At 49.7% G+C, this 57,671-nt stretch carries 49 protein-coding genes and 1 rRNA gene (1 of these 50 running past the window's edge); 5 read left to right on the top strand and 45 right to left on the bottom strand.

Annotated elements, in window-relative coordinates; all coding sequences use genetic code 11:
- From AC0YNW_RS24290 to pcrA, 3 genes are all read right to left on the bottom strand, one after another.
- Window positions 1-109, bottom strand: a 16S ribosomal RNA gene (locus tag AC0YNW_RS24290); the annotation flags it as partial.
- 395 nt (window positions 110-504) lie between these two features.
- Window positions 505-2,502 carry an NAD-dependent DNA ligase LigA gene (gene ligA, locus AC0YNW_RS24295; RefSeq protein WP_475834254.1) on the bottom strand — a complete coding sequence of 666 codons (1,998 nt, stop codon included), beginning with the start codon at window positions 2,500-2,502 and terminating at the stop codon, window positions 505-507.
- 94 nt (window positions 2,503-2,596) lie between these two features.
- A complete protein-coding gene (pcrA, locus tag AC0YNW_RS24300; protein ID WP_475834255.1) occupies window positions 2,597-4,927 on the bottom strand; it encodes a DNA helicase PcrA in 2,331 nt (776 codons plus the stop codon).
- Between the two features lie 201 nt (window positions 4,928-5,128).
- Between pcrA and AC0YNW_RS24305 the strand changes: the two genes are divergently transcribed.
- Window positions 5,129-5,500: a hypothetical protein gene (locus AC0YNW_RS24305; protein ID WP_387478883.1), complete on the top strand. Its 372-nt coding sequence runs from the start codon at window positions 5,129-5,131 to the stop codon at window positions 5,498-5,500.
- Window positions 5,501-5,564: 64 nt separating this feature from the next.
- On the opposite strand, the gene AC0YNW_RS24310 is transcribed toward AC0YNW_RS24305, so the two are convergent.
- From AC0YNW_RS24310 to AC0YNW_RS24335, 6 genes are all read right to left on the bottom strand, one after another.
- Window positions 5,565-5,927, bottom strand: coding sequence for a DUF4183 domain-containing protein (locus AC0YNW_RS24310; protein ID WP_475834130.1), 363 nt, complete (start codon window positions 5,925-5,927; stop codon window positions 5,565-5,567).
- Window positions 5,928-6,003: 76 nt separating this feature from the next.
- Complete coding sequence (gene pcrB / locus AC0YNW_RS24315; RefSeq protein WP_475834131.1) at window positions 6,004-6,705, bottom strand: heptaprenylglyceryl phosphate synthase; 702 nt, start codon at window positions 6,703-6,705, stop codon at window positions 6,004-6,006.
- A gap of 119 nt (window positions 6,706-6,824) precedes the next feature.
- Window positions 6,825-8,309, bottom strand: a complete 1,485-nt coding sequence (locus AC0YNW_RS24320; RefSeq protein WP_475834132.1) for a carboxypeptidase-like regulatory domain-containing protein — start codon at window positions 8,307-8,309, stop codon at window positions 6,825-6,827.
- Complete coding sequence (locus AC0YNW_RS24325) at window positions 8,309-8,647, bottom strand: hypothetical protein (protein WP_475834133.1); 339 nt, start codon at window positions 8,645-8,647, stop codon at window positions 8,309-8,311. The genes AC0YNW_RS24320 and AC0YNW_RS24325 overlap by 1 nt, the downstream gene beginning before the upstream one ends.
- Window positions 8,625-9,239 carry an RNA polymerase sigma factor gene (locus tag AC0YNW_RS24330; protein WP_475834134.1) on the bottom strand — a complete coding sequence of 205 codons (615 nt, stop codon included), beginning with the start codon at window positions 9,237-9,239 and terminating at the stop codon, window positions 8,625-8,627. Before AC0YNW_RS24330 ends, AC0YNW_RS24325 begins: the two co-directional genes overlap by 23 nt.
- A 146-nt stretch (window positions 9,240-9,385) precedes the next feature.
- Complete coding sequence (locus tag AC0YNW_RS24335; protein ID WP_475834135.1) at window positions 9,386-11,902, bottom strand: U32 family peptidase; 2,517 nt, start codon at window positions 11,900-11,902, stop codon at window positions 9,386-9,388.
- Window positions 11,903-12,175: 273 nt separating this feature from the next.
- Between AC0YNW_RS24335 and AC0YNW_RS24340 the strand changes: the two genes are divergently transcribed.
- Window positions 12,176-13,144, top strand: coding sequence for a sugar phosphate isomerase/epimerase family protein (locus tag AC0YNW_RS24340; protein ID WP_387478862.1), 969 nt, complete (start codon window positions 12,176-12,178; stop codon window positions 13,142-13,144).
- Between the two features lie 64 nt (window positions 13,145-13,208).
- Here the strand turns inward: AC0YNW_RS24340 and AC0YNW_RS24345 are convergent, their stop codons facing one another.
- The 8 genes from AC0YNW_RS24345 to ftsE all read right to left on the bottom strand — a co-directional run bounded on the left by AC0YNW_RS24345 (window position 13,209) and on the right by ftsE (window position 24,808).
- A complete protein-coding gene (locus AC0YNW_RS24345; RefSeq protein ID WP_120114368.1) occupies window positions 13,209-13,436 on the bottom strand; it encodes a hypothetical protein in 228 nt (75 codons plus the stop codon).
- Between the two features lie 380 nt (window positions 13,437-13,816).
- Window positions 13,817-16,702 carry an excinuclease ABC subunit UvrA gene (gene uvrA / locus AC0YNW_RS24350; RefSeq protein WP_475834136.1) on the bottom strand — a complete coding sequence of 962 codons (2,886 nt, stop codon included), beginning with the start codon at window positions 16,700-16,702 and terminating at the stop codon, window positions 13,817-13,819.
- A gap of 15 nt (window positions 16,703-16,717) precedes the next feature.
- Window positions 16,718-18,703, bottom strand: a complete 1,986-nt coding sequence (gene uvrB, locus AC0YNW_RS24355; RefSeq protein ID WP_387478916.1) for an excinuclease ABC subunit UvrB — start codon at window positions 18,701-18,703, stop codon at window positions 16,718-16,720.
- A 242-nt stretch (window positions 18,704-18,945) separates the two neighbouring features.
- Window positions 18,946-20,244, bottom strand: coding sequence for a PDZ domain-containing protein (locus AC0YNW_RS24360; protein WP_475834256.1), 1,299 nt, complete (start codon window positions 20,242-20,244; stop codon window positions 18,946-18,948).
- A gap of 100 nt (window positions 20,245-20,344) precedes the next feature.
- The gene (locus tag AC0YNW_RS24365) at window positions 20,345-21,811 is read right to left on the bottom strand and encodes a S41 family peptidase (protein WP_475834137.1); all 1,467 of its coding nucleotides are present in this window, start codon (window positions 21,809-21,811) and stop codon (window positions 20,345-20,347) included.
- A 164-nt stretch (window positions 21,812-21,975) separates the two neighbouring features.
- Window positions 21,976-23,199 (bottom strand): murein hydrolase activator EnvC family protein, encoded by a 1,224-nt coding sequence (locus tag AC0YNW_RS24370; protein ID WP_387478854.1) that lies wholly within the window; start codon window positions 23,197-23,199, stop codon window positions 21,976-21,978.
- A 15-nt stretch (window positions 23,200-23,214) separates the two neighbouring features.
- The gene (ftsX, locus tag AC0YNW_RS24375; protein ID WP_387478851.1) at window positions 23,215-24,132 is read right to left on the bottom strand and encodes a permease-like cell division protein FtsX; all 918 of its coding nucleotides are present in this window, start codon (window positions 24,130-24,132) and stop codon (window positions 23,215-23,217) included.
- On the bottom strand, window positions 24,122-24,808 hold the full coding sequence (gene ftsE / locus AC0YNW_RS24380; RefSeq protein WP_387478849.1) for a cell division ATP-binding protein FtsE: 687 nt from the start codon (window positions 24,806-24,808) through the stop codon (window positions 24,122-24,124). The genes ftsX and ftsE overlap by 11 nt, the downstream gene beginning before the upstream one ends.
- A gap of 369 nt (window positions 24,809-25,177) precedes the next feature.
- On the opposite strand from ftsE, the gene AC0YNW_RS24385 reads away from it, so the two are divergent.
- Window positions 25,178-26,623, top strand: a complete 1,446-nt coding sequence (locus AC0YNW_RS24385; RefSeq protein WP_475834138.1) for a VanW family protein — start codon at window positions 25,178-25,180, stop codon at window positions 26,621-26,623.
- Window positions 26,624-27,206: 583 nt separating this feature from the next.
- Here the strand turns inward: AC0YNW_RS24385 and argH are convergent.
- From argH to AC0YNW_RS24470, 17 genes are all read right to left on the bottom strand, one after another.
- Window positions 27,207-28,622 carry an argininosuccinate lyase gene (gene argH, locus AC0YNW_RS24390; RefSeq protein ID WP_475834139.1) on the bottom strand — a complete coding sequence of 472 codons (1,416 nt, stop codon included), beginning with the start codon at window positions 28,620-28,622 and terminating at the stop codon, window positions 27,207-27,209.
- A gap of 161 nt (window positions 28,623-28,783) precedes the next feature.
- The gene (locus AC0YNW_RS24395; protein WP_475834140.1) at window positions 28,784-30,019 is read right to left on the bottom strand and encodes an argininosuccinate synthase; all 1,236 of its coding nucleotides are present in this window, start codon (window positions 30,017-30,019) and stop codon (window positions 28,784-28,786) included.
- 40 nt (window positions 30,020-30,059) lie between these two features.
- Window positions 30,060-31,016 carry an ornithine carbamoyltransferase gene (gene argF, locus AC0YNW_RS24400; RefSeq protein WP_475834141.1) on the bottom strand — a complete coding sequence of 319 codons (957 nt, stop codon included), beginning with the start codon at window positions 31,014-31,016 and terminating at the stop codon, window positions 30,060-30,062.
- Between the two features lie 334 nt (window positions 31,017-31,350).
- The gene (locus tag AC0YNW_RS24405; protein WP_475834142.1) at window positions 31,351-32,538 is read right to left on the bottom strand and encodes an acetylornithine transaminase; all 1,188 of its coding nucleotides are present in this window, start codon (window positions 32,536-32,538) and stop codon (window positions 31,351-31,353) included.
- A 6-nt stretch (window positions 32,539-32,544) separates the two neighbouring features.
- The gene (gene argB / locus AC0YNW_RS24410; RefSeq protein WP_475834143.1) at window positions 32,545-33,348 is read right to left on the bottom strand and encodes an acetylglutamate kinase; all 804 of its coding nucleotides are present in this window, start codon (window positions 33,346-33,348) and stop codon (window positions 32,545-32,547) included.
- A gap of 38 nt (window positions 33,349-33,386) precedes the next feature.
- On the bottom strand, window positions 33,387-34,628 hold the full coding sequence (gene argJ / locus AC0YNW_RS24415) for a bifunctional ornithine acetyltransferase/N-acetylglutamate synthase (RefSeq protein WP_475834144.1): 1,242 nt from the start codon (window positions 34,626-34,628) through the stop codon (window positions 33,387-33,389).
- A gap of 37 nt (window positions 34,629-34,665) precedes the next feature.
- On the bottom strand, window positions 34,666-35,715 hold the full coding sequence (gene argC / locus AC0YNW_RS24420) for an N-acetyl-gamma-glutamyl-phosphate reductase (protein WP_475834257.1): 1,050 nt from the start codon (window positions 35,713-35,715) through the stop codon (window positions 34,666-34,668).
- Between the two features lie 360 nt (window positions 35,716-36,075).
- A complete protein-coding gene (locus tag AC0YNW_RS24425; protein ID WP_387478907.1) occupies window positions 36,076-36,948 on the bottom strand; it encodes a YitT family protein in 873 nt (290 codons plus the stop codon).
- A 107-nt stretch (window positions 36,949-37,055) separates the two neighbouring features.
- Window positions 37,056-38,166 (bottom strand): peptide chain release factor 2 gene (prfB, locus tag AC0YNW_RS24430; RefSeq protein WP_387478828.1). Its coding sequence is split into 2 segments (ribosomal slippage): window positions 37,056-38,093 and window positions 38,095-38,166, totalling 1,110 coding nucleotides; the frame shifts between segments, so codons are not numbered across the junction.
- A 24-nt stretch (window positions 38,167-38,190) separates the two neighbouring features.
- On the bottom strand, window positions 38,191-40,698 hold the full coding sequence (gene secA, locus AC0YNW_RS24435; RefSeq protein WP_387478826.1) for a preprotein translocase subunit SecA: 2,508 nt from the start codon (window positions 40,696-40,698) through the stop codon (window positions 38,191-38,193).
- 106 nt (window positions 40,699-40,804) lie between these two features.
- Complete coding sequence (locus AC0YNW_RS24440) at window positions 40,805-41,554, bottom strand: alpha/beta hydrolase (protein WP_475834145.1); 750 nt, start codon at window positions 41,552-41,554, stop codon at window positions 40,805-40,807.
- A gap of 28 nt (window positions 41,555-41,582) precedes the next feature.
- Window positions 41,583-43,586, bottom strand: a complete 2,004-nt coding sequence (locus AC0YNW_RS24445; protein WP_475834146.1) for a helix-turn-helix domain-containing protein — start codon at window positions 43,584-43,586, stop codon at window positions 41,583-41,585.
- Window positions 43,587-43,795: 209 nt separating this feature from the next.
- Window positions 43,796-44,341, bottom strand: coding sequence for a ribosome hibernation-promoting factor, HPF/YfiA family (gene hpf / locus AC0YNW_RS24450; RefSeq protein ID WP_387478818.1), 546 nt, complete (start codon window positions 44,339-44,341; stop codon window positions 43,796-43,798).
- Between the two features lie 98 nt (window positions 44,342-44,439).
- Entirely contained in the window at window positions 44,440-45,504 is a 1,065-nt protein-coding gene (locus AC0YNW_RS24455; protein WP_475834147.1) for a glycosyltransferase family 2 protein, read from the bottom strand.
- 173 nt (window positions 45,505-45,677) lie between these two features.
- A complete protein-coding gene (locus tag AC0YNW_RS24460) occupies window positions 45,678-45,875 on the bottom strand; it encodes a cold shock domain-containing protein (RefSeq protein WP_087569424.1) in 198 nt (65 codons plus the stop codon).
- Between the two features lie 206 nt (window positions 45,876-46,081).
- Window positions 46,082-46,408 (bottom strand): FAD synthase family protein, encoded by a 327-nt coding sequence (locus AC0YNW_RS24465; RefSeq protein WP_475834148.1) that lies wholly within the window; start codon window positions 46,406-46,408, stop codon window positions 46,082-46,084.
- Window positions 46,408-46,527 carry an adenylyltransferase/cytidyltransferase family protein gene (locus AC0YNW_RS24470; protein ID WP_475834149.1) on the bottom strand — a complete coding sequence of 40 codons (120 nt, stop codon included), beginning with the start codon at window positions 46,525-46,527 and terminating at the stop codon, window positions 46,408-46,410. Before AC0YNW_RS24470 ends, AC0YNW_RS24465 begins: the two co-directional genes overlap by 1 nt.
- Before the next feature lie 150 nt (window positions 46,528-46,677).
- Here AC0YNW_RS24470 and AC0YNW_RS24475 point away from each other — a divergent pair, with 150 nt between their 5' ends.
- The gene (locus tag AC0YNW_RS24475; protein WP_475834150.1) at window positions 46,678-47,868 is read left to right on the top strand and encodes an IS256 family transposase; all 1,191 of its coding nucleotides are present in this window, start codon (window positions 46,678-46,680) and stop codon (window positions 47,866-47,868) included.
- A 253-nt stretch (window positions 47,869-48,121) separates the two neighbouring features.
- Complete coding sequence (locus AC0YNW_RS24480) at window positions 48,122-50,065, top strand: glycosyltransferase (RefSeq protein WP_475834151.1); 1,944 nt, start codon at window positions 48,122-48,124, stop codon at window positions 50,063-50,065.
- 61 nt (window positions 50,066-50,126) lie between these two features.
- Here AC0YNW_RS24480 and fliT read toward each other — a convergent pair whose 3' ends face one another.
- From fliT to AC0YNW_RS24535, 11 genes are all read right to left on the bottom strand, one after another.
- A complete protein-coding gene (gene fliT, locus AC0YNW_RS24485; protein WP_475834152.1) occupies window positions 50,127-50,453 on the bottom strand; it encodes a flagellar protein FliT in 327 nt (108 codons plus the stop codon).
- Window positions 50,453-50,851 (bottom strand): flagellar export chaperone FliS, encoded by a 399-nt coding sequence (fliS, locus tag AC0YNW_RS24490; RefSeq protein WP_475834153.1) that lies wholly within the window; start codon window positions 50,849-50,851, stop codon window positions 50,453-50,455. Before fliS ends, fliT begins: the two co-directional genes overlap by 1 nt.
- A 22-nt stretch (window positions 50,852-50,873) precedes the next feature.
- Window positions 50,874-52,259 carry a flagellar filament capping protein FliD gene (fliD, locus tag AC0YNW_RS24495; RefSeq protein ID WP_475834154.1) on the bottom strand — a complete coding sequence of 462 codons (1,386 nt, stop codon included), beginning with the start codon at window positions 52,257-52,259 and terminating at the stop codon, window positions 50,874-50,876.
- Window positions 52,260-52,278: 19 nt separating this feature from the next.
- Window positions 52,279-52,629: a flagellar protein FlaG gene (locus tag AC0YNW_RS24500; protein ID WP_475834155.1), complete on the bottom strand. Its 351-nt coding sequence runs from the start codon at window positions 52,627-52,629 to the stop codon at window positions 52,279-52,281.
- A 131-nt stretch (window positions 52,630-52,760) separates the two neighbouring features.
- Window positions 52,761-53,573 (bottom strand): flagellin N-terminal helical domain-containing protein, encoded by an 813-nt coding sequence (locus AC0YNW_RS24505; protein WP_475834156.1) that lies wholly within the window; start codon window positions 53,571-53,573, stop codon window positions 52,761-52,763.
- A 109-nt stretch (window positions 53,574-53,682) separates the two neighbouring features.
- The gene (gene csrA, locus AC0YNW_RS24510) at window positions 53,683-53,922 is read right to left on the bottom strand and encodes a carbon storage regulator CsrA (RefSeq protein WP_475834157.1); all 240 of its coding nucleotides are present in this window, start codon (window positions 53,920-53,922) and stop codon (window positions 53,683-53,685) included.
- Between the two features lies 1 nt (window position 53,923).
- Window positions 53,924-54,376, bottom strand: a complete 453-nt coding sequence (gene fliW / locus AC0YNW_RS24515) for a flagellar assembly protein FliW (protein WP_475834158.1) — start codon at window positions 54,374-54,376, stop codon at window positions 53,924-53,926.
- Window positions 54,377-54,476: 100 nt separating this feature from the next.
- Window positions 54,477-55,046: a DUF6470 family protein gene (locus AC0YNW_RS24520; RefSeq protein ID WP_475834159.1), complete on the bottom strand. Its 570-nt coding sequence runs from the start codon at window positions 55,044-55,046 to the stop codon at window positions 54,477-54,479.
- A 4-nt stretch (window positions 55,047-55,050) separates the two neighbouring features.
- Window positions 55,051-55,968, bottom strand: coding sequence for a flagellar hook-associated protein FlgL (flgL, locus tag AC0YNW_RS24525; RefSeq protein WP_475834160.1), 918 nt, complete (start codon window positions 55,966-55,968; stop codon window positions 55,051-55,053).
- A 27-nt stretch (window positions 55,969-55,995) separates the two neighbouring features.
- Window positions 55,996-57,531, bottom strand: coding sequence for a flagellar hook-associated protein FlgK (gene flgK, locus AC0YNW_RS24530; RefSeq protein WP_475834161.1), 1,536 nt, complete (start codon window positions 57,529-57,531; stop codon window positions 55,996-55,998).
- Window positions 57,532-57,543: 12 nt separating this feature from the next.
- Window positions 57,544-57,671, bottom strand: partial view of a flagellar protein FlgN gene (locus AC0YNW_RS24535; RefSeq protein ID WP_475834162.1) — the end only. Its footprint extends 370 nt past the window's final position; only the last 128 of its 498 coding nucleotides appear in the window; the start codon falls outside the window, past its right edge — the gene reads right to left on this strand; it ends in the stop codon at window positions 57,544-57,546.

Genomic DNA, 57,671 nt, shown 5'->3' on the forward strand with positions numbered 1-57,671 from the left:
TCCGCCGCTAACCATCAGGAGTGCAAGCACTCCATCAAGTCCGCTCGACTTGCATGTATTAGGCACGCCGCCAGCGTTCGTCCTGAGCCAGGATCAAACTCTCCATAAAAGAAGTTTTCTTACTTGGCAGAGCCAATGAGAAAATCTTCAAGGTGTTTGAAATGCTCAATTCGTTACTAGCTATGATGTCTTCCGATTGGAATCCATCGTATTGTTGTTTGGATTTTGACGTGATCCATTTGTTCAGTTTTCAAGGAACTTGTGTCTCGCACGTTCACCGTGACAAGATGTTATGTTACCAGCTTCCGTTCTTCGTGTCAAGCGTTTGTTTCACATTTTATTGTGGCTCATTCGGTTGACCCTCATGTCTCGGAAGCGACAAGAAATAATGTACCACATCGAAAAACAAAATACAACTTGTAGTTTTTTACAAATGACTATTTAAATAAAAAGCCGGCCCCGAAGGACCGACTTTCCTATGGCTATGGCTATATAGAGAGTTTACTAACCAAGCAACCGAAGCAGCTCCGCTTCATCATCAATGACTGTCACACCCAAATCACGAGCTTTGGTCAGCTTGCTGCCAGCGCTTTCGCCAGCGATAACGAAATCGGTTTTCTTTGATACGCTGCCCGATATCTTTGCGCCTTGCGCCTCCAGCTTTTTCGCTGCCTCATCACGCGTCAGGGTTGGCAGGGTCCCTGTAAGCACAACGGTCTTGCCGCTGAACACACTATCCGTACGTACTTCAGGCAGCTTCTCAGCTTCTGCTCTAATCCCAGCCGCGCGCATCCGATTGATACTATCAATCATAGTCGGGTCAGAGAAGAATCCGACAATGCTGTCGGCTACAATGCCTCCGACATCGGGCAGCGAGACCAACTCCCCAGCTTTTGCCTGCATGACCGCATCCAAATCACGATAATGATCGGCCAGCATTTTGGTTGTGGCTTTACCCGTATTCGGAATACCCAATGCGAACAGGAAGGCAGCCAGATCTCGTCCCTTCGATTTCTCCAGCGCATCTAACAGCTTCTGGGCCTTCTTCTCGCCGAATCGCTCGAGCTTAATTAAATCGTCAAAGGTCAGCACGTACAGATCAGCCGGATCTCTTACTTCACAATCGGAATAAAGCTGTTCTGCTGTCATGATGCTGAATGATTCAATATCCATAGCATCCCTGGAGGCAAAATGAGTAATCCGTCCAATCGTTTGCGGACGACACCCCAGCTTATTGTTACAGAACAAATGAGCACCTCTCTGCTCAAGTAATGTTCCACATGATGGGCAGACAACTGGAAAAACGATTTCTGCGCCTGGTTCGTCATCCGCCTTCCCCAGTATTTCCGGAATAACATCATTCGAACGGCGGATCGTCACCAGCGTTCCAAGCGCATGCTTCAAGTTCTTGCGCTCAATGTCTCCAATATTGTTCAGCGTACAGTTCTGTACCGTAACCCCTGCCAAATCAACCGCTTCTACCCGTGCCACCGGCGTGATTTTGCCAGTACGGCCAACTTCCCACGATACGGATTCCAGAACGGTCGACGTTTCCTCCGCCTCGAATTTAAACGCAACTGCCCAGCGAGGGAACTTATCCGTATAGCCAAGGGCTTCTCTTGTTCTCATATCGGTCAGCTTCACAACGGCTCCATCGATCAGAAAATCGAACGAGTCCCTGCGCGCCGCAATCTGAACCAGCTCCGCAGCTACATCCTCTATAGAATCCGCATACTTCACATACGGATTCACTTTGAAACGGTTATCCTTCAAGAATTGCTGCATTTCCCGATGATCGGCGAACGATACACCTTCAGCATAACCAATATTATAGATAAAAGCGTCCAGCTTCCGCTCCGCGGTCACAGCAGGGTTTAGATTGCGAAGAGCGCCTGCCGCCGCATTACGCGCGTTTTTCAACGGCTCAACCGCCGTCTCGTTATATTTGGCAAGCACGGATAAGCCCATGATGCCTTCTCCTTGCACCTCTATAATGCCTTCAGTGAACGGAATCGTTAGCGGAACAGAACGAATGGTACGCACATTAGACAAAATGCCTTCGCCAATCGTACCGTTGCCGCGGGTGGACGCCTGGATAAGCTCCCCATTCTCATAGGTCAGATTCAGCGTAAGGCCGTCGAATTTCAATTCAATCACATAGCTAGGCTGGGGCAACGGCTCCTGATCGGGATTCTTTGCGTTAAAGTCGGCAATGGCTCGCAGCACGCGGGCATTCCAAGCGAGCAGATCCTCTTGATCCTGCGCCTTGTCCAGGCTCCACAGACGCGCTCTATGGCGATGGGGCTCGAAACCCTTGAGCAGTTCCCCGCCAACTCGCAGCGTAGGAGATTCCGGTAGCGTCACTCCAAGGGAACGCTCCAGGGACACAAGCTCATCATAGAGCTTGTCATAATCCGCGTCATTCAGCTTCGGTTCGTCTTGCGTATAATAGTAATAATTGTGCTCCGTAATGAGAGCAACAAGCTCTTTCATCCGTTCCATGCCTGCGTTCACTTGCAAGCCTCCTTCATGCATCGTCTTTCTCGATTATGTTCAACGCAACCCGGCTTCATTCCTTTTGGCCGGGAAGAGATTATTATAATTTTGTCAGCGGAGCAAAAGCAGCCAGCAAGCGTTTAATGCCGACAGGGGCAGGGAATGCAATCTGCAGCTCCATATCGTTGCCTGCTCCCTTCACAGACACAACCGTGCCCTCTCCCCATTTGCCATGGGCGACGCGGTCGCCCGCTGCAAATTCTGACGGCGAAGACGACGCAGCTCCGCCTCCGGCAGGCGAAGGTTTGCCTCCCCTTGCAGTATCGAGCGAAGTCGTCACGCGAACGCCCGCTCCCGGCGCACGGCTGCTGCCCGCGCCAAACCCAGGCGTACGTGTTGAGCTGGAAGGTGCAGGCGCACTCATCCCGACTCTCCCGCCGGAACGCGCATATCCGCTGCCGCCAATACTTGTCGATACGCCTTCCTTCACATCCTCCGGAATCTCCTCAAGGAAGCGCGAAGGCATATTCATACCTGTCCGTCCGAACAGCGTACGCATCCGCGCACAGGTCAGGTAGAGCTTCTCTTCGGCGCGTGTGATACCTACATAAGCAAGGCGCCTCTCTTCTTCCAATTCCTCATTGTCCGCCAGCGCGCGGCTATGAGGGAAGACCGACTCCTCCATTCCAATGATGAATACCATCGGGAACTCTAACCCCTTGGCGCTGTGCATCGTCATGAGAATGACCGCATCGTCGGCCTTTCCTTCTTCTTCCTCGTCTTTATTCATGGAATCGATATCTGCGATCAAGGCCAGATCCGTCAGGAAGGCGACGAGCGACTTGTCCTCATTCCGCTGCTCAAAGTCCATTGTTACCGACAGGAACTCGTCGATATTCTCCACACGAGCCTTGGATTCCAGCGTATTCTCGCGCTGCAGTTCGATCCGGTATTGGGACAGCTCCAGCACCTTTTCCGTCAATTCGGTAACAGTCAAATAATCGACCATAGCAGTTAAGTTATAGATAAGTCCATAGAACTCGCCGAGCAGCGTGCGCGTCCGGCCATTCACATCCAGATCGCCCATGCCTGCAAGCACTCGATAGATCGACGTCCCTCGGCGAGCCGCCTCATCGGCCAGCTTCCCAACGGTCGTATCGCCGATCCCCCGCTTCGGAACATTGATAATACGTGTCAAGCTAATGTCGTCATCGGGATTGGAGATCAGCCGCAAATAAGCAAGCAAGTCCTTGATCTCTTTCCTGTCGTAGAACTTGATGCCGCCGACAATTTGGTAAGGAATATCCGATTTGATCAAAATTTCCTCGATTACCCGCGATTGCGCATTGGTACGGTACAAGATGGCATGATCGGAGAATCGGCGGCCTTTATTCACATTTTTGCGAATCTCGCCCGTCACATAATAACCTTCGTCATGCTCGGAGTCGGCTTGGTACAAGGCAATCCGGTCGCCAGGACCTTGATCCGTCCATAGCTTTTTCGGCTTGCGCCCTGTATTGCGCTTAATAACCGCATTAGCTGCGTCCAATATATTAGAAGATGAGCGATAGTTCTGCTCCAGCATGATCGAACGAGCTTCCGGATAATCGCTTTCGAAGTTCAAGATATTCGTAATATCTGCGCCCCGCCAGCGGTAGATAGACTGGTCGCTGTCGCCGACCACACATATATTATGATGCTTGTCCGCCAGCATGCGGCACAGCATGTATTGCGCGCGGTTCGTATCCTGATATTCGTCAACGTGAATGTAGCGGAACTTGTTCTGATAGAACTCCAGAACCTCCGGCATTTCTTTAAATAGCTGAATCGTCTTCATAATAAGATCGTCAAAGTCCAGCGAGTTATTGCTCTTCAGGCGCTTTTGATACATCGTATACACCTTTGCCACGATACCCTCGAAATAATCGCCGACCTTCTCCTCATATCGCTCCGGTGAGATCAATTCGTTTTTGGCAGTGCTCATGGAGGCTTGTACCGCTTTCGGCTCAATCTTCTTCGTATCGATATTCAGATCCTTCATACAGTTGCGAATGACAGACAATTGATCCGATGAGTCCAGAATCGAGAAGTTGGAGGTGAAGCCGATGCGATCGATATCCTTGCGCAGAATTCGCACACACATCGAGTGGAAAGTGGACACCCAGATATCTCTGCCGGATGGCCCAACCAGCGAGCTGACCCGATCCTGCATTTCTCTAGATGCTTTGTTAGTAAATGTAATCGCCAAGATGCTCCACGGCGCCACCCGCTTCTTCTCAATTAAATAAGCAATGCGGTGCGTAAGCACGCGGGTTTTCCCGCTGCCCGCTCCCGCCATAATGAGCAAAGGACCTTCCGTCGCCTGCACGGCTTCACGCTGCGGCGGATTAAGCTTCTGTACAGCTTCGTCGATCCCGATTTTATTGAACATATTGAACATGCTTCTAACCCCTTTGTTCGCCATTTGTTCGCCTTATTTCAGTTTAGACAAGGACTACATGCGTGTCAATTTGCGGTTTCCGATTATCGCTGGAAATTCGGCATTTCCCCCCTAGAGACAGCTGCCGGAGAGCATATGTCCGTTGCAGGTTGTCCGGCAGCCGCATCTACTAGTGGGAAAGGAGGTGATCCTATGGCTAGTTTGATTCTGCCACGTTCGATTTCGGTAGCCGTCGACTATTCCATTCTGAACTACTTCATGACGGCGCCTGTCGGCGGCATAGCGCTCGCCGCCAATACCGCAACGGATATTGGTCCTGCCGAGGAATCATGGCTTGACGACACCGGCACTGCCGTTACCCAATTCGCCGTTAACGTCAGCACTCCTCCACCAGGAACGGAATATGCTTATCAGCTTATCGTGGACGGCCAGGTCCAGGAAGAAGGACTCGTGACAACCGTAACGGATACCGCGCTTTCGCTTACATCTGCGACAGCGGCGACCATTCCGTCGGAAGCCCGTGTTGTTTTCACCATCTTCCAGGTCGTCACCACGTATTCTTAATCGCCACAAACAAAACAACCGAACACCTGACGTAGACTTAACTGGCTACAGGGTGTTCGGTTCGTTATGGTCTCATCACAATAAATTGCGCAATGATGCGTGAATCAACTGGCGGCGGCTGATCGGACTGAAATTGGATGCCGCCATGAGCAATATGATATAGTTCTGGCGCTTGCAGCATGCCGTCCACAAACACATTAGCCAGCAGCAGCTTCCCCCTTGCCGGTATACAGCTTTTATACCCTGGCGTCGCATCCTCATTCCAGAACGATCGCTTCACACCGTCTCCTTGCGCATAATAATAATAGACGCGCAGCCAGGTACGGCGCTTTCTTCTCCGAGACTTCCGGCATCGACTCCTGCAGCCGGCAGTTCTGTTAAGCGCTCGCCGACGTCGCTTCAACAGCTTGGCAATCGCTGCTTTCATTTTCTCATTCCCGCCCCGCCTCTCGACTTCTATTCCATTATAGTCGGAAGAGGAGCATAAGGCCGCCGTCAAAGGTCTATTTTTGCAGACTATCTACAGAAAGGACTGTGGACAATGCAGCTGCAAGATCCGTATAAATGATATTGCCAACGACGATTGTATCCGCCAACTCTGCCGCTTGCCTCGCCTTCTCAGCAGAATCGATGCCCCCGCCATAGAATAGTCTCGCTCCGCCGCAAACACTTCTGGCACTCCGCAGCATCTCCATGTCTCCGAATCGGCCGCTGTATTCGATATAAATGAGGGGCAATCTCATCAGCTGCACCCCCATACGGATATGGGCAATCAGCTCATCAGTCCCAAGCTCCGTCTTGGCGCCCGTCAGCTTGGCAGCGGTAGCATCCTCGTTCAATATAAGGTAGCCCTGCGCCGCAGTCTCCTCCCACGGCACGAACGTCCCATACTCCTTCAAACCTTCGATTTGGTTGCCGAGTATCCACTCCGAGCGATCCGTATTCAGCACGATGGGAACGAAATACCCGTCAAACCCCGGAACCGCTCCATCCATGGTGGATACCTCCAGCGCACAATCCAATTCGTAACGGCGGACACGCGACATTAAATCAACCGTATTCTCAAAGGTTACGCCACTGGAGCCCCCGATCATAATCGCATCTGTGCCGGAGGTGCAGAGGGCGTCAAGCGCTTCATCCGATATCATTTTGTCGGGATCAAGCTTAAAGACATGCCGCCACTTCCCAAACCATTCTTCCTTCATCTATCTGTACGCCTCGCTTCTTATCCAATCAGAATAACGTTGACCGTACCCTACACCGAAATGGTGCAAGTCTGTTCGGCAGCCGTATTCCTCTATGCTAAGTCAGGGCATGTCGTCTGTCAAACCCGCTTCTGCTTCTGGATGCGTTCGCGCAGCATATTCATAAATTCCTGATCCGACCCCTCTGGCTCTTGAATACGTTCCATATAAGCCAGCGCTTCTGCAGGATTGCCATCTTCCTTACCAATACCTTGATCAGTCATCCTTGCCAATACACGCAGCGCATGGTCATTGTCTCCTTCGCGCTTATACGCTTCAATCGCTTCCTCATAACGAGCGGCGACCACAAGACGGTCCCCCTCAGACAGCCCCTCTTCCGCCATGCGGAAAATCGGGGTAACCGCATCTTCATGCAGGAAGTATCCCGCTGAGCTCGACAGCTTGCGGTCATGCTCGTCGTACGCGTCTACCGACCATGCGAATTCCCCGCCAGGATAGAGCATACCCAGCAGTCCGGCCGTATTGAGGGTCACTTCTCCATCTTGCCCATAGCTCTTTCCATACATATTATAGTTGCTATTGCGCTCACGAATGGAAAATACAGCTTCTTGGCCGGTATATTTATGATCTGATAACGCGGTAGTCGTGGCACCCCTGTACTTGCCGTTCCGATCGCGGTGCATATAGGTAATGTTAAGCTTGTAATAAGCCGCTCCCTCATAAGACTTCCACTGAAGCCGCAATTCATCTCCTTGTATGAGCTCATTGCGCCCCGGGGATACCGCCATTACTTGCGGCACAAATTGCACATCCTGCACCGCTGTTGCCACATCGTCAATGACAGCCGTCTTCGATTCGGATTCCGTCATGTAATACCCGTTTATCTGCTCCGTCCGTACCCCAACTGCTACATCGTATTCGCCTGGGTCAATGCCATAAAACCGATACCGTCCGTCCTCATCCGTAATCGTTGCCGGGTAATGGGTGAGCGGAGGGGAGTGATAGGTTGAATCGTTCGCACGCTGAATCATGACAAAAGCATTCGCAACAGGCTGGTCGCCGATGCGGACAACGCCCTCCAAAGACGGCAATCCTTTCTGCTTATGCCTGGACTCCAGTATGGCCAAATAAGCCCCTTGTTCTTCCTGAGATCGCCACCCCTCTTGGCCGAGCCGCTCTATCTCTAGCAGCAGATTCTCCGCGCGATCCCAATTGCCCATCCAGAAATGCATCAATGCCAGGTTATAAGCAACATTGGACATCTGTTCCGAATGACCATACTGTGCGAGCAGCTTCTCCAGCTTATTGATGATGTCCGTACGCTCCTCACGATTAAGCTGTTTACTGCCATTACCACTGGATGATGCGCCTCCGGATGATTTGACGAAAATATAATCCATCTGGCCTATCCCCATCTCGCTCGTGATATCCATAGCAAGCCGATTAATGGCAGGTCTCGCATACTCATCATTCGGGAACCATTGCAGCAATGCCTGATTATAGCCTTGATGGTATAAATAAGACGGGAGCTCCTTATAGCCGAACCATCCCAGCAGCAACAGCGTAGCCAACATACCCGCCAATGTTCTTACCTTTATCCGCATTAGCGATTCTCCCCTTCCAATTGCGAGGCATAAAAAACGCCTGCGGTCGATACGATGATTCGCTCCTCCTGCTGAGCATCCTTCTCTGACGTATCCGCCGTCATATTCGCTTGCATGGAGTGAGCTTGCTGCCAGCCATACAGGGGTATTGCGATCATTAGAAGCATCACGGCGGCAGCGACCGGCGCCGGAATACGAATTTCCCGATTCCACCATGAAGGCTTCGGCGCAGCAGCGCGCCTCAGAACGGCCGCTTGCATTTCTTCGCTGAACACCACTGGCTCCATCTCCCCGCGAAGCTGATCACGAAATTTTTTATCCTCCCCAGCTTGATTCATACTCCCAGCCTCCTTCCTCCAATTGCTGCTTCAACTTCTTTCTTGCTCTATGCAGCTTGCTCTTCACCGTGCCCTCCGACTCTTGCAATACAGCGGCTATCTCTACAGTCTGCATCTCATGAAAATAATAAAGGACGACAACTTCCCGATAGAGCATGGGCAATCTGCCGATCTCCTCTCGCAAGGTCATTTTGTTCAGCCAGTTCGCGGATCCGGGCTCCTCATTGCCAGACAACATAGATCCGTCCTCAATCACTTTCTCCAGATCCATACGCTCTCTCAAAAAAAGCCGTTGCCAGGACGCGCGCCTCATCCGGCTTCTGCACAAATTAATCGCAATACGGAGCAGCCAGCCCTTCAACGTGCCGTCTCCCCGGTATTGATCCGCCTTCCGGAATGCAGTCAGGAAGGTCTCCTGACTCACATCCTCAGCCAGATACCTATCTTTCAGCAGCAACGTAGCCGTTCGAAGCACATCGCTGCCATAACGCTCCATCAACCAGGCCAATGCGATCTCGTCGCCCCTCTTCAATTGTTCGATCCGCTGCCGTTCCCCGTCCATCCTCTCACCTGCCTTACCGGTCCATAACATGCGTTAACCCTTCATACCATCAATCATTAACCGGGTAAACATAGCCTGTCGCACCTCTCTACAGTATACGATGCGTTCAACATGCCTTCAGGTTGCATATTTATACAAAAAGAAGCCTTCCACTAAGGAAGGCTCTCTTCAACTCTCTATTTCACCAATTGTCCGCGCGTTACGCCCAGTTGATTAGTCGCTTTCAGGCTGCGCCATACTTGCGTGCCGCTAATCCTTCCGTCGAGCGCATCCCGGTACAATGACAATACCTCGCTTACCTTATCGCCCGTCTCTTCCAGAAACTCCACGCGGAAGTGCTCTACGCCCAGCTCTATGAAGTTGCGGATATATTCCGCACCGGATTGCTCAATCGCATTGTATACCGTGTTGCGGCAGCCTTCATCCACACGTACGGGATGGGACATGCCGATGCGGTCTTGCAGTGAAGCCCGATGCTCTTCGCAAGGTCTTCCACAGTTCGTATAATCCGTGCCTTCGCTCATGAACGTACAGTAGACACAATGCTCCGTATGGAACATCGGCATATGCTGATGAATCACAACCTCCAGCTTCGTCGTATCCGAACGCTCCAGCAGATCGACCATCTGCTGAATATTCAGGTCATACGAAGGCGTAATCAGATCAAGCCCTGCCTCTGCAAATAGTTTAACGGCTTTATGATTCGCCACATTAAGCGAGAAGTCGCCGATCAGCTTAGGGAACGGCTTGTCCGGGTTCATCCTGCGTTCGCGCAAGTAATAATACAGCGCGCCCGTATTCCGTATCAGCACCGCATCCGGCTGCAGCTTCAGAATATTGGCATGGTAGCCATTCTCGCGAGGCATATGAATGCGCGGTGTAGCAAGCGCAATCGGAGTGCCCGCCTTGCGTGCCGCCTCTACGGCCGCAGGGAATTGCTTAATGAACTCGAAATCGGCGTAAATATACGACACGCCTGCGTGAATCGCTGCCTCAACCTGCTCCAGGCTCCGGCAGAGCGCCGTCAGCTGCGCGTTCTTCCCATTTCGGGTTGCGACCAGCGATGCATCGCTGTTCTGATGCGCATCCGCAAAAGCATCCACCTCATGCTTGATATATCTCGGCGGCTTCGGACGTTCGCCTGCCAGCTGCTCCACCGCTTCGCGGCGAATCCGGTTCAACTCACGGATCGGCACGATCAAATCGCCTTGCAAGGCAATTTCCAGTGAATCCAGCTGATAGACCGTTCCGCCGAGACGACCCAATTGGTCCTCCAGCAGGGCAGCATCCATCGGACGCTTCTGTGCCGCTTCAAGCGGCATCTCAGATACGACCTCGACTGTCGTTCCTTTTTGTACATCCGTCCAAATCGTACGAAGCGGCTCGCCGACTGTTCCCGTTACGCGGACTTGCAGCGGGAATACCCGGTAGGGCTTCTCCGTCTCAAAGGTCGCTCTAAGCCGCTTGTCCAGCGCAGGGTCACTAGTCTTCCATACCCGATCGCCTACATGGACTTTCCGCAAGTCAACATCATTGCGGCCTGGCACAATCTCGATCAAAGCCCCTTCAGGCGCCTCGCCTTCCAGCTTCACGCCTTGACGCCGCAAGTCATAGATCCGTCCGCCTTCTTCCTTCTTCGTCGGATCACCCGCATCGAAGACAATGCCGTCGCCGCGCTTGGTCGGCGCGTCCAGACGAATCGTTACGGCATCGCGCATCACACGCTCTACTCTGCCAAGATAAACGCCGCGGCTCTTCGGGAAGGTGCCTTCCACCAGCTGCTTATTATTCGTGCCATCCAGGAAGCCGTGCGTAAATCCGCGAGAGAAGCTCTGTTGCAGCTCTCGTACGTCTTCCTTCGACGGCTTGGAACGATCGCCGTCAAAATACTTGTCAATCTCAGCACGGTACTTACTTACAACATTCGCTACATATTCAGGACTTTTCAGCCTTCCTTCTATCTTAAAAGAAGTGACACCCGCTTCAATCAGCTCCGGCACCAGATCGATCGCCGCCAGATCCTTCGGCGAGAGCAAATAAGCGACATCGCCCATCGGCTTATGCTCGCCATCCACCATCAGATCATAAGGCAATCGGCATGCTTGCGCACACTCGCCGCGGTTAGCGGAACGCCCGCCCCACATCTCCGACGTCAAGCATTGGCCGGAATACGACACACACAACGCTCCATGCACGAATACTTCCATCGGAAGCTTCGCCTGCTCGCCGATTGTACGGATCTGCTTCAGATTGTTTTCCCGTCCCAGCACGACGCGCTCCATATCGAATGGCTTCGTAAACTCTACGGCCTCAGGCGAAGTAATCGTCATCTGCGTGGAGCCATGGATCGGGAAATCCGGCGACAGCTCGCGAATGAGCTTCACAAGACCCAGATCCTGGACAATGACAGCGTCCACGCCGGCATCGATACACATCTCGATCAGCTTCTGCGCATCTCGCAGCTCATCTTCGAAGACAAGAATATTAAAGGTCAGAAAACCTTTAACTCCATAGGTATGAAGAAACGCCATAATCTCCGGCAACTCCTCCGAACGGAAGTTGTTCGCCCGTGCTCTTGCATTAAACTTTTCCACGCCAAAAAAAATCGCATCTGCCCCGTTGGCGACAGCCGCCCGCATACAATCCCAATCGCCGGCAGGTGCCAGCAATTCTATATCCGATCTTGTTATCATCTATTTTCGATTCCTCTCATCGCAAGATTATCACAACTTGCGCCATATCTTTCATCTATAAGCATTGCCTTTTGCTTCTACTATTCTAACAAACAGCGCCATTTGATTCCACAACACATTGCTGCCAGCTCATTGCTCATATCGCTTTTGCCCAGTTATTATGCTATTTTGCCAAATATGAAGTTGCACACATCTCTTGCACAATGGGAGATGCTATACTATAGCTGACTTTGAATTCGATCCATCGACATGGATTCAGGAGGTTAATCATTTATGAAATTAGGCGTATTTAGTGTACTGTTTTCGGGACGGACTTTGGATGATGCGCTCGACTATATCGCGTCCAAGGGACTTGAAGCTGTGGAGATCGGGACAGGCGGATATCCAGGCAATGCCCATTGCGACCCGGATACGTTGCTGGCTGACGCGGGCAAGCTGAAAGCGTTTAAACACGCAGTAGAATCACGCGGGCTAATGATCAGCGCACTGAGCTGCCACGGCAATCCGCTTCATCCGCAGAAGGGAATCGCGAAGGAGCATGACGAGCTGATTCGCAAAACGATTGAACTGGCCAACCGTCTTGAAGTTGGCGTTGTCAACACATTCTCCGGCTGCCCTGGCGACCATGAGGATGCCAAATATCCGAACTGGCCTGTCGCTCCATGGCCGAACGAATATCAAGAAATCTTGACATGGCAATGGGAGCAAAAAGTTATTCCATATTGGTCTGAGATCGGTTCGATCGCTACGGATGCAGGTGTCAAAATCGGACTTGAGCTGCATGGCGGATTCTCCGTTCACAGCCCGGGTACACTGCTTCGCCTGCGTGAAGCAGCCGGCGATGCCATTGGCGCCAACCTTGATCCAAGCCACATGTGGTGGCAAGGTATCGATCCGGTACAAGCCGTTCAAATTCTGGGACGTGAAAATGCAATCCATCACTTCCACGCAAAAGACACGACGATTGATCCAATCAACGTAAACCGTCACGGCGTAACGGATATGCAATCGTATTCGCTTATGCTGGACCGCGCATGGCAGTTCCGTACTGTTGGCTTCGGCCACGATCTGAAGGTGTGGGCGGACATCATCAGCGCACTTCGTCTCGTAGGCTACGACTACGTTGTCAGCATCGAGCATGAAGATGGCCTGATGTCCATTGATGAGGGCTTCACCAAAGCCGTTCAAAACCTGCAGCAAGTGCTGATCCGCGAGCCGCTAGGCGACATGTGGTGGGTGTAAGCCATAACGCTTCAAACAAAAAGCACCGCCGGAGATATCCGGCGGTGCTTTCTGTTTCCTGTCATTAACCAATGACGCGGTACAGACCAATCTTGAAAATCATCACATAGTCAATAAACAGGAACAATCCGAGCGCTACAGCCGTGAAGCCGATGGCGAACAAGTTTTTCCTTGGACGCGCCATCAGAAGTCGCACGAACCCGATCGCAATGATTACTGTAAAGGCAAGCATGAAGTAATCGAACGGTTCGAATCCTTTGACAGCTTCTACCGCTTCTTCCGCCAGAAACATAAGGGGACCTCCTTTAGTCACACGTAACCTAATATTAATCTATGTTAGCCTCTCAACGCTCCCGATGCAAGTCTGAATCCACTTTCGTAACAAGTTTGTCACGATTTATTCACATATGTAGTTTTCCATGTCCTTACACCCTGGCACAACTTTTCCCGCTTTTTTTAAAATGTCCATCTCTTCCCTTAACTATTACCAGAGTCGGCATATTTTTCAGCTGCGCAACGATTTTTGCATATTTTCAACATCAGTCGACATCGAATACTCATAGAAGGAACCATGAAAAGAAAGGATAATCCTTCCTATCCACAGCTCCATGTTTATCTAATTACAACTTCCGAATAGTCTCGCTAATTGATCGAAAACATGCTATACCAAACTTATTCAGCCGCTCCCGCGCCAACACTTTCCTTATGATTATAGCGCTGCTGCGTCCGTTCTCTGTCCCGATCCAGAATCGGCTTCAGATAACGTCCTGTATAAGACTGTTCTACTTTAACCACTTGCTCCGGCGTTCCCGTAGCCACGATCGTACCGCCGCCGTTGCCGCCTTCTGGACCAAGATCGATCAGGTAGTCCGCCGTCTTGATGACATCCAGATTATGCTCGATGACAAGAACAGATTCGCCGGAATCAACCAAGCGATGCAGAACCGTAAGCAAACGGTCGATATCATGGGCATGCAAGCCCGTCGTTGGTTCATCCAGAATATAAAGCGTCTTGCCTGTGCTCCGGCGATAAAGCTCCGCTGCCAGCTTCACGCGCTGCGCTTCGCCGCCGGAGAGCGTCGTTGCCGGCTGGCCAAGCTTCATATAGCCTAAGCCTACATCCAGCAGCGTCTGCACCTTACGGTGAATACGCGGAATGTTCTCGAAAAACGTACAGCCGTCTTCGATCGTCATCTCCAGCACTTCGGAGATGTTCTTGCCTTTGTACTTCACTTCAAGCGTCTCCCGATTGTAGCGCTTGCCCTTGCAAATCTCGCATGGCACATACACATCGGGCAGGAAGTGCATCTCGATCTTGATAATTCCGTCGCCGCGGCAGGCTTCGCAGCGGCCGCCCTTGACATTGAAGCTGAAGCGGCCTTTCTTGTAGCCGCGTACCTTCGCTTCATTTGTGCTGGCGTACAGGTCACGGATATCATCGAATACGCCTGTATATGTCGCCGGGTTGGAGCGCGGCGTACGGCCAATTGGAGACTGGTCAATATCGATAACCTTCTCCAAATGCTCGATGCCTCTCATCTCCTTATATTGACCCGGACGCACCTTCGCTTTGTTCAAGTCGCGCGCCAGCGTCTTGTACAGTATCTCATTAACGAATGTCGACTTGCCGGAGCCTGAGACGCCCGTTACAGCGGAGAATACGCCCAGCGGTATCTTCACGTTTACATTGCGAAGATTGTTTTCCTTCGCTCCCCGAACCTCAATCCACTTATCGCCCGTAGCACGGCGCTTCAGAGGAACCTCAATGAATTTGCGGCCGCTGAGGTACTGTCCAGTCAATGAATTCTCATCATCCATGACTTCCTTCGGTGTTCCTTGTGCAATAATCTGGCCGCCATGAATGCCTGCGCCTGGGCCGATATCAATAATGTAATCAGCAGCCATCATCGTGTCTTCGTCATGCTCCACAACGATAAGGGTATTGCCCAAGTTGCGCATATGCTCCAGCGTCTGAATCAGGCGGTCATTATCCCGCTGATGAAGGCCAATGCTCGGTTCGTCCAATATATACAGAACGCCCATCAGACTAGAACCTATCTGCGTAGCCAATCGGATCCGCTGTGCCTCGCCGCCGGACAATGTACCCGCAGCACGGCTGAGCGTCAAGTATTCCAAGCCGACATTGACAAGGAAGCCTAACCGGCTGTTGATTTCCTTCAGAATCAGTTGAGCAATGGTCTGCTCCTTATCCGTCAGCGACAATCCGTTAAAGTAACGTTGGGCTTCTCCAATCGACAGCTCCGTTACATGTGAAATGTTCTGCGCGCCGATCGTAACGGCGAGCGTCTCCTTACGCAGACGCTGTCCTTTACAGCCGCCGCATGGCTTCGCGCTCATGTAATTCTCGATATGATCCCGCATCATGTCAGAAGCCGTATCACGGTAGCGGCGTTCCAAGTTGTTCACGATACCTTCGAACGGTACAAATGCTTCCTTGCGATGACCAAAATCATTTTCGTACAAGAAGCGAACACGCTCTCCGCCCGTCCCGTAAAGCAGCTTCTTCATCTGCTCCGTCGTCAGCTCCGATAACGGTACGTTCTCTGGAATACCGTAGTGCACGCATACCGCACTTAGAAATTGCGGGTAATAATTCGATGTGCTCCCTGCCCATGCCAGGAAAGCTCCCTCTTCAATCGACTTGCTGTTGTCTGGCACCAGCAGATCGGGGTCGACAATCATTTTCGCGCCAAGTCCGTCACAATCCGGGCATGCGCCATATGGACTGTTGAAAGAAAACATGCGCGGAGCAAGTTCCTCGATACTGAACCCGCACTCCGGACAAGCCAGATTGGAGCTGAACAACAGCTCTTCCTTCTCCATCACGTCTACGAGTACGCGGCCATCCGCCAGCTTTAATGCCGTCTCCAGCGAGTCGGCCAGACGTGCGTGGATGTCCGGCTTCACAACAATCCGGTCCACGATCACTTCAATGGTATGCTTCTTGTTCTTCTCCAGCTCGATCTTCTCGCTAAGCTCACGCAGCTCGCCGTTCACACGCACGCGAACGAAGCCTTGCTTCTGCACATCTGCCAGCAGCTTCGCATGCTCGCCCTTGCGGCCTGATACAAGCGGTGCCATGATCTGGAGCTTGGTGCGCTCCGGATATTCCATAATCCGGTCCACCATCTGCTGAACGGTCTGGGACGAGATCTCGATGCCGTGCTCTGGACAATGAGGCCGTCCGACACGAGCAAACAAAAGTCGCAAGTAATCGTAAATCTCCGTCACCGTACCTACGGTGGAACGAGGGTTGCGGCTTGTTGTCTTCTGGTCAATCGAGATCGCGGGAGACAGCCCGTCGATGGAGTCTACATCCGGCTTCTCCATCTGTCCCAGAAATTGGCGAGCATACGCGCTCAATGATTCCACGTAGCGGCGTTGCCCCTCTGCATAGATGGTATCGAATGCAAGAGAAGACTTGCCCGAGCCGCTTAAGCCCGTCAACACAACGAATTTGTCGCGGGGAATCGTCACATCTATATTTTTTAAATTATGGGCGCGTGCGCCCTTTACGATAATTTTATCATTTGCCACTGGATTTTCCTCCTACTATCCCATCTCGGCTCGAAGCTCAAGCAACGCGTCCCGAAGCTCTGCAGCACGTTCGAACTGCAAGCTCTTGGCCGCTTCCTTCATCTCGCTCTCCAGACGCTCGATGAGTGACTGGCGATCTTTCTTCGACATCTTGTCTGTGCCCGCTCCAGCGAGGTAATCCGCTTTCTGCTCGGCGACCTTCGTAGCTTCAATTACATCATGGACACGCTTGCGGATCGTTTGCGGTTCAATGCCATGCTTCTCGTTATATGCGATCTGAATGGCCCGGCGGCGTTCCGTCTCCTTGATGGCGCGATCCATCGAATCCGTCATCTTATCGGCGTACATGATGACTCGCCCTTCGCTATTCCGGGCCGCCCGTCCGATCGTTTGGATCAGCGACCTGTCGGAACGAAGGAAGCCCTCCTTGTCCGCATCAAGAATGGTAACAAGTGACACTTCCGGAAGGTCAAGTCCTTCCCTGAGCAAGTTAATGCCCACCAGCACATGGAATACGCCAAGCCTAAGATCCCTTAGAATAGCTAGCCGTTCCAGCGTCTTGATATCGGAATGCAGGTAACGGACCTTAATACCGACTTCCTTCAGATAGTCAGTAAGATCTTCCGACATCTTCTTCGTCAAAGTCGTGATCAGCACGCGTTCGTCCTTCGAAATCCGGTCTCGGATTTCCTCCAGCAAATTATCAATCTGGCCTTTCGTCGGACGAACCTCGATAATGGGATCAAGCAGTCCCGTCGGTCTGATAATCTGCTCGATCATGGTCGGACAATGCTCCAGCTCATAAGGTCCCGGCGTCGCAGATACGTAGATCAATTGCTTCGTCTTCTCTTCGAACTCTTCGAATCGAAGCGGACGGTTATCCATAGCTGACGGCAGTCGGAAGCCATGATTGACCAGCATCTCCTTACGGGCCCGGTCACCGTTGAACATAGCACGGATCTGCGGCAAGGATACATGAGACTCGTCTATCACTACCAGCATGTCGTCAGGGAAATAATCGAGAAGCGTATACGGTGTCGCGCCGCGTTCCCTGAACGTAAGCGGTCCTGAATAGTTCTCGATTCCAGAGCAGAAGCCCATCTCCGCCATCATCTCCAGGTCATACCGAGTACGCTGCTCCAGCCTTTGGGCCTCAAGCAATTTGCCGGCCTCCCGCAGCTCCGCCAGCCTCTCCTCCAGCTCGCGCTCGATATTGACGAGCGCCAGCTTCATGGTCTCTTCTTGGGTTACGAAGTGAGATGCCGGGAAGATAGCAATATGCTGGCGCTCCCCCACAATCTCGCCCGTCAGCACATCAATCTCTGAGATGCGCTCGATCTCGTCGCCGAACAGCTCGACGCGAAGAGCTCTCTCGTTGTTGGCCACCGGGAATATCTCGATGATATCCCCTCTTACCCGAAATGTGCCGCGCGTGAAGCTAATATCATTCCTCTTATACTGAATATCCACGAGCTTATGCAGAATCGTATCGCGGGGTTTCTCCATCCCTACACGAAGCGACAGCACAAGACTGCCGTATTCAATCGGAGAGCCCAAGCCGTATATACAGGATACGCTGGCTACGATAATGACATCCCGCCTGTCGAACAACGAGCTTGTAGCGGAGTGGCGCAGCTTATCGATTTCATCATTGATACTGGAATCCTTCTCGATGAAGGTGTCGGTGGATGGGATATAGGCTTCTGGCTGGTAGTAGTCGTAGTAGCTAACGAAATATTCAACCGCATTGTCGGGGAAAAAGGATTTGAATTCACTGCAAAGCTGCGCGGCCAGCGTCTTGTTGTGCGCAATGACGAGCGTTGGCCTGTTCAGCTCCTGAATGGCATTCGCAATGGTGTACGTCTTGCCCGTACCTGTCGCACCGAGCAGAGTCTGATGCCGCATGCCGGCCCTTACGCCTTCGACCAGTTCCTTAATCGCCTTCGGCTGGTCGCCCTGCGGACTATATTCGGACTTGATTTCAAATAATCGGTCGCTCATGTCCTTCTCCGTCACTCCTTATCCTCCTAACCTTCTCTATCTATTATCATTATAGTCAAATGCCTTCTAAGGAAATCAGGCACAGCACATCATAGGAATATGTGTTCCCATTTATTATAGCTCTTACCTTTTATTCGCGCAACGCATGATCTCACGTTTTTTCCAATTTGCTTCTTCCAGTTGCCGGAAACAACAACAGGGCTGCCCGCACCCTCACGAACAGCCCTGTTACATCTTTCTGCTTACATATTGTTTTCGCGTGCCTCGCCCTTGCCTCTGCGATTCGCCGCCCTCATGCCGCGAAGCAGTCCAACAATCGAAGCCGGTCCGGTCGCGGCATAATAATTCGCCTGCTCATCCGGTGCCAGAATGACCCCTAACTGATGATGTTCGCCGGCAAATCTGGCCCGCTGGGCAAACTTCAGCTCACCTTCGATATTATAAATCTCCAGCTTGCAGAATGCAGAGTTAATCGCAAGCGCGCTATACAGCTCTTCCTTGGTGAGCACGTGCGTCCCGTTCACCTTATGCAGAATCTCGCCAGCCATAAGGCCCATTGCTTCAGCAGGCGTCCCCGGCACAACACCGAGAATGCGCAGCCCGCGCGCGTCATGCACGTACAACGGCGTTCGCTTCGACTCAGCGAGCCTGCTCCGCCAGACGATCGCCTCATGCAGCAAGATGGATGCGGCCGCCGCAAGCGGCAGCAAGGCAGGCTGCCACCAGGCTGCAATCGCCGCTCCAGCCAGAAGGAGGCTGTAGATGAGAAGCCCCTGTGCGGCATGTCTGGCCTTGACCTGCGGCAGCATCGTCCGCGTCATCTCTGTAAAGCCGATAATCATCGGCAGCGCGACAAATGTCCAGCCCTGCGACCAATCCGCGCCGAAGAGCGGCATCCAGGGCAGGCTCGTAGTCGAGACGCTGCCGCTTACCGAATCGGTCACCGGAACGAGCAGGAATAGCGGCACAGGCCAGAAGCCTTGGAGCAAATAGCCGCCAACCAGCTTGCCGCGTTTGCCCTCAAGGAAGAGCGGCGTTGACAGCCGGTTGCCTTGCAGCCTGACCAGTATCGCTTCCGCAAGATGCAGCAGAGCCACAAGCAGCAGCAATCCTGCTGCGTCTACGCGAGCAAGCGAGGCGGCCATACTGCCGATCCAGTCCGTCCGTTCCGCAAGCGGAGTGAAAGAGAAGCCCCATTGCAAGAGCGTAATGATACCCGCGCTATAAGCAAAACAAAGATATCGGATGCGAATCAGCATCAGTACCGCTGCAACCGCCCATAACCAGAGAACAGCGGAAGGTGTAAGCGTAGAGCCTATGAACGCTCCTGTGACCGATACCGCAAGTCCTGCCAATAATCCAGTCAGCACCGCCTTTGCGGTCAGATTAATCCAGCTATGAAGTTTGACCGCAAATAGCTGCCGCTCCATTCTCATTTGCCTGCTATATTGCAAGATGATAAATAATACCGCTATATAATAAAAAGGTTGTATCAGCAGTTGCAAAGCGGATTCCGCAAGCAATTGCAGCATAGCCAGCACCGTCTCCAAGCGAACACTCCCCAATCTGTCCGATTTCCAATGAAAAAGGCTGGCCCCGACTACGCGAAGCCAACCTTGTATTTATTCGACACCTGCTAGCCTATTTCCTGCTGACAGACTTTACCGCTTCCAGAAGCTGTACGTCGTTATCTTTATTTTGAATCCACTTCACAACGGCCTGCTCCAGCAGCGCCGCAGTCTTGGCATCAATCTCTCCGGTCACCGGAAGCTGATGCTGCGTCTGAAACTTTTTCACAGCCTCAACGGTCTCTTCGTCGAAGTAGCCGTCCTCGCGTGAAGGGTCAAATCCAAGTCCGTGGAGCATGATCTGAGCACTGCGAACCTGCTCGCTCAGGCTGTCGGCCTTCAGCGGCTCAAGCACATTCATTCTGGCGACCGTATACATATCCGGCGGCTCGACGATCTGATTCGGAGTGATGCCCTTCTTGTGAATCCAGTTGCCGTCAGGCGTTAGCCACTTCGCAATCGTCATCTTAAGCAGGCTTCCATCGCCAAGTGCTTTGTTATAGCTGACCTGAACCGTTCCTTTGCCGAAGGACTGCTCACCAATAACCGTTGCTCCGGCCGCCTCCTGCAATGCGCCTGCCAGGATCTCCGAGGCACTGGCGCTCCCTTTGTTGGTAAGCACGGCAATCGGGTAGTCTTTCTGTGAGCCGCCCTTGGCCTGCGTCTTCTCCCGCTTCCCGTCCCGGTATTCGACCTGAACGACGGTGGAGCCTTCTTTCATCATCAGCTGCGAGATTTCGACGACAATAGGAAGAACGCCGCCTGGATTATTACGCACGTCCAGGACCAGGCCTTTCATCCCTTCGCCCTCCAGCTTCTCCAGCTCATCCTTGAACCGTTTAGCAGTATTGAGCGAAAACTGGCGAATTTCGATTACGCCAATCCCGTCCGGTCTCATTGTACCGTGGACGGTCTCCACATCGATATCATCGCGAATGAGCACCAGCTGAATTGGCTCCGAGAAGCCGCTGCGCTGTACAACGATTTTCGCTTTCGTTCCCTTCGGGCCGCGAATCTTCGTGACAGCTTCCTGCAGGTTCAAACCGTTCAAGCTGACGCCATTGACTGAGATCAGCACGTCTTTGGCAAGCAGGCCTGAACGTTCGGCAGGCGAGCCTTTAATCGGAGATACGACGATGATCTTCCCATCCTCCGTTGTCACTTCCGCACCAATTCCGGTAAAAGAGCCTTCAATCGATTCCGAGAAATGCTGTGCAACTTCCTTCTCCATATAGACAGAATACGGATCATCCAGCGCTTTCATCATTCCGCTGACTGCGCCATCCAGCAATTCCTCGCGCTCGACATCCTCGTAATATTTGGACTCAATTAACTCCAGCACCGCATTCAGCTTGGCAAGCTCGTCCGCACTCAACTGATAGCGGCCCTGTTCATCTGCGGCAGCAGCTGCAGCTACAGCAGACGCGGGACGCTGAGCTCCATGCTGAATCCATTGATCCGCAAGCGTCATCGTCACCAGTACGGAGGCGATTATCGTCACCATGACAAAAGCAAAAACCGTACGTCCCTTGAAATACACCTCGGTACACCACCTTCATTGTTATCCAGCTTTCATGACCCCAATAGTATATGACAAGCGGAAGGCAATTATTTGCGGCAATGCCAATTCGAGCTTGATGCGCCTTGAATAATAAGGGCAGCCCAATTCTGGGCTGCCGCTTGCTGTTGCTGTATGATGGCCTATTATTTCAAATATCCGCTCGGATTGACCGGTACTTCGTTTTTGCGTACTTCAAAGTGAAGATGCGGTCCGGTGGAATTGCCTGTGCTGCCGACTTCAGCGATCTTCTGGCCTTTCTTGATCTGATCGCCTACGTCAACAAGAAGACCTCCGTTGCGAATATGTCCGTACAATGTCCATAGCCCGTTGCCGTGATCGATGATGATACAGTTGCCATAACCGCTCCACAGCTGCGATACGATAACGACACCAGATTCAGCGGCATAGATGGCCGTGCCTTGCGGCGCGCCGAAGTCAATCCCGGTATGCGTATGCTTCTTGCCCGTGATGGGATGAGTCCGAGTGCCAAAACTTGAGGTTACGCGAATTTTGCCTTGGATCGGCATGCCGAGCTTGCCGCCAGTATACGGATTTTTGATGCGGTTTTTCTCAGCATTCAGCTTAGATACCTTCGCGGCCAACTGGACGAGCAGCTTCTCCTGTTCTTCGCTGATGACTTCCAGCATTTCAAGCGTCTCGGACAGCTGGGTCAAATTTTCATTATAAGAAGCAACGAGCACTTCCTTGTCTGCTTCCTTCTTGACCAGATCGGCTTGCTGTAGCTCAAGCTCATGATAGAGCGCCTCCAGCTCCGCATATTGCTCCTCGATATCGGCTTTCTTCTCCTCTACGAGAGCTTGGTCTTTTTTATGAGCAGTCAGAATATCGCGGTCTGAGCTCAGGATCGTCTGCAAGGCATCGAACCGATCGAGGAAGTCCGTAAAGCTTGTTGCGCTAAACAGCACATCCATGTAAGATACAAAACCGTTCGAATACATCATGCGCATACGAGTCTCAAGAAGCGCCTCGCGCTCCTCAACCCGTATAATAGCCTCCTCCAACTCTACGCCGGTTTGCACCAGCTCCTCTTGCTTCGCTTTCTTCTCCCCTTGCTTCTTCGTCAAAGCAATGGCAACTTTGTCAATTTCTTTATTCAGGGCACTGATTTCACTCTGAAGCGTTTCTTTCTTCGAGGATATCGTCAGCTTCTGCGCCTCTGCATTTTTTGCATCCTTGGCTGCATTAGCTGCCTTGCGCTCTGCTTCCTTGATTTGCTGGTTGGCCGCTTTAATATCCTTCTCGATTTGGGATAGCGAAGCCGCCTTGACCTCGCTGCCGCCAGAAGGCTGCAGAACAAACACGGCGAGTATTGTCACAGCTATGATAAACGCGCTTATCTTTTTCATAAATGAACCATTCACCTACACTTTCAAATACTTTCGTACCGAAATGGTGCTGCCCCAAATGCCGATCAATGTGCCGATTGCCATAATTAACAATGCTGCATTCATTCCCGCTTCCTTCAGCGGAATCAGGTTGACCATCATAAGTGATAAGTCCAGCTTCGTGAGCTTAATAATTTGGGCGTAGCTGCCGAGTACGGCCGCGGTCGTCAGTACCGAACTGACAAAGCCGATCAATGCCCCCTCGATGAAAAACGGCCAGCGGATAAACGCATTCGTCGCGCCCACCAGCTTCATAATGCCGATTTCTCTGCGTCTTGCGATAATCGTCATCTTAATGGTGTTGGAAATAAGCAGCATAGCTGTTACGCCAAGGCCGATGACGAGAACAAATCCGATATTGCGAACCGCATTGGTCACTTTAAACAAAGTCTCTATGGTGCCTTGCCCATACTTGATTTGGTTAATCGGACTGGTCTCATCCGCTTTGTTGATGCCATCAATTTTCAACGCCACTGTCTCAACCGACTGCGGGTCATACACCTCTACTGTGTAAGAAATAGGGAGTGGATTGTTTTCGTTGTTGTAGCCTTCCAGCCAATCCCCGTTTTCGACGCCCATCGCATCGCGTAGGATCTTAAGTCCTTCTTCTTTGGATACGATCTTCACTTTGCTAACTTCTTCCAGGTTTCCGATTTTGTTCTGTACTTCCGTCACCTTGGCTTGCTCCACATCCGTCTGTAAGAACACTCTTATTTGAACCCTGCTCTCGATCTGGTCCGCCATGGAGTTGACATTCAGTGCCAGCAGGACAAAAACACCTAATATAAACAACGAGATAAAGATCGAACTCATTGATGCAAATGACATCCAGCCATTTCGAATGATGTTCTTGGCACCCTCGCGCAGATGCCGCAAGATTGTGCTAAATTTCATAACCGTACTCCCCTCTCGCCTCGTCACGGACGATCAGGCCGTTCTCTATGGCAATGACCCGCTTGCGCATGCTGTTTACGATTTCCTTGTTGTGTGTCGCCATAATTATCGTTGAACCACGGAAGTTGATCTCCTCCAGCAGGTTCATAATCCCTGCCGAAGTCTCCGGGTCCAAGTTCCCGGTAGGCTCGTCCGCCACAATTACCGACGGATTGTTCACTATTGCCCGGGCAATCGACACCCTTTGCTGCTCACCGCCCGATAGCTGGGACGGCAAAGAATTATGCTTATGCTTCAATCCGACAAGCTCCAACACTTCCATCGTACGTTTCTTAATCACTCTGCGCGGGGCTTCGATTACTTCCATCGCAAAAGCGACATTTTCGTATATTGTCAGCTTCGGCAGCAGCCTGAAATCCTGAAAGATCACACCGATATTTCTTCGGACATATGGGATTTTGCGAGGCTTCAGCTTGCCGATATTAAACCCGTTTACCGATAGCTGGCCTTTGGTCGGCACTTCTTCACGGTAAATCAGCTTCATAAATGTAGACTTGCCGGCGCCGGATGGGCCGACGACATAAACAAACTCATTTCGATCTATTCGAACAGATACGCCACGAAGTGCATTCGTTCCGTCAGCGTACGTCTTCCATATGTCGTGCATTTCGATCACAGTATCACATCCTGTATGTAGTCAATTTTAGTATTTCGACAGCTTGCGGCTAATTCCTTCAATTCAAGCGAGCTTTCCGCTTTTTTCATGATTCTCATTATCGAAGGCTTTGTCGAAATACGATGCAATTCCCTCCATTTAATGTAAACCTGATAGAGCCAGCTTAGGGCTCAGCATGATGGTAGAGGCGTAGGATCGAATTGGCTGCGGTTGGTAATCAGCTGATTTCCGGTATGGGCGAGACAAGTGCAACGCTGCAAATTCCGCCTTCGTTGTTTCGCCAGCACGCGAAGGTACCTGCGGCATGAAGAGATGCACAATCGCATATGGATGTAGGAATGTGTGAATGCGGGGAAAGGGTGCTTTGGCATGAGGAAGCTGCAGTGGGTGTTGTGGGGATTGTTGGCCGTTGTGCTGTTTGCGGCAGCAGCAGGATTCGTCGTGGTATGGAAGTACGCCAATCAGGAATTGGTCCCCGAAGGTGTGACCGCAGGCAAGCTGCAAATCGGCGGCATGTACATTGACGATGCTATCGCCTTGCTGGATAAGTATGAGAAAGCATTAGAGAAGCGCAGTATTACCGTGCAGGCGAACCAGGTTGCAAAGGACAGCCGAAGCTGGCTTGTATCCGAATTTGGGTATCGTGCAGAGTTCACCGGGGTAAGGGACGCCCTATTGCAGTTAAAGAAGGGAGGCCTATGGGAACGCGCTCGCTATCGCTATCAATTCCCTGACCATTACGCACTGTCGCAAAGCTGGGAAAAAAGCGCGTTCGAGTCCGCTCTTCGTAAGCAATGGAGCTGGGTGGAGAACAACTCGCCGCAGAATGCTTCGCGGGAAATCACAAAGCAGGACGAAGTCATCTACACGTCCCATACTGATGCCTATCGATTAGACTTGGCTGGTCTGGTGCAAGAAGCCGATCTATGGGTTCTGCTGGAGGAGAACGAAGTCGGGCAAGAAGTAACGGATGATCTTGGCACCATGGTGGCCGAACTGCCCATAAGTACGATCCATCCCGATATCACACTGGAGAAGTTGAAGAATGAAGGGATCGATCGGCTCATTATGTCCTTTACGACCGACTTCAGTTCAAGCGCAGAGGGACGTTCGCATAATGTGAGCGTTACAGCAAAGACGCTGAACGATTGGTATTTGAAGCCGGACGAAGTGTTCGCTTATAGTGAACTGATTGCAAAAGCGGAGAAGGAGCATACCTATCGCGAAGCCCCTGTAATACTCAACGGCAAATTCGTGCCCGGCATCGGCGGAGGCATCTGCCAAGTATCCAGCACCCTCTATCAAGCTATACTGCGTGCGGGACTCGGCATTGAAGAAAGACGCAATCATTCACTGCCTGTCGCCTATCTCCCGCTTGGACACGATGCGACCTATGCGACGGATGCGATAGATTTCAAATTCCGCAACACGACAGGAAAAAGCCTGCTCATCCGTACGTCGGTGGAAAATAAGAAGCTGACTATTAAGCTGTTCGGTACCATGCCCAGCAACGAAAGCTACGAAATCGAATCCGTCACGCTGGATACCCTCTCTCCGAAAACGCAGCAATCGGTCAACCCGGCTCTCCCGGTAGGAAAAACGGTTGTCGTGGAGAAAGGTAAACCCGGTTACATCGTAGAAACCTACCGTACGCATCTACGGGACGGCAAGGTTATCAAACGCGAGCGTGTGTCCAAAGACACCTATCGCGCCCAGCCTACGCTAATCGAGACAGGTCCGGCCTCGCTTAACGCAACTCCTTCTCCGCAAGCTGCGCCGTCGCCCGGCGATTCACTGGTTGAGGATGGGCTGTGATCGATTACGGGTGTTGGAAGTTAGATTGGATATGTCGACTGAAAAGGACCAGGCAAAAACTTAGACGGGAGCTATGAAGTGAAATGGGAGCTTGAAGTCGGTTGTGCCGACTTAAATGGACCAGGTCAGGTGCTCATACGCTTTAGGTCGGTTGCGCCGACTTAAATGGACCAGGTCAGGATGTTCGCACACTTTAGGTCGGTTGGGCCGACTTAATTGGACCAAATCGGGGGTTCGCACACTTTAAGTCGGTTGCGCCGACTTAATTGGACCAAATCGGGGGTTCGCACACTTTAAGTCGGTTGCGCCGACTTAGATGGACCGAGTCAGGGGTTCGCAGGCTTTAGATCGGTTGTGCCGACTTACACGGACCGGGTCAGAGGCACACGTCGGTGAAAGCGACTTGTATCTGGCAGCAACGTAGATTCAATTACCTTGACAACAAAAAAAAGACGGAGGCTGAAGCTGAAGCCCCGTCTTTTTTGTTGCTTGTAACACTCTATGCGTCTACGTCGTGCCAATACCAGCCGTACCCCATAATGGGGTACGGCCTATGAGTGCGGCAAGACATCTTGTTCACTTGTTATCTGCTGCGCTCCAAATATTCTACGACCCATGCCGCTGTCTCTGCGAGCGCCACGTCGGCACGGCCAATGGCCGCTTCGACTTGCTGCTTCGCTGTACCGCCGTACACATTACGGGCGTTCACGACTTGCTCAGGTTGAAGCACCGCATAGATGCGATCGTCGAACAAGCTGGAGAACTGCTTGAACTCTTCGATTTTCAGATCCAGCAAATATTTGTTTTGCTCGATGCAGTACAGTACGGTTTTACCAATTACTTCATGCGCTTGGCGGAACGGCATGCCTTTGCCCACGAGGAAGTCGGCGATGTCCGTTGCGTTGGAGAAATCCTGGTTGACCGCTTGGCGCATCCGGTCCGTATTGACCTTCATCGTAGCTATCATCGGCGCAAACAATTGAAGCGCGCCTTGCAGCGTCTTCACCGTATCGAACATGCCTTCTTTGTCTTCCTGCATATCCTTGTTGTAAGCAAGCGGAAGCGACTTCAGCACGGTCAGCAAGCCGACCAAGTTGCCGTAGACGCGACCTGTCTTGCCGCGAACAAGCTCCGGCACATCCGGGTTCTTCTTCTGCGGCATGATGCTGCTGCCTGTGCAGAACGCATCATCCAGCTCAACAAAGTGGAACTCCGTGCTGGACCACATGATGAGCTCCTCGCTCAGACGAGACAAGTGCATCATAATGATGGAGGCATGCGAAAGGAATTCCAAGATAAAGTCACGATCGCTTACTGCATCCAGGCTGTTCTCATACACGCGATCGAATTTCAATTGGCTCGCCACAAAATGGCGATCGATCGGGAACGTCGTGCCTGCTAATGCGCCAGCGCCGAGCGGCAATACGTTGATCCGCTTGTAGCTGTCTTGCAAACGCTCGATATCGCGGCCGAACATGGATACATACGCCATCAGGTGATGAGCGAACAAGATCGGCTGCGCGCGTTGCAGATGCGTGTAGCCCGGCAGGATCGTGTCGGTATTCGCTTTCGCTTGCTCAACTAGCGCGAATTGCAGCTTCTGCAGCATATCTACGAATTCCACAACGCGTTTGCGAAGCCACAAGTGCATGTCTGTCGCAACTTGGTCATTGCGGCTGCGGCCTGTATGCAGCTTGCCGCCTACGGAACCTACATCGTCGATCAGCGTTTTTTCGATATTCATATGGATGTCTTCGTCGCCAATGGAGAACTCGATATCGTCGCGCTTAATGCGTTGAAGCACGCGATGAAGGCCATCCTTGATTTTCTCTACATCATCAGCAGGCAGGATGCCCTGCTTGCCCAGCATGGTGACATGCGCAAGGCTGCCTTGAATGTCTTCCTCGGCCAGCTCTTTGTCGAACATGATCGAAGCTGTGTATTCCTCTACCAGCTGGTCTGTCTTTTTCGTAAAACGACCGCCCCATAGTTTGCTCACTGTATCCAGCACTCCCTTCCGAATGCAAGGGAACGGAAGCCGTTCAGCATGCGAGGGCCGAGGAGCAAGCAGCGTTCGGCCGCATCCCCTTAAGTCCTCTGCCAAGACTGCTGAGCAGTCCCGGCGCTCATGCTTCACAAGCTTCCGCCCTTATCCGGCTATTAGTTTTTGCTTTGCTCTACGCCAGAGGAAACTTTCAGACGAAGCGCATTCAGACGGATGAAGCCTGTTGCATCGCCTTGATCGTATGCTTGCGACGGATCGGCTTCCATCGTTGCGATGTCCGGGTTGTACAGGCTGACCGGGCTCTTCACGCCAGCACCGATTACGTTGCCTTTGTACAGCTTGAGGCGTACAACGCCGCTTACGTTCTTCTGCGATTCTGTCACGAGCGCTTGCAAAGCAATACGCTCAGGAGCGAACCAGAAGCCGTTGTAGACAAGCTGGCTATATTTCGCGATCAGGGAGTCGCGAAGATGCATCACTTCGCGGTCCATTGTCAGAGATTCCATTTTACGATGAGCAGTGAACAGAATCGTACCGCCCGGCGTCTCGTATACGCCACGGCTCTTCATGCCGACAAAACGGTTTTCGACCATGTCGACGCGGCCGATGCCATGCTTGCCGCCCAGCTCATTCAGTTGCTCCATGACTTCAAGAGGGCTCATAGCCTCGCCGTTCAAGGCAACGCAGTCGCCTTGCTCGAACGTCAATTCCACATATTCCGCTTGGTCTGGCGCACGCTCAGGCGATACGCTCAGCACGTACATGTCTTCATTCTCCTCGGCGCTTGGGTCGAACCAAGGGTCCTCCAGCATGCCGCTCTCGAAGCTGATATGAAGCAGGTTGCGGTCTGTGGAGTACGGCTTCGCTGCCGATGCTGTAACCGGAATGCCATGCTTCTCGGCATAAGCGATCATCTCGGCGCGTCCAGGGAACTGCTCGCGGAATGCTTCCAGTCTCCATGGAGCGATAACGCCGATTTCTGGCGCCAGCGCGGCAGCCGTCAGTTCGAAACGAACTTGGTCGTTGCCTTTGCCGGTAGCACCGTGAGCGATTGCCGTCGCACCTTCCGCACGAGCGATATCCACCATGCGTTTCGCGATTAGCGGACGCGCGATGGAAGTGCCGAGCAGGTATTGTCCCTCATACAGCGTTCCCGCTTGGAACATCGGATAAATAAAGTCTTTTGCAAATTCAGCGCGAAGGTCGTCAATGTACACTTTGGAAGCGCCTGTTGCCAGCGCTTTTTCTTCCAGTCCATCAAGTTCATCCTTCTGTCCGATATCTGCTGTAAAAGCGATAATTTCGGCGTCGTATGTTTCTTTGAGCCATTTCAGAATAACGGAAGTATCCAAGCCGCCGGAGTAAGCCAGCACGATTTTTTCTTTTGCCATAATCTCCTCTTACATCCCTTCACTTATAAAATATATGTCATTAGGACATGATCGCCGCCATGATCGCTTTTTGCGCATGGAGACGGTTTTCTGCCTGGTCGAAAATAATGGATTGTGCGCCGTCGATGACGCTTTCGCTTACTTCTTCGCCGCGATGCGCAGGAAGACAGTGCATGAATTGGAAGTCTTTCTTCGCATATTTCGCCAGCTCGTCGTTCACCTGGAAATTCGCAAAAGCAAGCTCGCGTTCCTTCTGCTCTGCTTCTTGACCCATGCTCGCCCATACATCAGTGTAGATGATGTCCGCATCGGCAACAGCTTCCTTCGGATCATGGCAGATAACAAGGCGGGAGCCTGTCTCAGCCGCGTTCGCTTTCGTCTGTTGAACCAGATCAGAGTCTGGCTCGTAGCCTTCCGGCGTTGCAATGGACATATGCATGCCCAGCTTGGCAGCACCCATCATAAGCGAGTGAGCCATATTGTTGCCATCGCCGATGTACGCCATTTTCAGGCCTTCCAGCGTGCCCTTCTTCTCATAGATCGTCTGGAAGTCGGCCAGCGCTTGGCAAGGATGGGACAGATCTGTCAGACCGTTAATGACCGGAATTGTAGCGCCTCTAGCCAGCTCTACCACTTTGCGGTGCGCGAATGTGCGGATCATGATGCCATCCAGGTAACGGGACAGTGTCTGAGCGGTATCCCAGATAGTCTCGCCGCGGCCGATTTGCAGATCGTTGCTGCTCAGGAACAAGCCTTGTCCGCCGAGCTGGTACATGCCTACTTCGAATGAAACGCGCGTGCGCGTCGACGATTTCTCAAAAATCATGCCTAGCGTCTTGCCCTTCAGAATGTGATGGGTTTCGCCGGCCTTCTGTTTTCTTTTCAGATCGATAGCCAGGTTGATCAGGTAGTGCAGCTCTTCCTTCGTAAAATCAACCAGCATCAAAAAGTCGCGCCCTTTCAAGCTATGGGCTATTTCTTCGTTCACTATTTGCATGATGTTTTCCCTCCTAAAGGTTTTGCGTGAGCAAAACCACGTCGTAAGCGTAAGCTTAGGTTTGCGGAGCAAACCTTACTTCGTAAGCGTTACTTAGGTTTTGCTTGAGTAAAACCACTTCGTAAGCATGACAATAAAAGTTGCACTTATTTGGTCCAAGAAATCCGCTACAAGAACCAATTATTATTCCGATCGCTGTTGCAGCCCGCAGGTTTTGAATTTGGGTTGCTAAGGTAACCTGCCGTCTGCAAAGGCGAACACTTCGTTTCTCCATAACAATTGGTTCTTTCCGCTTCCCTTGGCTCAAAAGACATATTATAAATCCACTAATTAATTATCTAGCGCTCAAAAGCTCCGCCAGTATAGATACAGCTTCATCGATCTCTTCATTAGTTACCAGCAAGTTAGGCAGCAAACGAACGACATTCGGTCCAGCTGTAATCACGAGCAAACCACGCTTCTGTGCATCTGCGATAACATCCGCTACCGGTCCTGCGCATTCAATACCGACCAGCAGGCCGAGGCCGCGAACTTCCTTCACAAAGCTCGATCCCGCCAGCTTCTCGCGAAGCTGCGACATGAGATATTCACCTTGCACTGCCGCTCTGGCAGACAGGCTGTCGCCGACGATGGTCTCCAGCGTCGCCTTCACGACCGCCGTTGCGATCGGCGTACCGCCGAAGGTAGAGCCATGACTGCCTGCGCTGAAGCCTTCACGCAGCTTCTCCTTCGCGACCATCGCGCCTACCGGGAAGCCGCTGCCGAGACCTTTTGCCAAGGTGAAGATGTCCGGCTCGATACCGAAATGCTCGTAGGCGAATAGCTTGCCCGTGCGTCCGATACCTGTCTGAATCTCATCGACGATGAGCAGAATGCCTTCGCGCTTGCACAATTCGGCAACTTGCTGAATATAAGTCTGGTCAACCGGATGAATGCCGCCTTCCGCTTGGACCATCTCCAGCATGATGGCTGCCGTCTTGTCGCTAACCGCTGCTTCAAGGGCTGCAAAATCGTTATAAGCAATATACTTGAAGCCTTCCGGCAGCGGAGCAAAACCTTCCTTCACTTTCGCTTGACCTGTAGCCGTCAGCGTCGCTAGCGTGCGACCATGGAACGACTGTTCAAATGTAATGATTTCATAACGTCCATTGTTCTGGACCAATTGCTGATAACGACGTGCCAGCTTAATCGCCGCTTCGTTCGCCTCCGCGCCCGAATTGCAGAAGAATACGGCGTCGCCGCAGCTATTGTCCGTCAGCAGCTTGGCTGCATCGGCTTGATTCGGAATGTGAAACAGGTTGGACACATGCCATAGCTGATCCAACTGCTGCACCAATGCTTCTTTAATACGTGCTGGCGCATGACCCAGATTGGTGACGGCAATGCCGCTCATAAAGTCCAGGTAGCGGTTGCCCGCGTCATCCCACAGCCAGCTTCCTTCACCCTTAATCAGCGTGAGGGGATACCGCGCATATGTAGGAAGCAATGAGGCTCCAGCCGCAGCTGTTTTATTCTCGCTCATCTATCATTACACCTGCCTTTGCTTGCTTTGTACGATACTTGTTCCGACTCCGCCTTCGCGTACCGCCCGTGTCAACACGCCAGCCTCTTGCCCGCTTACGATGACGACCTCGCGCACGCGGCCTTGAATGCACTGAATGGCAGCCCGAACCTTCGGAATCATGCCGCCGTATATTTCGCCGCTTGCAATCATCTCCTCGATCTCTTCCACTGTAACCGAAGGAAGCACTTGCTTCTCCCCGTTCACCGTCTTCAAGATGCCCGGCACATCCGTGACAACAATCATCCGCTCCACACCCAGATGGGAAGCGACCGCTCCCGCAGCTGTATCGGCGTTAATGTTGTAGCGCTGTCCATTCGCGTCGATTCCGATCGGCGCAATAACCGGAATGTAGCCCATTCCCATAATGCCTTCAATAATGCCTGATTCGACATCCGTTACATCGCCTACAAAGCCGATTTCGGACGCGTTGGCAACTGGACGAGCCTGGATCAAACCGCCATCCACACCCGACAAGCCCAGCGCCTGCGCGCCGTTCGTTCCGATTTTGCGTACGATTTCTTTATTGATTCGACCGGCAAGCACCATCTCCACGACATCCAGCACATCGTCGCTAGTCTTGCGCAGGCCGTTCACGAATTCTGTCTCAATGCCCAGCTTGGTCAACGTCTCCGAAATGGCAGGTCCGCCGCCATGCACGATCACGGGTTTCACGCCGGATTGCTGCAGCTCCCGAAGCTCTCCGAAAAAGTCGTCCGGCAAAGCCGCAAGCGTGCTTCCGCCGCATTTCATCACAAACCGCTGTTCCATTATTGCTTCATCCTCCACCCTGCAGCCTTACAGGCTCCTTAAGTCCGATATGCCGCATTGATGCGGACGTAATCATAGGTCAGGTCACAGCCCCAAGCTGTCGCAGAGCCTTCCCCATTATGAAGATCGACAACGATTACAACGGTATCGCCCTTCAAATATTCCAGTGCCACTTCCTCGTCGAATGCCACCGGACGGGATTGCTGAAGTGTCACGATGTCGCCCAAGCGGATATCGACCGTAGCCGGGTTAACCGGCTGTCCCGCACGGCCAACCGCCGCAATGATGCGGCCCCAGTTGGCATCGGCTCCGAATACAGCCGACTTCACCAAGGAGGAGCCGATCACCGTCTTCGCAATCGCAGCAGCCGAATCGTCGCTGACCGCCCCATGCACTTGAACCTCAACAAGCTTCGTCGCGCCTTCTCCGTCTCTCGCGATCGCTTTGGCCAACACTTCGCATACATAACGCAGCGCGGCAGCGAATGCCGCCCAGCCTTCATGCGCAGGCGTAAGCTCGGCATGGTCCACCAGTCCGCTCGCCATAGCAACCAGCATATCGTTCGTGCTTGTATCGCCATCAACTGTAATCATATTAAACGTATAGTCCGTCGCCTGGCGAAGAAGAGTCTGCAGCGCTTCGCTCCCAATCTTCGCGTCAGTCGTCACAAAGCCGAGCATCGTCGCCATATTGGGATGGATCATGCCTGAACCTTTGGCAGCGCCTGCAACTGTTACGGTTTTGCCATCAAGCTCTAGCTCCACGCATACCATCTTCTGCACCAGATCAGTCGTCAGAATCGCTTGGCAGAAGCCGTCCGCGCCCGGCTGCCCGCCATCCAGCTGGGAAGGCAAAGCGTCAATGCCGCTGCGGACTTTGTCCATCTTCAAATTTTCGCCGATTACGCCCGTTGACGCTACCGCTACATGGTCAGCCGGAACGCCGATTGTTTCAGCGAATCTGGCACGCATCTCATAGGCGTCTGCATCGCCTTGCTCGCCAGTACAAGCGTTGGCATTGCCGCTATTAACGAGCACCGCCTGCAACAGGCCTTCTGCTGCGATGCTTTCTCTTGTCACTTGCAAAGGGGCCGCCTGGAATACATTCGTCGTATAGACGCCCGCCGCCGTTGCTGGCACTTCGCAGACGATCGCTCCCAGATCGTGGCGTGTTGTTTTTTTCAAACCGCAATGAAGTCCTCCGGCCCGGAATCCCTTAGGCGTCGTAATCGAGCCATCCGCTACTACTTTGAACGGAGTTGACGCAGTGTCCTGTCCCATCGTGAATCGTTTCTCCCTCTTATGAAATGAAATATGATTACGGATAAGCAGGAACAAATTGGAGACCTGACGTCTCATCCCAGCCCATCAAAAGATTTAAGTTCTGAATGGCTTGGCCTGCCGCGCCCTTCACCAGATTGTCGATAACGGAAATAATCGTAACCCGGTTCGTACGCGCATCCACCGCAAAGCCGATATCGCAATAATTGGAGCCCCATACTTCCTTCGTTCCTGGCCATTGTCCTTCCGGACGAATACGTACGAAACGGCGGCCCTCATAGTACTCTTTATACAATTCAATAAAATCGCCAAGGCTCCTGTTATCCTTAACGGTTGCATACATCGTCGACATAATGCCGCGCGTCATTGGCACAAGATGAGTCGTGAACGTCGTCACAATAGGCGTACCTGCCGCATCGGACAACACCATCTCGATCTCAGGCACATGCTGATGCTGATTGACCTTGTAAGCCTTGAAATTCTCGTTCAATTCCGAATAATGCGTGCCCAGAGATGCCCCGCGGCCTGCGCCGGAGACGCCAGACTTCGCATCGATAATAATCGATGCCGGATCGATAAAGCCTGCTTTGATCGCCGGTACGAGTCCAAGCAGCGTTGCTGTCGGATAACAGCCCGGATTGGAGATAAAATCGGCGCCTCTCACGTTCTCACCGTAGATCTCCGCCAGACCGAATACCGCCTTTTGTAAATACGCCTCATCCGCAGCAGGTTTCTTGTACCATTGCTCGTACAGCGCAGGAGACTTGAGACGGAAGTCGCCGGATAGATCAATCACTTTCAGACCGGCCTCCAAATACTCCGGAGCCAGCTTGGATGCCACACCCGCAGGCGTAGCCAGAAATACGACGTCCGCCTTAGCTTTGATTGCCTGCGCATCCACGCCGTCCAGCAGTTCTTCACGAATGCCGGTCAGATGCGGATATCCTTCCGCAATCGGCGTTCCCGCGCTGGAGGACGAAATGACTGACGTCACTTCCGCATAGGGATGCGACTCCAACAGACGCATCAATTCCACCCCGCCATAACCGGTAGAACCAACAATTGCTACACCTATCTTCTTGCCCATCATGCATCTCTCCCCACTAGCGAACCGCTGCTGGATCGACGGATGACCCCGTCAGCTTCAGAGTGCGGCTCTAATCTTGGCAAGCCGATTCTCCGGCAGCAATCGCACGGGCTTCGGCTTTATGTATAGCGCTTTTCTCATGTCGTTCCGAATGAAAGTTCGTCCGTACTCTAGGAAAAGCCTGGTTTTTTATCTACAACTTCTTATTGTACATCATTCAGAAGTTCGTGGAAATATAAGTTCGTTGTGTATTATTATACAGTCATACTAATATTAATACAACGCCAATTCGCCGTCTTTTTCTGCCAGAAAGCAAGGCAAACGCTTTAATCATCACGACGCTCGAGCCAGCGTTGTTCCTTAGCTATTTTCCAGCTTGAAACCTTGCCCAAGCACCTCAGCCGTATTGCTAATAATGACAAAAGCGCCTGAATCAATAGATCTGACCAGCTGCTTCAATTTAGATACCTCGTTCTGTCCAACAACGACCATCAGTACGGTGCGTCCTGCGCCGGTGTATCCGCCATGACCGTCCAAGCGAGTTAGGCCGCGGTCCAAATCGTGAAGAATAGCTTGCGCCACCTCTTCCGTATGCTCACTGATAATGAACGCTACCTTGGAAAGCTGAAGGCCATTTTGCACAAAATCGATCGTCTTGCTGGTTACAAATAATCCGATCAACGCGTAAAGCGACGTTTCCGGCGAAAAGACAAATCCGGCGGCGATAATGACGCAGCCATCGAAGCAGACAACAGCCAAGCTATATGGCAAGCCGGTAAACCGATGCAGCAGTTGAGCTGCCAAGTCGAGGCCCCCTGTAGAACCGCCGCCGCGAAATACCAGTCCAAGGCCGAGGCCAACCCCGATGCCGCCGTAGATGGCAGCCAAGATCGGATTATCTGTCGGTGCGGGCACAGAAGCCGTCAACAAGACGAATAACGGAAGCAATAATGTGCCGAGCAGCGTCTTGGCGCCAAACTTCCGTCCGAGCAGCAGCAGACCTCCAATGAACAACGGAATATTAATCGCCCATTGCGTTAACGCTGGAATAATACCGGTCAGCTTCTGCACCAAAATCGAAATACCCGACACACCTCCGGATGCAATGCCGTTAGGCACCAAAAACATGTTGAAGCTCAGCGCTACAATCATTGCCCCAAGCAATAACTGCATAATGTTCCATACGATTTGCGCTTGCGGATTTCTTCGCTTTACCAGGTCACCGCGTCTCATCTTTCCCACTTCCACTCGTATCATCTCCTTATTCCAAAAAGAAGAGTTCCCTCACCATTACAGTGTTGGAACTCTTCCTCTATGCTATGCAAAACGTGTATCTTTCATTAAGCGTCGTGACGAATCTGGTTACGCAAGTATCCGTCAATGAACGCATCCAGGTCGCCGTCCATTACGGCGCCTACATTACCGGTCTCTACTGAGGTGCGGTGATCTTTGACCATGCTATAGGGATGGAATACGTAAGAACGAATCTGGCTGCCCCACGCGATGTCCGATTGCACACCGCGAATCTCGGCCAGTTCTTTCATCTGCTCCTCGATCTTCCGTTCGTAGAGCTTCGACCTCAGCATCTTCATCGCCCGATCACGGTTCGCAATCTGTGAGCGCTCTTGCTGACAAGCAACGACGACGCCTGTCGGCATATGCGTAATCCGGATCGCCGACTCTGTCTTATTGACATGCTGTCCGCCGGCGCCGCTTGCGCGGTACGTATCGACCTTCAGATCTTCCGACCGAATCTCGATTTCGATGGTATCGTCGATCTCCGGCATGACGTCGCAGGAGGCGAAGGATGTATGCCTGCGTCCCGCGGAATCGAACGGCGAGATGCGCACAAGACGATGCACGCCCTTCTCAGCCTTCAAATATCCGTATGCGTTATAACCTTTGATCAGCATCGTGACGCTTTTAATACCAGCCTCATCTCCGTCATGATAATCCAGCACCTCGACCTTGAAGCCCCGCTTCTCAGCCCAGCGCGTATACATCCGGTACAGCATCATGCCCCAATCCTGGGACTCTGTGCCGCCCGCGCCCGGATGCAGCTCTACGATAGCGTTCAGCTTATCATGAGGCTGATTCAGCAGAAGCTGCAATTCGAAGTCGCTTACCCGGCCCAGCAGTTGCTCGACACCCTCGCTCAGCTCCTGCTCCATGGACTCGTCATTCTCTTCCTCGGCCAGCTCCAGCATCATCTGCAGCTCTTCATGGTCGTTATTCAGCTTCGCATATTTCTCTACAACCGACTTGACCGCGTTCAGTTCGGAAATGAGTGCTTGCGCCCGCTCGTTGTCGTCCCAGAAATCGGGCATCGACATCTTCTCTTCGAAGTTGGCGATCATCTCCTGCTTCAGATCTAAGTCAAAGAGACCCCCTAAGTTCTTGGAGACGCTTCGCCATTTCACGCAAATCCTGTTTGACCGTAATGTCTATCATGGCTTCGCTTCACCTCAAATTAGATTACTTGCCGTGGCACTGCTTATACTTCTTGCCGCTACCGCATGGACAAGGATCGTTGCGTCCCGCACGCTCTTCACGCTTCGCTGGACGTTTCTCCTGTGTCTCGCCGCCGCCGCTTGTCGAGGTCGTCTGGCCTTTCACGACTTCTTGACGCTCCAGATTGCTCTCAACGCGTGCCTTCATAATATATTTTGCGACTTCCTCTTGGATCGTCTCGATCATTTCCTTGAACATCTCGAAGCCTTCGAATTGATATTCGCGAAGCGGATCGGTACCGCCGTATGCCCGCAAATGGATACCTTGACGAAGCTGATCCATTGCGTCGATATGATCCATCCACTTGCTGTCTACTGCACGCAGCACGACAACCTTCTCGAATTCACGCATCGTCTCAGGTCCAAGCGCCTCTTCACGCTCGTTGTATAGCGCAACGACTTTATTAAGCAGGAACTCGTTAATTTCTTCTTTTTCCTTGCCCCAGATATCTTCCTTCTTCAGGGAGCCTTCCTCAAGCAGATTGGCGTGGACATAATCCACGATCGCTTGCAGATCCCACTCCTCCGGAATATCTTCGGAACAATGTGCATCCACGATACGATCAACGACCGGCTTGATCATCTCCATGACCTCGCTGCGGATGTCCGCCGACTCCAGAATATCACGGCGCTGCTTGTAGATAACCTCACGCTGCTGATTCATCACGTCGTCATATTGCAGGACGACTTTCCGCGTATCGAAGTTGCTGCCCTCTACCCGCTTCTGGGCGGATTCAACGGCTCTTGAAATCATACGGCTCTCGATCGGCTGATCTTCCTCCAAACCGAGACGGTCCATCATAGCCATAATATTCTCAGCACCGAAACGGCGCATCAGCTCATCTTCGAGCGACAGATAGAACTGCGAGGAGCCCGGGTCACCTTGACGACCGGCACGACCACGCAGCTGGTTATCGATCCGTCTGCTCTCGTGACGCTCTGTGCCGATAATATGAAGTCCGCCAAGCTCTCCAACGGAGTCGCCCAGCAAAATATCCGTACCCCGGCCAGCCATGTTCGTCGCGATGGTGACGGAGCCAGCTTGACCCGCGCGCGAGATGATCTCTGCCTCTTCGGCATGGAACTTCGCATTGAGGACTTTATGAGTAACGCCTCTGCGCTTCAGCATCTCGGACAGCTTCTCGGAGTTCTCGATGGAGATCGTACCGACTAGCACCGGCTGCTTATTCGCATGGCGTTTCACGATTTCTTCCACAACGGCTTTAAATTTGCCGTTCTCGGATTTGTACACGACATCCGGTATATCCTTACGAATCATAGAACGATTCGTCGGAACTTGGATTACGTCCAGACCGTAAATCCGGCGGAACTCTTCTTCCTCCGTCTTCGCTGTACCCGTCATACCCGCAAGCTTGCGGTACATACGGAAGTAGTTCTGGAACGTGATCGTGGCAAGCGTCATGCTTTCGTTCTGAACCTTGAGCTGCTCCTTCGCCTCGATCGCTTGGTGCAAGCCATCGCTGTAACGGCGGCCGGACATCAGACGGCCCGTAAACTCATCGACGATAACGACTTCGTCTTCTTGCACGACGTAATCGACGTCACGTTTCATAATAAAGTTCGCTTTCAGCGCTTGCTGAATGTGGTGATTGACGGTTACGTTGGCATGGTCAAACAAGTTCTCGATGCCGAAGGCGCGCTCTGCCTTCTCCACCCCAGACTCGGTCAAAATTGTATTACGAAGCTTTATGTCGATCGTGAAGTCCTCTTCTACTTTCAAACGGCTCACAAAACGATCCGCTGCATGGTACAGCTCTGTCGACTTCGCAGCTTGTCCCGAAATAATAAGCGGGGTCCGCGCTTCATCCACGAGAATGGAGTCCACTTCGTCAATAATGGAATAATAAAGAGGACGTTGTACCATCTGCTCTTTGTACAGCACCATATTATCGCGCAGGTAGTCAAATCCGAATTCGTTGTTCGTGCCATATGTGATATCGCAAGCATAAGCCTCTTGCTTCTCAGAATGAGACAGGCCATGCAGGTTGCATCCAACTGTCATCCCTAAGAAGTTATAGAGCTGGCCCATGATCTCGCTATCGCGCTGTGCCAGATATCCGTTGACCGTAACAACATGCACGCCTTTGCCAAGCAAAGCGTTCAGATATACGGGAAGCGTCGCTACGAGCGTCTTACCTTCACCAGTCTTCATCTCGGCAATCTTGCCTTCATGCAGCACCATGCCGCCAAGCAGCTGTACGTCAAAGTGACGCATGCCGAGTGTACGCTTCGATGCTTCCCGTACGGTCGCAAAAGCTTCCGGCAGCAGAGCGTCAATCTCCTCGCCCTTCTCCAGGCGAGCCTTGAATTCATCCGTCTTCGCGCGCAGCTGCTCATCTGTCAGCGCCGTGAACTTTGATTCCATGCTATTAATTTCATCAACAGTGCGTTGAATGCGTTTGACTTCGCGTTCATTCGCGTCTCCGAATATTTTCTTAACCAGTCCGAGCATGGTTTTCCCCTCTTTCGGTAGTAGGTCTATTTGTTTTAAATTGTAACAGTTTGTAGACCCTGCCGCAATGTACCCCGGGCAGCGCGATCGAGAGGACCGGGAAAGGCTATTTCCCGAAAAGCCATGCCAGAGCATCCGGCACATACCGGACGCCCTTTTCGAACGAGTGAACATCGCTTTCATAGATATCCAGCTTGACCGTCTCCGGGGTCATATTGTATTGGCTCAAATACGTCCATAAGGTTCGATTGTTCGGCACCATCCATTGCTGGCCATTGGTTCGCTCCGAACCTTCGGCATGACCCACATTCATGTACAGCCGCTGAATCGAAGGCTGAAGCTTAAGCCGCTTGATCCAATCCACGATGCCCGGATACCAGAAGGAACCGGAGAAGCTTCCGATTTTGCCAAACTGGCGGGGGTACAACAGCCCCGTATAGACTGATATTAGCCCGCCGAAGGAAAACCCCATAATGCCGGTATGCTCCGCTTCTGGCAGCGTCCGAAACCGGTCATCGATATACGGCTTCAACTCCGTAGCCAGCCACTCGGCGTATTGAGAAGCATTGCCGCCAAACAGCTTGCCGGGCTCGAACACATTGGGAGCAATGAACGGCGTATACTCGTCATTCCGGTCCAGCGGCTCGATGCCGACAAACAGGAACTCCAGCATGCCTCCTTCGGCCGACCTCGCTCCAATCCGCTGCAAACTATCGCTATGCTCAGGATCAATCAGGTCTCCTCCATCCTGAACATATACAACGGGGTAATGCTTTTCACCGTTCTCGTAACCTTCAGGCAAATACAGATGCAGCCGATGATCCTGAAACCTATCGCTCACATACGTAGCTTTCATAGATGAAGCCTCCCCTTCTCCCTCTTCCTTAAGGGGTCAAATACTCCAGCATTTTCTCCACTACATATCGGATAGCAAGCGGTCCTCCGGCGTCAATGGAGACGTCTAGGGGATACACCCTCTGCTCCTTGACCGCATTGATCGAGTTCCACACCTTGCTTTTCCCCAGTTCCGCAAAGTGGGTATCCATATTGTCCAAATAGTCTACCAGGAAAATAATGTCCGGGTTCAGCTCAATGACCCCTTCCAACGAGACCATTTCTTCATGGGTTTTATATTCGCCCGGTGACTGGAGGCCCAGACCGAGCTCCCCGTCGTATACGTATTCTACGGAGCTTTCGTCGAGTACAAAAAATGTGTTGCCGTTGTCCGCCGGACGGAGGAACGTCACTTTTTTGCCCTGAAAGGAAGCAAGCTCGCTTCTCGCTTCGCTCATCAATGCTTCCAAATCCTTAATATAGTCCTCTGCCAATTGCTCCTTGCCAATTAGTGAAGCATATTCGCGCAGCATTTCTCTCCAGCCCATATCGGAAGTGTCGAGCATCGCTACCGGCGCCAGCTTGCTCAAATCCTCATACGCCTCATTATGCGTCCCGGCAAACGCCACAATCAGATCCGGGTTCAGTTCAGTCATCAATTCCAGATTAGGCGTCACCACTTGGCCAATATCCGTCACACCGGCCGATTCCGCATAAGGCTGCAGCGTCTCGAAGGACGACAGGATGCGGTCGGCAAGCGTGGATGCAATCGGCGGCGTATCCAGCGCAAAAAAATACTCCATCATCGCAAAATGCATCACAACGACCCGCTCCGGCTGTTTTTCGATGACGATGTCTTTGCCCATGGCGCCCTTATATGTCCTTGGCCATGTCTGCTGTGATGCCTGCTCATTCGCAGCTGTCGCCGTCGGTGACATTTCTACCCCCTGCAGCGCTGCTGCTGCTGTTGTATTTGAAGCCCCGGCACCGCCGGCCGCATTCCCTGATCCGGAACATGCGCTGAGCAATAGAATAATCCCCATCATAATCATGGCGAGCTTTCCTTTTTTCTCATAAAGAAACATTTCTGTATTCTCTCCCTTGTTGGTTTCATTGTAGTGATAATCATTCTCACCACTATTGAAATTGTAGTTCCGACGCTTCCTCGGAACAAGGGAGGATCTGATCCTGTTTATATAACGATCTGCTCTTGTCTCATGCGCGTTCTCTCTATATTGAAGGGGCGTTTGACCCGTATGTTTTTTGAATGTTTTCGCAAAATAGGACAGATCCGCATATCCGACGCCCTCGGCAATTTCTTGTACGGAGGTATCGGTGCGGCGAAGAAGCTCCTTCGCTTTTTCGATTCGCACGCCAATTAAAAAATCGATGGGGCTCTTGCCTGTCTGCCGTTTGAATTGCTTTGTAATGTAGGGCACGCTATAATTCAGCGCCTTGGCCAAAGAATCGAGCGTGATTGGCTCCCTGTAATGCGCGTAAATGTAACGTGTAGCCTGACCGACCAGATCCGGCTCATAGCGGCTATCCGACTGCTCACCCATTTGCCGGAGCATCTCGCAAACCCAAGCGTGAAATAGCGTTTTCGCCTGAAACTGCCTAAAAGCATCGGGGCTGTCGCTATTCCAAATGGCCAGCAGTTCATCCAGCTTGTGCATTAGCGATACCGGCTCATGGGGGACAAAACAGTATGGGGCCAAAAAGCGATTGCCGCTCTCCGTCAAAAAAGCAATTTCCTGTCGGTAGGACCGGGCCATCTCGGCTTTATAATAGAGAAGATAATATTCGAAGGGTTCGTCATAAGCGGCCATTCGAAGCACAGCGCCTTTGGACCCGTGAATGAGCTGGCAACGGCTAACCGTATAACGAACATCGTTGATTTGCACCTGCGCACTGCCGCGTACACTGAACAAAAAGGCATACGCCGGAAGCGCATAGCCAGATCCCACTTCGCCCGGCAACATCTCGCAGCGCCGGACATCCATCACCTTGACATACATATGATTCCACAGCACCATTAGCTCATTTAAAGACATATCCATCCTCCGATATCCGGCTTTGTCCTTTCATTATAATTGAAATTGATTATCATTACCAATAAGGGGAGGGGACATTTGTATTCAGCGGTTATGTAAACCTTTCAGCTCCACAACGCTCAACGATGCCTCGCGAATCAAAAAGCCCCGCTCCTTATCGGAGCGGGGCTATCGGTATTCAATGTAATTTGATCATAAATGGAAAGGACTCAGTTTTGTTCAATTAATCCGTACTTTCCGTCATCGCGCTTGTACACGACATTGACTTCTTTATTGTCGGCATTGGCGAATACGAAAAAGTTATGTCCGATCATATTCATCTGGAGAATGGCTTCCTCCACATCCATCGGCTTCAACGTAAACCGCTTGGTTCGTACAAGCTCCAGATCATCCTCTTCCTCAAGTACGCTAACTGCGGAGCCTTCTTCACGGAACAAGGCTCTCACTCCGCTGCCCTGTCTGAATTTGCGATTGACTTTGGTTTTGTGCTTGCGGATCTGCCGCTCCAGCTTATCGACCACCAGGTCGATCGAAGCGTACATATCTGCGCTCTTCTCCTCGGCTCTGAGCATGACGCCGACTAGCGGAATGGTAACCTCTACTGCGTGCTGACCTTTCGTCACGGATAAGGTTACTGTGATTTCGGAGGCGATTGGGGCGTCAAAGTACTTCTCCAATCGGCTTAATTTCTTCTCGGTGTAATCTCTCAAAGCTTCTGTCACCTGAAAGCGTTGACCTCGAATGTTGTAATTCATGGGGCATTCCTCCTTTACATGCTCTTATTATAGCATATGCAGGAGCCTAATTCAAAAGAGTTTTTAGTGTATTTGGAATTTTCAGAAAAATGTCAAATTTAACTTAACTGAGCCAGTCTTTGTTCTGAAGGAGCATATTGATAGGCTGCGGCCTGGCGGTAATAGGCAGCCGCTTTCTGTATATTCCCCGTTACTTCATGATAAACACCTAGATTATGCAGCGCAGAAAAACTGCCTGTTCCTATTACGCTATCATATCGGTCCGTCTCGCCGAGCTCTAGACATTTTAGATAGGATTGCTCGATCAGCGGCAGCAGATGAACATACTTGGCCGTATCGCTCAGGATGAGATCGAGGTAATATTGGCCGCAGACAAAATGAAAATCGGGGAAGTCATGGAGTTGCGCAGCTTCACTTTGAATAATTGCCAACCCATCATCTAATTGTTTTGAGGAAATCATCGCATATAAGTAATCCACTACGGTATTCGGATAGTACATTTCATTTTTCGAAAGTCCGGTGTACGCCTTCTTCAAATGGAAATGAGCCTGGCTATAGTTCTCGATGCCATTATACTCTTTGGCTATTTGATAGTGATAATAGGGGTCATCCGGCTTGGCATCAATCTCCATTTGGAGCAAAGGAATATTTCGGTCGGATCTTGAGGTCTCATAATAGCCGTCATGACCGACTTTGACGCCTAGTCTAATACGCGGAAGATCACTCACCACTTGTTCGTGGATTCTGCCTTCATAACGTACCCCCGCAGGGAACAGCCGGGATATATAGCACTGAGCGTAGGCATCTCCCTCCTTGTCTCTAAACTTATCTATTCGTTTCACGCGGCCGATGCAATTCCCGCGATCCATAAGAGCCCGGATATCCTCACCGCAGTCATTTGCAATGTACTCATCGGCATCAAGAACGAGATTCCAATCCCCGGTGGAGTGCTGAAGAGCATAATTCCGTGCATCTGCAAAATGATGATTCCAAGTATAGTAATGAACGCTGGCTCCATACGCCTGCGCAATTTCAATGGTTTTGTCAGTCGAACCTGTGTCTATAATTACAATCTCATCTACAATATCTTTGACGCTGTCCAGACATCTTTTTATTACGGCTTCTTCATTTTTCACAATCATAACCAGAGACAGTTTTTTCATTGAGCCCTCCTATTCAGCCATTAATGGCTACTCCTTGCTATATCGACACTTTGAAAGCACACCGTTAACAAAGGACGCCCCCAAACAGAAAAAAGCTCCGGTTTCCCGGAGCTTGAGTGTAATAGGCACTGTCAATTGAACCATCTATACAGTGGCTAATGATAGCCGGATGATTACAGTTTGACTACGTTTGCAGCTTGTGGACCGCGTGCGCCTTCTACAATGTCGAATTCAACCGCTTGGCCTTCTTCGAGTGTTTTGAAGCCTTCGGATTGAATTGCGGAGAAGTGAACAAATACGTCGCCGCCTTGCTCAGTTTCGATGAATCCATAACCCTTCTCTGCGTTAAACCATTTAACTTTACCTTGCATGTGCAAACATTCCCTTCATCTTCAAATACTGTGAGGCATTCCATACGTCTGGCCCACAATTTGACTATACCATCGTATTAATGGAATTGTCAAACAATTTCTTGAAAGCGGATTCATTCCTTAAGCAGATTTACTTTGAACCAGCATAGGGCCTTCTTTCATACTAAATAGCTTACAATATCTGATCTCATCCTCAGTTAATGAAACTATGACTTCAATTCATTAATAGAACTATGTATAGAAGCGCGAATTTGGGTAGAACTTGTAGTTTGTGTATATGGAAAAAACACAATTTCTGAACCAACAGTATTCAATCTTTTCCCTTCTAACTCCCATATAGGATTACCTACCCAGTCATCACCAGAAAACAAACAATCAAAATGATATTTTTCCCAAGCAACCAATTTATCCAAATTTTCTTGAATAACAGTAACCGCCTGATCAACATACTTTACTGATTCAACTATTTGAATACGTTCCTCGAATGGAATAATTGGCTTTTTGCTTTTATAACGTATAACCAATTCATCCACTAGAACGCCAACATTAGATGCTCACATTGCTCTTTGGCGCGCTTGAATAGATTTAGATGACCGACATGATAGAGGTCAAAAACGCCCGCTATGTAGCCAACTTTATATTTTGTAACCATAACAGCCTCCTACAATTTAGTATTTTCTGTCCTGACTAAACACATAATAATCTAATTGTGTAAAATGATGAACTTCATAAAAAGTAAGCCATGAAGTAAATACTCATCTAGAAGAGCTTCCAAGACCATTCCAGAGGAGAGTATTTATTCATGACTCACTATCAGGTTACACTAGATCATCAATTATTAAACCAACTGTTTATCGGAGAAAATCGAGATGCTGGCGTTGCGGCTTTACTGGAGACCGTCTTAAATCAAGTGTTAAAAGCACAAGCGACCGAACAATTAGCCGCTGCGGAATATGAGCGAACACCGGGGCGGCTTGGGCAACGAAACGGCAGCTACAGCCGTGGACTGACGACGCGAGTAGGCAGCATCACGCTGCAGATTCCACGGTTTCGGGATGGTTCCTTTTCAACCGAACTCTTCAAACGCTACCAGCGGAGCGAGCAAGCTCTGGTACTGACCCTCATGGAGCTCGTCATTAATGGCGTCTCTACGCGAAAAGTAGCCCGTGTTACGGAAGAATTGTGCGGAAAAGAATTCTCCAAATCCACCGTGAGTGAACTGTGCAAACAGCTCGATCCCATCGTAAGCGCTTGGAACAACCGTGATCTGAGTGAAGTCGCGTACCCGTTTATGACCGTAGATGCCATGTATGTGAAAGTCCGTGAAGACGGCCGGATTCGCTCCAGAGGAGTCTTTATTGGCTATGGGGTCAATACAGACGGCAATCGGGAAATTCTCGGACTTGCTGTAGGTGACACCGAGTCGGAGGCCAGTTGGGGGAGCTTTTTTAGCCAACTCAAAGCACGTGGTTTGAATGGCGTCGATTGCATCACTAGCGACACCCATGGCGGTCTCGTCAAAGCGATTCGTCAGCACTTTCAAGGTGTCACCTGGCAGCGGTGCCAAACCCACTTTATGCGCAATATTTTGGATGCTTCACCAAAGTCGCTGCAAACGAGCATAAAGGGCATGGTTCGCTCCATCTTTGAAGCACCAAACATGGACATTGCGAGAAAATGTTTACAAGATACGTTAGACGCGTTTCAGGAAAAAGCGCCTAAAGCAATGGACACGCTTGAAAACGGTTTTGACGATGCCACAGCTATACTCGTTTATCCAGAGGAATACCGTGTACGGATACGGACTTCTAATGGAATTGAACGCGTAAATGGGGAGATACGCCGGCGCGAACGCGTCATTCGCATCTTTCCCAACCGAGACGCCGTCATTCGCATGATCGGCTCCGTACTCATGGAGATGGAGGCGCACTGGAAGTCAAGCCGACAATTCATGGATATGACGGCTTACCATGATTGGTGTAAAAACCGCTAACTTCATTCAGACAACGTAGATGGGATTTTACACATAATTATGGACTTGACCTAATATCGTCATATTTCCCTATATTAATTACATCTCCTAAATAAAAATTTAAAGTATTCACCAACTGTTAACAAATATTTCGGATTCTAGTTTTCAGGATGCATGAACCAACAAATATGCATTATAAGCATAAATCTAAACGTTATGCATTAATATGACGATAACAAAATATACACTTTGATTAGACAGGAGAATGACACACGTGGAAAAGCTTCTCTCGTTATGTATGATTGTTAAAGATGAAGAAGAAACAATAGATAGATGTCTTAGCAGCGTAAGTGGTTTAGCCAATGAGATCATTATTGTGGATACTGGATCAACAGATCGAACGAAGGAAATCGCTTATAAATATACTGAACATGTTTTCGATTTTAAATGGAGTAATGACTTTTCTGCAGCTCGCAATAAAAGCCTCAGCTATGCTACAGGTAAGTGGATTCTTGTCCTCGATGCAGATGAGTATTTAAACACTGATGACTGTGAGCGATTCAAGAAATTTATTGAGAACGAACAGATTGAGCAGAATAAGGTTTATTCTATCTCTATTATAAGCTATGTAGGCGAATCCATTCGGAATGCTAATGTTACGGAAAGCACGATGGTACGTTTATTCCCTAATAACCAGGGCATTCATTATTTTCGTCCCATACATGAACAAGTAGTTGATGCAAATGGCATCCTTCTATCAACTACCGTTTCTCCCATCACGGTTTACCATACTGGCTATTTAAAAGATACGGTGCAGAAAAAAGACAAGCACAATCGTAATCAAACTATATTTTCAGAGCTTAAACAAAGTAGCGGCTTTATCCCCTACGATTATTTTACAATTGGTAATGAATATGCAACAAAGGGAGATTACAAAAAAGCATTATACAGCTATGAAAGAGCATTTAAAAAAGCTGCTCCTAACAACCCATGGATTTTGGATTGCGCCAGTCAAATGTTCACCATCTATATGAAGTTTAACAGAGTGCATGATGCCTGGGAGATTCTTCACAAAGTCTTCAGCCATTACCCGGATTATCCTGAATATCATGCATTCAAAGGTAGCCTCTATGAATACGTCGGCCATTACTCATTGGCAAAAGAATCACTTCTAACAGCGTTTCATAATGCTGAGGCTTTATCAAGGAAGACAGACCGCTTCTTTCTGATCAATCCGTCTTACGGGTCTATCGTACCGCTATCCCGTTTGCTAAAAATAGCTAAAGTAGAACAGAACAAAGAAGAGATTGTATATTATTGCATTAAAATACTTCAAGCCAATTCACACGATTTTCAAACATTAAATACGTTAATCACCGTTTTGTTATTAAAGGAATCTGAATCTGCCGTCATAACGACAATAAATAAAATCATAATTAATCAAACACAACGGGACTTTATATTATTGCATAAGATATTTCTGTCTCATGGCAATAAAGAGATTGCAAAATATTATGAAAACAAAATTGAAAACAGATCATTAATCTCAATAGAGGATCTCCTGTTTTCGTCCATTATTAATAATAGCGAGCAGCAGTTTAAGGAAGCACTTTTGAAGCTCCAGCCGGGTAACGCTGACAATCCCAAAATTAATCTAGCAATAATGATTGCCACATTAAAGTGGCAAAATCCTTTCATTGACTTGTTAGTGTATAACGAAAATCAAATAAAAGCCGAGCAGCAACTGAGTATCTATCAAAAAATGATTAACAACACAATTGCCGAACAAGATATCGTCCAAAATGTAACAACGGTGCATACATTGCTATCCACTCTGTTCGAATTGAAACAGTTTGATTTATTCGATATCTACATTGATCAACTTAATCATCCGTTGGTCATCAGTTTGCTGGCTAATTATTTTTACCACAATTTTGAAACGAATTTGGCTGTCTCCTATTATAATTTGCTGCTCGAACAAAATAATATGGATGAATCGGGATATATTAATCTTGCATATCTTCATATTAATAGTGGATATTCCGCTGACGCTGTTCCTTTCCTTGAGGAAGCTATAAAATTAAACCCTAATGGGCATCACTTATTTTCCTTAATGCTTATCTGTGCAGATAATGAAGATATTCGCAAGCGCTATAGAAAGCAATATACAAGCCTTTTTGCCCAGCATGTAAAGCTCCCATTCATTAAACAATTGTAGAGAATTAAAAGCCGTGGATTCTATTGTTCATAGACGATTCCGCGGCTTTTCTTATAAATAATTATTCTCTCATATCAACAAAATAGCTCTCCCCCGTGTACTGCGCTTCATATTTGTTTTTATGAATACGGGTCTTGGCTAACTTATTCAATGCCTGGGCAGCTTCATCCCTAAGCAATTCCATCTTGGACTGGATCGATGCATCATGTTCGCTAATTTTGAACAGTATTTCCTTTTGAGATGTGGATAGATTACCTTGCTGTTTTAATAAATGGATAACCTTCTCCCGCTGATCAACTAATGCAATTAACTCCTCGGCATTAACAGCTTCAGTCTTTTCAACCATATTCAAAGTTTCTTCGTACAACTGCTCCAGCTCATGCATCATTAAACACCTGTCTCTGCATGTGTCACCATCGAAGCATTGCCTTTAATAATTTGTTTCCATGCTTCTCTAAGTTCCTCCAAATGAATAATTACCTCTGAAGCCAGGCTTGAATCCTTTTTCATATTGGATTGAATCAATTGATGGAGCAGGTACTCATAAATTTGCTTCAAATTATTGGAGATCTCATATTCATAGTCAAGTGAAGCAATCAGTTCATGAATAATCGCCTGGGCCTTCTTTAGATTGTTATTTGTTTTCCCGTAATCTCTAGTATGAATCCCCTCAATGCCAGCCTTCGTAAAACGTATGGCGCCATCATATAACATGATAATAAGTTGTCCACCATTTGCCGTTTGAACGGATGACTGTTTGTAAATTTGATGTGGCGAATTATACATACTGGTCCACTCCTTTACCTAACTACATGAAACTTGATAATGAGGAAGCTTGACTGTTAAATTTATTAATTGCTGTTTCCATTGCAGTAAACTGTTTGTAATACTGTATTTCCAACATATTGAGGCGCTTAACCATCTGTGACTCTCGAGATTCCATACTTTTTAATTGCTCGCCCATTGTAGAGTTAGGCATAAAGGTGAACGCAGTGTCGGAACTAGTAAGAGAGGTACCGGCAATTTTATTCAAATCTTTTAATGCTGACATTGAAGAATCCATCATCGACCTAAATACCCCATTACTGCCTGAGAATAGGGCTGTCACTTCGTCTGGATTCGAGTCTAATGCACTGCGTAGCTTCTCCTCGTCCAGAACAAGCTTGCCTTTCTCCGTGTAACTGCCAGTCGTAATACCAACTAACAAATAACTGTTCTCTCCTAATTGAGCTCCGCCTACTAAAGCTGTAGCAGTTGATCTGAGATCAGAAATAAATTTTGTCAGTGTTGTATCTCCACGTAGCATACCACTTCTGGCTTTTGACTCTAATAACTCTACTTCTTTTTCTGTAAGCGCCGATTTCTCATCCGTTGTAAGTGGCAAATACTTACGGAACTTTTCTTCAGACAGCTCGCCGTTAACTAACGAAATAAGTGAATTATAATCTGAAATAAAAGCTTTAATTGTATCTACGATTTTAGTTGTATCCTTAGTAACCGATATCGTCGCACTGTTCTCAGATTCACCAACTGCTGTAAAGTCAACTCCGTTAATAACAAATCGATTAGAATTCTGTTCGTATTTCATGCCATTAATATGAACTATTGCTGTCTTCCCAATATCGCTAGCAGCTGTATTACGGTTAGCAATGCCTGTGACTAACGTAGCACCGTCTATCGCCCCAGATTCTTTTGCTGTGATCGAAATTTGGCCGGTCTGTTCGTTGTATAATGCAGTCGCCTTATACTTACTGTTTCCATTAATAATCTTGGCCAATTGAGCGCCATTCATGTCTCCATCCAAAGTAATCGATTCGCCATTAATTTTAACTTCACCTGCTGCTAATTTGCCCGTACCAATATCAAAGACTTCTCTAGTGTTAGTTGCTAATTGCTCTACCTTCACCTCCAGGCTCCCGGAGGCCGTTGAATTAGTAGCGTTGATCCTAATCGAATTTACATCACCGCTTACATTTGAAGTCTTGGCATTAATGGCATTTGAGAGATTATAATTGGCAAGTTTATTATTTCTAAAATCTACGATTTTTGAGCTAATCGTCCGGTAATCTTCTCTCTTCCATTCTAACTGTGTTTTCTGCTTTACAACCTTATCATAGGTTGACCGCTTAGCCTTCATCAGTTCCTTAACCATTGCGTCAATATCAAGGCCTGATGCCAATCCAGAAAGTCTCATATCAATTTAACCTCCTTTTTCAAACCTTATGATCAACCATTATCCCCGTAAGCTCGATAAGCTTAGCTGCGGCTTCTACAACCTTCTCTTCTGGAAATTGTCTGATAATTTCTCCGCTAGCCTTATCTCTTACTTTGTAAATAACTTGCTTGGTCACTTCATGAATCGACCGATCAATTTCTGTGTCAGGCATTTTGATAGCCTGCAATATACGGTCAATATTTTTTTTGACGAATTCATTTGTTAGTCTTTCAGCTTGTGTATGATTTTGCGTATTTATCGGTAATTCTTCAGATCCACTCTTCGGACTGTTGTTAGAATTCGTGTCATAAGTAAATGCTGCCGTAGTGTTTATAGATGAAACCTTCATACTATGCCCACCTTTGCAAGTATAATTAATTATATTATCGGACATTTAATCTCTGTTTGTTAGAGTATAATTATGATAAAAAAGAAAAGAGGCTCTTGGTAAAACCAAGGCCTCTTCCCTGTTGAAATAGATTAACGAAGTAAGGACAATACGCCTTGCGGTTGCGAGTTAGCTTGTGCCAACATTGCTTGCGACGCTTGAAGAAGAATGTTGTCCTTAGTGAGCTTAACCATCTCACTTGCCATGTCAGTATCACGAATACGCGATTCTGCAGCAGTTAAGTTCTCTACAGTAGTACCCAAGTTGTTCGAAGTGTACTCAAGACGGTTTTGAGTAGCACCCAAGCTAGCGCGTTCCTTCGAAACCTCTGAAATAGCAGTTTCAATGCTGGAAAGTGTCGCAGAAGACAATTTGTCGAAGTTAGCTGCGGCAAATGTGAACGAAGTAGTCGAAACAAGCTTGATCGAGATCGATTGCTTATCATCGTTCGATTGAATCTTAACTTCAGATTGAGCTGCAGCGCCAGATACGCCGGAAGCGATGTTGATGCCGTTGAACTTCGTATCGGTCATGATGGAAGAGATTTGAGCGCTAAGCTCTTCAACTTCAAGCGAGATGTTAGCCAAGTCACCAGAAGAATATGTTCCGTTCAGAGCCTGAACGTTAAGCTCTTTCATACGAGTAAGCATCGCACTAACCTCGTTCATAGCGCCTTCAGCCGTTTGCACGAAGGAGATACCGTCTTGAACGTTACGTTGTGCCATTTCAAGACCACGGATTTGACCGCGCATTTTTTCGGAAACTGCAAGACCTGCAGCATCGTCAGCAGCACGGTTAATACGAAGACCGGAAGACAATTTCTCCATGGATTTGCCAGCGCTAACATTGTTAAGACCCATGTTGCGGTGTGTGTTCAAAGCTGTAATGTTGTGATTAATACGCATTGATAATTCCTCCTTGAGTAGTTAAGTCCCACATCCATGTGGTGAGCTGAACCAGGTCGGCCGCCCTTATCAGCTCTATTTTATATATCGGATAAACATCCCCCATATTTTATAGCTGTTTTTTGATTTCCTTGAATTGTTTCAATAAATCTTCGTTACTTATTGCTGTTGCTCCAGCATCACGATTCGTATCCTCAACGGATACATACAATTCCTTGCGTAGAATTCCAATATCTTTAGGGGCCTTGATGCCTACTTTCACCACGTCACTAGTTACATCTAGAATCGTGACCTCGATCTCCCCGTCTATGATTAACGACTCTCCTACTTTCCTGCTTAGCACCAACATCTTATTGTCCTCCTTTTTTTATTACTAAATCATGAAACAGAGGCTGATGTATGGCATACTGACCATCCGGCAATATATATTGCATAGCTAGTCTTTCCCTTGTATTAAGCACAATTGGGGCTCCCAAATTAATAGTAGCAGAGGCAAGCTCATCTCTAACATTAACGATGTTGACAATCTTGACATCTGTTCCTTTTGTAAGCTTCAATTCCTCCTGGATATTCTGCGGCAGCGTAAATTCATATTGCTTAAAAAAATCAAAGGGTGACGTTACGATAAATGATATATTCTCGATTGTAGTGGATTGTAAATACATAAACGGGCTTTCCTCTACTGTAATGAGCAAATAGGATTTTTCTTCTTTAAAACCTGGAATCCCTTGTTCAAAAAAATAGATATCCTCTTCCGAGTAATCGATTACTCCGAATCTAGTTGTTTGCAGTTGCATATTCATCCACACTCCTAATTACTCATATTATCTATCGTTGTAACCTTAGCTCCTGTGTAATAAAACAAAAGCTATAGCATCGCAATCGATTCTATAGCTCTTGTCCCTATCGGAAAATATCAATTTGTGGCGGTGTAATATGAACCGCTGGATATTGCGCCATTTGAATCTGAACTCCGCCACGTTGAAACTCGACTTGAGGCTTGTTCGGAACAGTATCAATATCGACCTTGCCGGGCGTGTAATTAATCTTCGGCGGTGAAACATGCGCTTCGAATGATATATTCGCTATCGATGCTTCACCAAAGATCTGCACCTTCGGAGGTTGTCTGAACACGCTCTGAATCGCAAGTTCGGGAATCGGGTCTTCTTCCAACGTCAAATCGCCAATTTGGTTATACGTGCTAACCGTATTCTCAATCGCTTGCAGAACGAATTGACCAAATTGATCGTAAATTCGGTTGATAAAGCTCATTGGTTTACCGCCTGTAAGGGCATCCCATGTTTTTGACATGTCTACGATAACTACCGGCGGCTCCGACTGTACATCCAAGACACCAGGCGTTGTTCGAACATTCATCGTTGCTGCCTTTTGTCGAATATCAAATCGCCCTTGAGTAGAGGTAATATCCAGACGGGCCGGTATTTGTTCAATTTGAATTTGCGGTAGCCTCATCTGGTTACCTTAAGAAATCGACCAAAGATTTGCTTATCACTTTGGCACCAACAGATAGGGATGCTTGGTATATATTTTCATTAATTTTTGTATCGATTAATAGTTTCTCGTAATCAACATCCTCAACCCTGGACTTCATATCCGTTAAGTTAATACCGAGATCAGACAAGCGGTTTTGAATAAGCTCCACGCGGTTCACTCGCGCACCTATCTCCGCTCTGATATTCAACATGCGGTCCATACTGTTGTCCAGACTAGAAATTTCAGCCGCGACAGCATCATGATTGCCGGCTTCGAAAGCCGAGACGATGCGGTCCAATACCGAAAATACATTATCGCCCGCACCCGTTGGATCGGCATCACCAAACACTTGACTGGACGTAAAATTAATATCAAGCTGTGTGCTTACACCAACCGTATATTTTATTTTGCCGGTATCACCGGCTACTTCCCTAGCAACCATCGCAGGGTCTAGCGTATCATATGGAGGTTTGTCAAATTGCTCGCCATTAAATATATATTTCCCGTTAATCTTGCTGTTCGCAATATCGGTTAATTGTTTTTTCAACTGCTCGACTTCACTTTTGAAATTATCAAGCGCCAGATCCGGGTTCGTGCCATTTGAGCCTTGTGTAATCAGATCCTTCACTCTGAGCAAAACATCGCCGGCTTGCCCGAGAACCGTATCGTTGAAATCCAGCCACGACAACGCGGAGTCGACGTTTTTCTGATACTGTTCAGAAGCAGACAACTCGGTGCGGTATCTTAATGAATAGGTAATGCCTACTGGATCGTCAGATGCCTTGTTGATTTTGCGACCCGTCGTCGCTTGCATCTGAAGCTGCTCCATTTGCGTCATATTACGGTTCAGGTTTCTCGTCAGCTGCAGGTGCATCATTCCTTGCGTTACACGCAATGACATATTAATCTACCTCCCTATTCCTATGAATTATCGACCTACCATACCCGTTCCGTTAATAAGCTTCTCCAGCATCTGATCGAACGTGGTCATAAAGCGGGCTGAAGCGCTGTATGCATACTGATATTTGATCAAGTCAGCCATCTCTTCATCGAGGGAAACCCCGCTTACAGACAGACGGTTGCCCTGAATTTGATCCAATTGAGTTTGAGTATTCTTGTATAGGCGGCTTGCTTCTTGGCTCTGTACGCCAAGCGCGCCAACTACCGCACCGTAGAAATCGCCTACCGTCGCTTGCGTGATGCCGCCACCTTGAGCTGTTTCGTCAAACCCAAACTTCACATTCTTGAGCTCAGACATAAGTAGCGCCAGTCCGTTGTTACCCCTTACGACGGAGGTTACACCGCCGCCATCCGTGGTTGTGCGGAGCGAAGTCGCGATTTTATTCGCATCAGCAGCAATGGAAGGATTAAGCTCAATGCTTGCAGCTGTAATCCCATTAGCGCCAGCTTTAAAAGTAAAGAAATCTTCGCCCGTGGTTGCAGGGTCAGCCAACGTATAGCCCAGCTTATGCAAGCCGTTAATGCCTTTCACCGTTACCACTTCTGGCGCCGTAGTAGGCGTTGTTGTACCCGGCTTCACCCAGCCTGCAGGAATCGTAACTTCAAATTCGCCGTTCGCAAGGGTATTGGCAAGGGTATCCAATTGTTGCTGGAACCCAGCCACGAAAGTATCGCGAGATACAATCATGCCGTGAATCTCACCGCCAACTAGCGAGCCTGTCGCGTAAGCTGTTTCCGCATCAGCGGCTGTCAGCGGTGTGATAGCATCGCCTTGCAGTAAATTCACGTTGCCAAGATTGATATTGTAGCCCTGATCGGTTTCTGTGACGGTAATATTGGCGATACGGGAGAGCTTATCCGTCATTAAATCACGCTGATCACGAAGATCGTTGGCATCATCGCCAGTCATCTCAATTCTTCTGATCTCTGTATTCAAGGAAGCGATCGTCTGAAGCAGCGAATTCGCTTCTGTCACTTTAACCTCGATACTCGAGGACAAGTCTGAGTTTAAGTTGGACAACTGACGGCTTAGGCCATTGAATGTCTCCACCAAAGCCATGGCGTTCTCTTGCAGAATCTCACGACCAGTAACATTCTCTGGATCTTTACTAAGATCGGACCAGGAATTCCAGAACTTCTCGAGTACCGCACGAATGCCCGTATCGGAAGGTTCATTCACATACCCCTCTAATTTACTCAGCGTATCCGTCTGAATCGATAAGCTTCCTACCCCAAAGTTCTGCTCCCGATACTGGGTATCCAGAAATGCATTCCGAATGCGGGTGATCGACGTAAACTCTACGCCTGTTCCCAATTGCCCCGGAGCATTGGATCGATTCATGCCATAGGCTTCGATTGGACGGGCGTTCACCATGTTTACCACTTGTCTGGAGTAGCCCTCAGTATTGGCATTCGATATATTGTGACCAACCGTATTGATCGCCGCTTGTTGCGTGAAAATGCTGCGCTTCGCCGTCTCCAGCGAGTGGAACGTAGACCTCATGCTCTCATCTCCCTATGCCTTTGAGTCGAACCATGTATTCCGTTTATTAGCCCCCATCTGATTCATGGGATGCTGGTACACGACATCTTCATTAGGGTCCTCAATCATTAACCCGATTGAAAAATTAATGAAGTCAAGCG

Source organism: Paenibacillus sp. J31R120 (genome assembly GCF_056269225.1).

Excerpts from the sequence above, each read along its gene's own strand:
- ligA (WP_475834254.1), bottom strand. The coding sequence starts at position 2,502 with ATGGAACGGATGAAAGAGCTTGTTGCTCTCATTACGGAGCACAATTAT.
- pcrA (WP_475834255.1), bottom strand. The coding sequence starts at position 4,927 with ATGTTCAATAAAATCGGGATCGACGAAGCTGTACAGAAGCTTAATCCG.
- AC0YNW_RS24305 (WP_387478883.1), top strand. The coding sequence starts at position 5,129 with ATGGCTAGTTTGATTCTGCCACGTTCGATTTCGGTAGCCGTCGACTAT.
- AC0YNW_RS24310 (WP_475834130.1), bottom strand. The coding sequence starts at position 5,927 with ATGAAAGCAGCGATTGCCAAGCTGTTGAAGCGACGTCGGCGAGCGCTT.
- pcrB (WP_475834131.1), bottom strand. The coding sequence starts at position 6,705 with ATGAAGGAAGAATGGTTTGGGAAGTGGCGGCATGTCTTTAAGCTTGAT.
- AC0YNW_RS24320 (WP_475834132.1), bottom strand. The coding sequence starts at position 8,309 with ATGCGGATAAAGGTAAGAACATTGGCGGGTATGTTGGCTACGCTGTTG.
- AC0YNW_RS24325 (WP_475834133.1), bottom strand. The coding sequence starts at position 8,647 with ATGAATCAAGCTGGGGAGGATAAAAAATTTCGTGATCAGCTTCGCGGG.
- AC0YNW_RS24330 (WP_475834134.1), bottom strand. The coding sequence starts at position 9,239 with ATGTTATGGACCGGTAAGGCAGGTGAGAGGATGGACGGGGAACGGCAG.
- AC0YNW_RS24335 (WP_475834135.1), bottom strand. The coding sequence starts at position 11,902 with ATGATAACAAGATCGGATATAGAATTGCTGGCACCTGCCGGCGATTGG.
- AC0YNW_RS24340 (WP_387478862.1), top strand. The coding sequence starts at position 12,176 with ATGAAATTAGGCGTATTTAGTGTACTGTTTTCGGGACGGACTTTGGAT.
- AC0YNW_RS24345 (WP_120114368.1), bottom strand. The coding sequence starts at position 13,436 with ATGTTTCTGGCGGAAGAAGCGGTAGAAGCTGTCAAAGGATTCGAACCG.
- uvrB (WP_387478916.1), bottom strand. The coding sequence starts at position 18,703 with ATGAGCGACCGATTATTTGAAATCAAGTCCGAATATAGTCCGCAGGGC.
- AC0YNW_RS24370 (WP_387478854.1), bottom strand. The coding sequence starts at position 23,199 with ATGAAAAAGATAAGCGCGTTTATCATAGCTGTGACAATACTCGCCGTG.
- ftsX (WP_387478851.1), bottom strand. The coding sequence starts at position 24,132 with ATGAAATTTAGCACAATCTTGCGGCATCTGCGCGAGGGTGCCAAGAAC.
- AC0YNW_RS24385 (WP_475834138.1), top strand. The coding sequence starts at position 25,178 with ATGAGGAAGCTGCAGTGGGTGTTGTGGGGATTGTTGGCCGTTGTGCTG.
- AC0YNW_RS24395 (WP_475834140.1), bottom strand. The coding sequence starts at position 30,019 with ATGGCAAAAGAAAAAATCGTGCTGGCTTACTCCGGCGGCTTGGATACT.
- argF (WP_475834141.1), bottom strand. The coding sequence starts at position 31,016 with ATGCAAATAGTGAACGAAGAAATAGCCCATAGCTTGAAAGGGCGCGAC.
- AC0YNW_RS24405 (WP_475834142.1), bottom strand. The coding sequence starts at position 32,538 with ATGAGCGAGAATAAAACAGCTGCGGCTGGAGCCTCATTGCTTCCTACA.
- argB (WP_475834143.1), bottom strand. The coding sequence starts at position 33,348 with ATGGAACAGCGGTTTGTGATGAAATGCGGCGGAAGCACGCTTGCGGCT.
- argJ (WP_475834144.1), bottom strand. The coding sequence starts at position 34,628 with ATGGGACAGGACACTGCGTCAACTCCGTTCAAAGTAGTAGCGGATGGC.
- argC (WP_475834257.1), bottom strand. The coding sequence starts at position 35,715 with ATGGGCAAGAAGATAGGTGTAGCAATTGTTGGTTCTACCGGTTATGGC.
- AC0YNW_RS24425 (WP_387478907.1), bottom strand. The coding sequence starts at position 36,948 with ATGAGACGCGGTGACCTGGTAAAGCGAAGAAATCCGCAAGCGCAAATC.
- secA (WP_387478826.1), bottom strand. The coding sequence starts at position 40,698 with ATGCTCGGACTGGTTAAGAAAATATTCGGAGACGCGAATGAACGCGAA.
- AC0YNW_RS24440 (WP_475834145.1), bottom strand. The coding sequence starts at position 41,554 with ATGAAAGCTACGTATGTGAGCGATAGGTTTCAGGATCATCGGCTGCAT.
- AC0YNW_RS24445 (WP_475834146.1), bottom strand. The coding sequence starts at position 43,586 with ATGTCTTTAAATGAGCTAATGGTGCTGTGGAATCATATGTATGTCAAG.
- hpf (WP_387478818.1), bottom strand. The coding sequence starts at position 44,341 with ATGAATTACAACATTCGAGGTCAACGCTTTCAGGTGACAGAAGCTTTG.
- AC0YNW_RS24455 (WP_475834147.1), bottom strand. The coding sequence starts at position 45,504 with ATGAAAAAACTGTCTCTGGTTATGATTGTGAAAAATGAAGAAGCCGTA.
- AC0YNW_RS24460 (WP_087569424.1), bottom strand. The coding sequence starts at position 45,875 with ATGCAAGGTAAAGTTAAATGGTTTAACGCAGAGAAGGGTTATGGATTC.
- AC0YNW_RS24470 (WP_475834149.1), bottom strand. The coding sequence starts at position 46,527 with ATGGTTACAAAATATAAAGTTGGCTACATAGCGGGCGTTTTTGACCTC.
- AC0YNW_RS24475 (WP_475834150.1), top strand. The coding sequence starts at position 46,678 with ATGACTCACTATCAGGTTACACTAGATCATCAATTATTAAACCAACTG.
- fliT (WP_475834152.1), bottom strand. The coding sequence starts at position 50,453 with ATGATGCATGAGCTGGAGCAGTTGTACGAAGAAACTTTGAATATGGTT.
- fliS (WP_475834153.1), bottom strand. The coding sequence starts at position 50,851 with ATGTATAATTCGCCACATCAAATTTACAAACAGTCATCCGTTCAAACG.
- fliD (WP_475834154.1), bottom strand. The coding sequence starts at position 52,259 with ATGAGACTTTCTGGATTGGCATCAGGCCTTGATATTGACGCAATGGTT.
- AC0YNW_RS24500 (WP_475834155.1), bottom strand. The coding sequence starts at position 52,629 with ATGAAGGTTTCATCTATAAACACTACGGCAGCATTTACTTATGACACG.
- AC0YNW_RS24505 (WP_475834156.1), bottom strand. The coding sequence starts at position 53,573 with ATGCGTATTAATCACAACATTACAGCTTTGAACACACACCGCAACATG.
- csrA (WP_475834157.1), bottom strand. The coding sequence starts at position 53,922 with ATGTTGGTGCTAAGCAGGAAAGTAGGAGAGTCGTTAATCATAGACGGG.
- fliW (WP_475834158.1), bottom strand. The coding sequence starts at position 54,376 with ATGAATATGCAACTGCAAACAACTAGATTCGGAGTAATCGATTACTCG.
- AC0YNW_RS24520 (WP_475834159.1), bottom strand. The coding sequence starts at position 55,046 with ATGAGGCTACCGCAAATTCAAATTGAACAAATACCGGCCCGTCTGGAT.
- flgL (WP_475834160.1), bottom strand. The coding sequence starts at position 55,968 with ATGTCATTGCGTGTAACGCAAGGAATGATGCACCTGCAGCTGACGAGA.
- flgK (WP_475834161.1), bottom strand. The coding sequence starts at position 57,531 with ATGAGGTCTACGTTCCACTCGCTGGAGACGGCGAAGCGCAGCATTTTC.